27 protein-coding genes, 1 rRNA gene and 1 pseudogene are annotated in these 50977 nt (G+C 37.6%); 12 read left to right on the top strand and 17 right to left on the bottom strand.

Going from position 1 to position 50977, the window contains the following annotated elements; translation table 11 throughout:
* The first annotated feature begins 348 nt into the window (after window positions 1–348).
* The 5 genes from EKM78_RS05720 to EKM78_RS05700 all read left to right on the top strand — a co-directional run bounded on the left by EKM78_RS05720 (window position 349) and on the right by EKM78_RS05700 (window position 5464).
* The gene (locus EKM78_RS05720; protein WP_125770276.1) at window positions 349–1200 is read left to right on the top strand and encodes an AraC family transcriptional regulator; all 852 of its coding nucleotides are present in this window, start codon (window positions 349–351) and stop codon (window positions 1198–1200) included.
* 183 nt (window positions 1201–1383) lie between these two features.
* Window positions 1384–3333 carry a glycoside hydrolase family 65 protein gene (locus EKM78_RS05715; RefSeq protein ID WP_125770274.1) on the top strand — a complete coding sequence of 650 codons (1950 nt, stop codon included), beginning with the start codon at window positions 1384–1386 and terminating at the stop codon, window positions 3331–3333.
* Window positions 3334–3339: 6 nt separating this feature from the next.
* On the top strand, window positions 3340–3570 hold the full coding sequence (locus tag EKM78_RS05710) for a glycosyl hydrolase family 65 domain-containing protein (protein ID WP_125770272.1): 231 nt from the start codon (window positions 3340–3342) through the stop codon (window positions 3568–3570).
* Between the two features lie 272 nt (window positions 3571–3842).
* Entirely contained in the window at window positions 3843–4919 is a 1077-nt protein-coding gene (locus EKM78_RS05705; RefSeq protein WP_125770270.1) for an NCS2 family permease, read from the top strand.
* 2 nt (window positions 4920–4921) lie between these two features.
* Entirely contained in the window at window positions 4922–5464 is a 543-nt protein-coding gene (locus tag EKM78_RS05700) for a phosphoribosyltransferase family protein (protein WP_125770268.1), read from the top strand.
* Between the two features lie 450 nt (window positions 5465–5914).
* Here EKM78_RS05700 and EKM78_RS13265 read toward each other — a convergent pair whose 3' ends face one another.
* Entirely contained in the window at window positions 5915–6046 is a 132-nt protein-coding gene (locus EKM78_RS13265; RefSeq protein ID WP_281273596.1) for a hypothetical protein, read from the bottom strand.
* 137 nt (window positions 6047–6183) lie between these two features.
* Here EKM78_RS13265 and EKM78_RS05695 point away from each other — a divergent pair, with 137 nt between their 5' ends.
* The 4 genes and pseudogenes from EKM78_RS05695 to EKM78_RS05680 all read left to right on the top strand — a co-directional run bounded on the left by EKM78_RS05695 (window position 6184) and on the right by EKM78_RS05680 (window position 11234).
* A complete protein-coding gene (locus EKM78_RS05695) occupies window positions 6184–7575 on the top strand; it encodes an MFS transporter (protein WP_125770266.1) in 1392 nt (463 codons plus the stop codon).
* Window positions 7576–7598: 23 nt separating this feature from the next.
* Entirely contained in the window at window positions 7599–7943 is a 345-nt protein-coding gene (locus tag EKM78_RS05690) for a hypothetical protein (protein WP_125770264.1), read from the top strand.
* Between the two features lie 12 nt (window positions 7944–7955).
* A pseudogene (locus EKM78_RS05685) lies at window positions 7956–8639 on the top strand (alpha/beta hydrolase fold domain-containing protein); the annotation flags it as partial.
* Between the two features lie 561 nt (window positions 8640–9200).
* A complete protein-coding gene (locus EKM78_RS05680; RefSeq protein WP_125770260.1) occupies window positions 9201–11234 on the top strand; it encodes a hypothetical protein in 2034 nt (677 codons plus the stop codon).
* 1533 nt (window positions 11235–12767) lie between these two features.
* Here the strand turns inward: EKM78_RS05680 and EKM78_RS05675 are convergent.
* Both EKM78_RS05675 and EKM78_RS05670 read right to left on the bottom strand, forming a co-directional pair.
* Window positions 12768–13121, bottom strand: a complete 354-nt coding sequence (locus tag EKM78_RS05675; RefSeq protein ID WP_125770258.1) for a hypothetical protein — start codon at window positions 13119–13121, stop codon at window positions 12768–12770.
* 26 nt (window positions 13122–13147) lie between these two features.
* Window positions 13148–13330, bottom strand: a complete 183-nt coding sequence (locus EKM78_RS05670; protein WP_125770256.1) for a hypothetical protein — start codon at window positions 13328–13330, stop codon at window positions 13148–13150.
* 229 nt (window positions 13331–13559) lie between these two features.
* On the opposite strand from EKM78_RS05670, the gene EKM78_RS05665 reads away from it, so the two are divergent.
* A complete protein-coding gene (locus EKM78_RS05665; protein ID WP_125770254.1) occupies window positions 13560–14486 on the top strand; it encodes a hypothetical protein in 927 nt (308 codons plus the stop codon).
* Here the strand turns inward: EKM78_RS05665 and EKM78_RS05660 are convergent.
* The 4 genes from EKM78_RS05660 to EKM78_RS05645 all read right to left on the bottom strand — a co-directional run bounded on the left by EKM78_RS05660 (window position 14480) and on the right by EKM78_RS05645 (window position 19419).
* Entirely contained in the window at window positions 14480–15331 is an 852-nt protein-coding gene (locus EKM78_RS05660) for a zinc metalloprotease (RefSeq protein ID WP_125770252.1), read from the bottom strand. The two genes, EKM78_RS05665 and EKM78_RS05660, sit on opposite strands and share 7 nt — an antisense overlap.
* Window positions 15332–15435: 104 nt before the next feature.
* On the bottom strand, window positions 15436–16350 hold the full coding sequence (locus EKM78_RS05655; RefSeq protein ID WP_125770250.1) for a sce7725 family protein: 915 nt from the start codon (window positions 16348–16350) through the stop codon (window positions 15436–15438).
* Window positions 16347–17063: a hypothetical protein gene (locus EKM78_RS05650; RefSeq protein WP_125770247.1), complete on the bottom strand. Its 717-nt coding sequence runs from the start codon at window positions 17061–17063 to the stop codon at window positions 16347–16349. Before EKM78_RS05650 ends, EKM78_RS05655 begins: the two co-directional genes overlap by 4 nt.
* Window positions 17053–19419, bottom strand: a complete 2367-nt coding sequence (locus tag EKM78_RS05645) for an ATP-dependent DNA helicase (protein ID WP_125770245.1) — start codon at window positions 19417–19419, stop codon at window positions 17053–17055. Before EKM78_RS05645 ends, EKM78_RS05650 begins: the two co-directional genes overlap by 11 nt.
* Before the next feature lie 638 nt (window positions 19420–20057).
* Here EKM78_RS05645 and EKM78_RS05640 point away from each other — a divergent pair.
* Both EKM78_RS05640 and EKM78_RS05635 read left to right on the top strand, forming a co-directional pair.
* Complete coding sequence (locus EKM78_RS05640) at window positions 20058–20423, top strand: hypothetical protein (RefSeq protein WP_125770243.1); 366 nt, start codon at window positions 20058–20060, stop codon at window positions 20421–20423.
* A gap of 85 nt (window positions 20424–20508) precedes the next feature.
* Window positions 20509–20895 carry a hypothetical protein gene (locus EKM78_RS05635; RefSeq protein ID WP_211334338.1) on the top strand — a complete coding sequence of 129 codons (387 nt, stop codon included), beginning with the start codon at window positions 20509–20511 and terminating at the stop codon, window positions 20893–20895.
* Here the strand turns inward: EKM78_RS05635 and EKM78_RS05630 are convergent.
* The 10 genes from EKM78_RS05630 to rrf form a co-directional block, all read right to left on the bottom strand.
* The gene (locus tag EKM78_RS05630) at window positions 20892–21725 is read right to left on the bottom strand and encodes a hypothetical protein (protein ID WP_125770239.1); all 834 of its coding nucleotides are present in this window, start codon (window positions 21723–21725) and stop codon (window positions 20892–20894) included. The genes EKM78_RS05635 and EKM78_RS05630 overlap by 4 nt on opposite strands.
* A gap of 307 nt (window positions 21726–22032) precedes the next feature.
* Complete coding sequence (locus EKM78_RS05625) at window positions 22033–22392, bottom strand: DUF1634 domain-containing protein (RefSeq protein ID WP_125770237.1); 360 nt, start codon at window positions 22390–22392, stop codon at window positions 22033–22035.
* Complete coding sequence (locus EKM78_RS05620; protein ID WP_125770235.1) at window positions 22392–23237, bottom strand: sulfite exporter TauE/SafE family protein; 846 nt, start codon at window positions 23235–23237, stop codon at window positions 22392–22394. Before EKM78_RS05620 ends, EKM78_RS05625 begins: the two co-directional genes overlap by 1 nt.
* Window positions 23238–23714, bottom strand: coding sequence for a hypothetical protein (locus EKM78_RS05615; protein WP_125770233.1), 477 nt, complete (start codon window positions 23712–23714; stop codon window positions 23238–23240).
* A 3-nt stretch (window positions 23715–23717) separates the two neighbouring features.
* Window positions 23718–24629: an alpha/beta hydrolase gene (locus EKM78_RS05610; protein WP_125770231.1), complete on the bottom strand. Its 912-nt coding sequence runs from the start codon at window positions 24627–24629 to the stop codon at window positions 23718–23720.
* A 9-nt stretch (window positions 24630–24638) separates the two neighbouring features.
* Window positions 24639–25832, bottom strand: coding sequence for an MFS transporter (locus tag EKM78_RS05605; protein ID WP_125770229.1), 1194 nt, complete (start codon window positions 25830–25832; stop codon window positions 24639–24641).
* Window positions 25833–26946: 1114 nt separating this feature from the next.
* Window positions 26947–28569 (bottom strand): helix-turn-helix domain-containing protein, encoded by a 1623-nt coding sequence (locus EKM78_RS05600; protein ID WP_425453534.1) that lies wholly within the window; start codon window positions 28567–28569, stop codon window positions 26947–26949.
* Between the two features lie 487 nt (window positions 28570–29056).
* Window positions 29057–45463, bottom strand: coding sequence for a hypothetical protein (locus tag EKM78_RS05595; RefSeq protein WP_211334337.1), 16407 nt, complete (start codon window positions 45461–45463; stop codon window positions 29057–29059).
* The gene (locus tag EKM78_RS05590) at window positions 45354–47969 is read right to left on the bottom strand and encodes a hypothetical protein (RefSeq protein ID WP_125770223.1); all 2616 of its coding nucleotides are present in this window, start codon (window positions 47967–47969) and stop codon (window positions 45354–45356) included. The genes EKM78_RS05595 and EKM78_RS05590 overlap by 110 nt, the downstream gene beginning before the upstream one ends.
* Before the next feature lie 2931 nt (window positions 47970–50900).
* Window positions 50901–50977: ribosomal RNA gene (gene rrf, locus EKM78_RS13420) — 5S ribosomal RNA — on the bottom strand; the annotation flags it as partial.

Here is a 50977-nt window from a genome sequence, read left to right as displayed (position 1 = left end):
GACCTTAGCGAAATGGCCAGTTTCCTCTACGGCATCAAGTGCCAATTTCACTTACGGCGTACATCTCACATTCACCTTATCAAAAAAAGGTGAGTAAATTAATTCTCCGTCAAGAATTAACTTACTCACCTATCTTAATCTGTTTCCACTTGGCGACGGAGGAGCTTAGTGGAAGACTCGTATTTGAGATCGTCGAAGTGGGTTTCTTCGAGGAGCTCAAATCGACGTCCACACCGTTCCACAGCGATATTTCCGGAACCCCCACAGGACCGGGAATGAACCTCCCCCCCCCCAACAATGTTATATAATCATATTAATAACCTCCAACAATAAAGGAGAAACTATAATATGCCTGCTTATTATGAAAATGTTATCTTTGACGACTCGCTTCCAGTTAAGGTTTTTCTTCATACTGATCCTGCTTGGAAAATTAAGGACGTTATGTCGCATTGGCACAACTCGATCGAATTGTGTTACGTCGTTAAGGGGGAACCTGGGAAGACGCGGATCAATGGACAGGAATTTCAGCTTACAGCTCATGAATTTTTCGTTATTGGTCCTAATGTTATTCATAGTTTCAATGCTGTGGTCGATCCTCGAAACGAAATTTTGACTTTGTTGCTGCCTTTGAATTGGCTATTTGATCAGATCGATGACTTTAATCAAATTCATTTCGAAATTGGTCCGCTTGATCTGACTGATCCAAAGTTTTCCAGCTTGCAGCTTGGTTTGGAAAAAATTGTTGAATATAAACGGGCTAAGAAACCGGATATTCAAGAACAAGTTCAGACTATCAGCGCGTTGCATTATGTGGCTGCGTTTGTTTTGAAGGAGATGAGTCGGTTTCAAGAGAAGGATTCCGGTTCTTTGAAGCTTGGCTCGCCCTTGATGATCCAATCGATCATGTCGCAGATGCAGAACAATTATTCAGAAAATATTACTGTAGCTCAGCTCAGTCAGGAACACCATATTTCGGAAGCTCACTTGATTCGGATTTTTAAAAAATATGTTGGAGTCTCTCCGAAGAGTTATTTGGTTCAAACTCGCTTAACTAAGGCTGCTCAGCTGTTGCGTCAAACGGATCAGCCGATTCATGAAATTGCTGAAGGAACTGGTTTTGGCTCGAATAAAAACTTTTTCGTGCTATTTAGGAAGCATTTTGAAATGACTCCCAATGAATATCGTCATCAAAATTCTTAGAAGTTTGCAAAAAAGATAGTTTAACCCGTTGAAATTTTTGAGAAAGCGACTAAGATAGATTCACTGATGTTAAAAAAGGTAATTATTCCAACTAAATTGTGGATTGGAATTTTTTTTAAATACTGTAAATTGATATTGTAAGCAATTTCATGATACAAATAATAGCCTTGAGGGAGGTATTTCATGGCAAATTTGAACGTTCTTAGTCTCACTGACTTAAAAAATCATCAACCACCATACTTAGAAACTATCTATTCGTTAGCAAACGGGCATTTTGGCATTCGTGCCAGTGATCCGATCGACCCCAGCCCGAGTAGTGGCACTTTAGTCAACGGTTATTACGAAAGCAATCCCATCGTCTACGGTGAATCGGCGGTCGGCTACGCGAAAAATCATCAAACGATCGTCAATTTACCTGATCTAAGACAAATATCTGTCGAAACCAGCGACGGCAAGTTGTTTGAAAAATCAGTTTTGAAAGTTTCTGACTTAAATTTAGAAACGGGATTATTGAATCAGTCTTATGTGTTATCGACCAAAGATAACGACTCGATTTATTTGAACTTAAGTTCAGTTATCGACCAAACTGATCAAACGGCATTAGCTTTGCGTTATGAGTTTGTCAAAAATAGTTATGCTGGCAAGATCAAAGTTACTAAGCCTCTAAAGACTGTCAAAAATGCTGATTCTAGCGACGATCCTCGTAAAGCTCGTCAAATAAAAAATTTGAACATCACATCTATTGTCGATGATGCTACTCAAAACAAAATACTCATCAAAACGCACAATAGTAAATTGGCTATTGCCATGGCCATTTCAGCTTTTTCCGGCACACTAAACGATTGGGAATTCGACCTTAACCAGAATAACGGCGTGGCCACTTACATCACTGGTGTTTCCAACATCGACTATCATCAAAAAACTCCCGCAATCGATTTGAGTAACTACAGTTTTGACAGTATCGCTGAAAGTTCCAAACAATATTGGCGAGAAATCTGGCACAATAGCCAGATCGAGATCGATGGCGACGATAAATTGACCCAAGCGATCCGTTACAATCTCTTTCAGCTGAACCAATCAGCTGGTCGCGATGGTCAGACCAATATCCCCGCCAAAGGGCTCAGTGGCAGCGGTTATGAAGGTCACTATTTCTGGGATACGGAAATGTACCTCCTACCTTATTTCACATATACTGATCCTAAAGTTGCCCGCGACTTGTTGGATTTTCGCTACAACACCCTCGATCAAGCTAAAAAACAAGCCAAAACTTTAGGCGTTGATCACGGTGTTTTATTCCCATGGCGGACTATCAACGGTCAAGAAGCCTCAGCTTATTACCCAGCAGGAACAGCGCAATATCACATCGATGGCGATATTGCTTACGCTGCTAACCGCTATTACGAAGCTACCATCGACAATGATTGGTTGATTCAAAAGGGCTTCGAATTAGTTTTAGAAACGGCTAGATTTTGGGTCAATTTCGGACATTACCGTGAGATCGATCATCAAAAGCGCTTTGAATTCACTGGCGTAACTGGTCCAAACGAATACACGGTCATGGTCGACAATAACTACTATACTAATCGGATCGCCAAGCATAATCTCAATCTCGCTGTCAGATTAGGCAAAATAGCCCACGCTCTAGCTCCAGAAAAATTTGAACAATTGAATGTAACGACAAAAGAGCTTCATCGATTCAGTGAGATATCGCAAGCTATCTACTTGCCATTCAATAGTGATCTACAAATAAATGCTCAAGATGACAGCTTTTTCAGCAAGCCTCTTTGGCCTTTTGATACAACGCCAAAAGAAAACTATCCACTGTTGCTGCACTATCATCCCCTAACAATTTATCGCCACCAAGTAGCTAAACAGGCGGATACTATCTTGGCTGAATTCTTGTTCCCACAAGATACTAACCAAGATCAGCTAAAACGTGAGTATGATTACTACGAAAAAATCACCACCCACGATTCATCCTTATCCAGATCAGTTTTCAGTATGGTAGCAGCCAGACTGAATGATTACAAGCAAGCCTACCAATATTTCATGGCTACGGCCACAATGGATTTAACTGACCTCCAAGGAAACACCGAAGACGGACTCCATCTCTCCAACTTAGGAGGCAGCTAGTTAGCCTTGACAGCCGGATTTGCTGGTATGACTCAAGAAAACGGCATCCTTCATTTAACTAACAACTTACCAAAACAATGGAACGCCTTATCCTTCAGGATCCGTCTGCAAAATAACCTCTTTAAAGTCACTTTGACGCATAACGACACCAATGTTGAATTGCTTGAAGGACCGGAAGCTAAAGTATTCATCAGTGGAGAAGAATTCTTAGTCAAGGATTGCGTAACAGAGAAATAAGCATTTAGTTCCTGGAAAAAAATCAACAATCAAAAATTGAACAAAAAACCTCTAGACGATTTTATAAGTCTGGAGGTTTTTTTCGGTCAATTTGTAATATTAATAAAAATAATGATGACCAAATAAGATAAACGTTAATATTCCTCTCTGAAAATTTAAACGAACACTATAGGGAAATAAAATTATAATATACGTTTATCAACAGTGTAAAACTGGATTTACCCTAATTTATATAGTATATTGTTCGTATTAACAGTAAAGGTGGAATTATCTTGCATTGGTTAGCTGATCTACTTGCCGCTATCGGCGTTGTTTTAAACGGGATACCTCAAGGGATCATGGCAATGACGCTAGGATTTGCCGTTTTCCCGACTGCTTTTTCATTCGGATTAGCCTCACTAGTCAACGGCGTTGCCGGGTCAGTTGCTCCGATTTCGTTTCAAGCGGAATCATTAGCCTTAACGGGGGATCTCGGTAAGGATCTCCGTGAACGTTCGTCAATTATCTTCTTCGGTGCTTCCATTATGCTGATCATCGGTTTAACTGGTACATTGACAAGGATCGTTGATGTCCTTGGCACTCAGATCATGTCTGGAATGATGGCTGGTGTTGGTTTGATGTTAGCAAAAATTGCCCTGCAAATGGCCAAGGAAAAATCCCATTTCGGTTGGATATCTATTGGCCTAGCAACGATAATGTATATTATCAGTCACGATCTCGTCTGGACTATAACCATTTCAGTGATCGGAACTAGTCTCTATGCCGTTTTCATTAAACATTATCGAGTCACTTTACCCGACCACGTTACAGCGCGCAAGTTCCAATTTGTCAAACCGCTGATCAGCCTCAAAGTCTTACGTGGTGCCCTCAGTTTAGCCTGTTTAAATATCGGCGCAAACATTTCCTACGGTTTGATCACGGGCCAAATGACTGGCCAAAAACCTAACCCGGTAGATTTGAATTTATTAACTAGCACTCAAGCACTAGCCGACTTCGGAACCAGTTTACTCGGTGGTGCACCCGTAGAAACGATCATATCTGCAACAGCCAGTGCTCCAGAACCATTAGTCGCCGGTATAATCATGATGCTGATCATGGCAGTGATCTTGCTATTAGGATGGTTGCCAAAAATAGGCCAGTATGTACCCAGTGCCTCAATAGCAGGCTTTTTATTAGTTCTAGGAGCAATCGTAATTTTTCCAGAAAATGCTGCAACAGCAATGCACGGTCCACTATCAACAGTCGCCGGCATAACATTAGTAGTAACAGCACTAGTAGATCCATTCATCGGACTATTAAGCGGTGCATTATTAAAATTCGTTTTACCACTATTAGGATTGGGGATCTAATTATGACAAAGACATACGAATTAACGATCGGACCATTAAAACGAGAATTACCACTGATCAAAATCAACCCAACAACAACAATCGCCTCATTCGTATTACTAGGAGATGCCGAATTAACCTGCTACGCCGCAAAACAATTAGGTCAAAAACTAGCAAACGTGGACTTTGACTACTTAGTAACCATGGAAAGTAAAGGAATCCCGTTAGCACAAGAATTAAGCGACCAAACCAATCACCCCCACTTCATAGTCTTACGCAAAAGCGTCAAAGATTACATGAACGATCCTCTGACCGAATCCGTCCACGCCATCACCACCAGCGCCAATCAAAAATTAGTCCTAGATAGATCCGACGCGGCATTGATCCGCAACAAGCGAGTAGTCATAGTAGACGACGTAATCAGCAGCGGCGGCTCACTAAACACGGCAAAATTACTCCTAAAAAAAGCAGGAGCAACCGTAGTCAAACAAATGTCCATCTTAGCAGAGGGCGAAGCAGCAAACAGAACCGACATCGACTACTTAGCCCCACTACCACTTTTTTAAGAGCAAAAATCATATAAAATTGAAATTTTGAATGAGACCTTAAAATAAATAAGAACACATAACCCCCTGGCTATTCGCCAGGGGGTTTTTAAGTCTAGAATTTTTCAATCACCAATAAAATGCCCTTTACCTTGCACTTAATTTTACCAACAATAATAGCAACTGAGATAGACATGTGAGAAATAGGACGGGCAAACAGTGCCAACTTGTACAAAATAAATCGGTAAAACTAAACAAAAAGGGGGAAGTTATATCTTTATTTAGACGGAGGGGCCCGGGAATACAGACCTCAGTACCCAAATTCCTCTTGGCGACGGAGGAGCTTAGAGAAAGACCGAGTTTTGAGATGCCTGGGCGAACTTCCCAGGTAGCTCAAAATCGCGTCGGGTACGTTCCCGACCTTAGTTGTTCGGTGGCGTAGACACCACCATAACCGGTTGCGCAAGTGCGTTAGCACTTACGTTCCTTTAACGTATCCCCGGGCCCCGGAGTCGGCATTGAACGTATCAACCAAAATACTACCTCTACCCCACTAACTAGACTAACAAAGCTCCATCCAAGTAAAACGCCACTGTCTGCCATTGCTCTCTTAGATCTATACTTCCCTATACCAAATGTCAAAAAAGGTAACTATTTGCGCAATCTAAGGCATTAATTTATAGGAAAATATTTATTATTATATGTATACGATTACAGGGACAACACAGGAGGAAAAACAAATGACCTGGAGCAAATGGAAACAGCGCATATTTTACGGAGCTACCGACATGGGTGGAAACCTGATCTGGCAAATGGTTGGGCTATACCTATTGTTCTATTACACCACAGTCCTAAATATCTCCGCCGCATTTGTAGGAACATTATTTCTCGTCGTTCGTTTTATCGATGCTTTTGACGGTATGTTCTTTGGTTACTTAATTGATCACACCAAATCAAAATACGGCAAATCCCGTCCTTATTTCTTATGGTTCGGCGTCCCGCTGGGGATCTTAGCCATGTTACTCTTCATCAACCCTAGTTTTGGAGGCAACGAGCTCTTTCAAAAAATCTGGATCAGCGTTGTCTACACCTTATTCAGTTTAGTTTACTCAGGTGCTAACACCCCGATCACGGCGATCCTACCTAGTTTGACTAAAAACAAAGAAGAAAGCGCCAACTTAGCTAGTGCTCGAATGGTAATGACTAACATCGGAACGACCGTGATCGCTGCGATCACATTACCGATCATCAACATGCTCGGTGGTCAAAATAGTGAAACAGCCTGGATGATCTGGGGCATCATTATCGGCAGTGTCATCATGCTCCTTTTCTTCTCAGCCTTCATCAATTTACGTGAACAGCCACTGGAAGAATCAGAAAATGAAGCCGACCAAATCGAAGGTCACCTTTCGATCAAAGAATCCTTCAAAGGTGCTTTTAAAAATCGTCCTTGGGTGATCCTATCAGTCAGTCTGATCTTGATCCAAACATTCTGGGTAACAAGAATGTCGGCCACTGTTTTTTACGTAACTTACGTTTACGATGCTAAAAAAGTTTTCAGTTTACTGATGGCCTTCACTATCACCTCAGTAATTGGGAACTTACTAGTCCCGATCCTCGCTAAAAAATTCAACAACCGTTCCATTATGACTGGTATCTTAATAGCTTTCATCATTGGCCAAGTAATTTCACCTCTTGGTATCAATTCAGGCAACGTAACTTGGCTCTTCATCGGTAACATCATCTCAATGATCACGATGGGTGGCGTCTTTACACTATCTTTCGTCATGATCGCCGATACCGTGGAATACTCACGTGTCGTTCAGAAAATCGAAGAACCAGGCTTTTTATCATCGATCCCGATGGTAGGTGCTAAAATTGGCATGGGCGTTGGTGGAGCAGTCTCCGGCTGGGTCCTAGCTTGGGGCGGATTTTCATCCAGCGCTACCGTTCAAAGTGCCAAAGCACTCAGTGCTATCAGTATCAATTTTATTTGGATCCCTGTACTCTTATCAATCGTTGTTATTACAATGATGCGCTTCTACAACTTAGACGAAAAACAATTATCAGTTGAAGATAATGACAAAGCAGAAGCAAATGGTTTGAAAGATGCTTCTATCGAAGAGGTTTAATCATGTTCAAGGAGAACAGAAAAATGGCATATAAACAAACTTTAGAAGTCTTAAAAAATAATTGTATCGAAACTTTAAATGATCCTTTAGACAAAATAGTCAAACCCGTTGACGACACGATCAACGGCGGTGAATACAGTCCTTTATTACTACCAAGTTTGGAAAAATTTAAAACAGTCTCGGCTTTAGATGACGACTTGGTCCAATTACGTGCTGGCGGGACCGTTACTTCAGAAGATCTAACGACTACTAATGTAGTAACCGTTGAACGTGATATCGAATATTGGCATAGAAATGTCAAAATGGAACAATACATCCCTGAAAATGCCAATACGAAAAAAGCTTTTATCTACTTCCACGGCGGGTAATTTTACGGTGGACGTCTCGAAGATGTTGCTGACATGCTGAAATACGTCGCTGAACAAAGCGAGACGACTGTTTTTAATATCGACTACAAATTAGCTCCAGAAAATCCTTTCCCTGAAGGTATCCTCGATGGCGTTGCTGTCAGTCTCTACGTTCAACAATGCTTAGGATTTGAAAATGTCATCCTCGGGGGCGATTCCGCTGGAGGAAACGTCAGCATCGCTGTCGACAATCTATTGAATCGTTTAGGCTATCAATCATCTGCTGCTAACATTTTGTTGTACCCCGTAGTAACATTAGCCGACGACAATAACGAAGAACTCTGGGATCTTGCTAGTTACCCTATCGATCAAGCTCAAACAGCTATTAGAAATAACTATCGCAAGTTATTCCATTCCTTAAACGCCATTATGAGAAAGTATTATCTGACTCATGATGAGAACCCCAACATGGATCTGATCTCGCCATTGCATGGTAGAGACAATTTGCACAAAGCTAACACTCTCTTGATCGTCGGCGAGTACGACTTTTTCAGACTGCAAGATGAAGCTTATGCGAAGTTGCTCAACGATAATGAAACAGACGTGAAGTTTTTGCAATATAACGGTATGGCCCACGCATTTGCTCCGATGATCGGTATCTTGCCACAGGCTGACGATGCTTGTCTAGAAATGGCAGACTTCATACGTGAGATTTAAATTATAAAAAAATAAATTGGTTTCTATTTTTAAGTTTATTTTATGTTTGTGAATGCATAATTGGTCTTGTTCAGATGAAGGAGGAACGAATTTATGATTATTTTAAACTCACTACGTGCTGGTATTAGTACTGGTATTCATACAGCTGCTAACGATGTTGCTGCTGTTGGCCAATTGTTTGATAACGTTACTCGTTAGTATTTGATTGACCTTGACTAATTATTCATTTATAAACAACCCCAGGTAGAGCTGTCCTTTTGGACAGTTCTTTTTTTGATGTATGGATGTATGAGAGTTGTGCGGACATAGTTGGATGGAGCTTTGTTCGTTTAGTTAGTTGGATAGAGGTTGTAATTTGGTTGTGCGTTCAATGCCGACTCCTAGCATGATATAAGTGCTTTTGATACTTTATTTGATTTCACTCACTTTCTTATGAATATTTGGTTCAATATATCGAATAAAAATAAATAAATACTGTTTTATACCAAAATTGCCATTCTTTGATTTTAATATGCCGTTTATAATTGATTTCAAATAATCCATTTCTGGGGGGACTGGGTTGTGCTTATTTTTAAAAAAATTATTTCAAACAATTTTATTAAAATAACTTTAGTGATGATTCCTTTTGTGACTTTTTTTGGATTCATTTCTATTACACGTGCAGACAATACCTCTGGTACTGCACCTCAACCTTTTCATACACCGTCTCCGTCTGGATATTCTCTTGGAAGCTGGGTAACAATTTCTGATTTCAAATTGCAGCCTGACAATCATTATTACTCAAAAACAAAACAAACTGTGACTATCAAGACTGAAGTTAACAAAAATGATGTTAGCTCTTTTTTCGGTGGAAAATATCTTTCTGGAGTTAATTACAAATGGTATAAATATGATGGAAAAAAATGGCGTGAGATTAGAAAACCAGGATTATTTGGACTAACTTATTCTACCAATACTAGTAGTTATTCATTTACATCTGATACACCTGGAACATATTACCTACAAGCATTTGCTCAAGTCCTCCCGCCTTTACCATATTTTAATCCACCACTATATTCAAATATGACTGCGGTTACCTTCTCTAATGAAAGCGAAATTACCAATAATTTATCCATCCAACCTCAATCTAATTATTTATTAGTAAATAACGATTTCTTGAAAAAAGGGTATTATCTTAAGGTGACTCCTGACCCTATTACTGCAAATGATTCGCATGATATTCATTGGTCATTTCCTGATGATTCTTCTGGAACCACGATTGATAAAACATCTAATGACCTTATCTCGATTAAAGATAATCAAATTTTTGTTAATCCAAATGCAGGTTCGATTCTTAGCCATAAGCACATTCCTTCACAACTTATCAAAATAAAAGGATCCTTAATTAATGGCCTGGGAAAAGAAATTGATGCCTATACATACGTTACTGTTGGTAATATGCTGACTATCAAAGATAATAAAACTACATTTAGCTCTGGAGAATCTACTGTTCTCACATTAAATGGGGAATATAATGACAAAGATAAAATCCATTGGCACAGAATCAAAAATTCTGAAGACGAAGAAATTAACAATCCCACCAACTCCTTATCCTTAAATTCTCTTACAAAAAAAGACAACAATACAAGATACTATATTGAAATCATCAGTGAGAATCCAGTTGATGAAAACAAACCCTTTAAAGTAAAATCCAATGAAATTCATATCGGTGTAGACAGTAATGATGTCAATAATGATTATGACCACACTATCAGTAGCGTATATGCTGATAATACTCATATAAATAATGCCTTGAATATTGGAAATGCTGAAGTAACCGATCATTTGACCCACACTGTTTCGATTACAAATCGTAATAATGAATTGGATCAAGCACTTTTTCGTAATAATGAGCTTATTTATCCTCTTAGTAAAAATGAAAGAGTTATTGATTCAAATAGTATTAAAATCAATAATTATAATATTCCACTAAAAAATATCACGATTGATGATAAAAATATTGTACATATAAGAAACGTACCTATTGAAAATTATCCAGTCAAAGTTACGATTGATACCCTCGTGACTAAAATTGACGAAAGTTCCTTTGAATATAAACCTTTATTTACTGTATACATTAGTTATGGCGAAAGTTACACCTCTTCCATAGAACCAATGAATTATATTTCTTTTATTGTCGATGGTATTGTACCAATCGCACATAATTTAGAATATGGACAAGTAATTAAAAAAATCACTTCACTAAAGGATCGAATTTCTCCAGATGGTGACAATAATATCGTTGACTTCAATGACAATCGTCGTAAGAAAAATCCTGCAAAATTGGAGTTAGACTTTTCAGATAAATTTCATTATAGTTCTTCAAAAAAATCATCATCTACTAATAGTTTGGAATTACGATATTTTGATCAGGATCAAAATGAACTGGGTATCCTAAATAAAAAAATTGTTGTTGAACAAACTAAACAAGGCGAATCTATAAAACCAGTATCTTGGTTGAGCAATGAGGGTCTTAAGATCTTCATCCGTAACACCAACCTTGACGATGGATCCTATAAATCAAAACTCACTTGGACAACTACTTGGTCCATTTAAACTAACCCTCTTTTACAATTGACTAAACTAAGCGAAAGGCAACCACCATCACCGGTGATTGCTTTTTTCATACCTTCTTCACAAAATGACTACATTATTTTAAGCTGCTCTAAAGCTTCAGACGCAATAATGTATCACATAGAAAGGAGGTTGGTACTTACATGAACAACCTAGCTGATGACTTACATCACACCGTACAGTTAGCTGTACAACCTAAAAATGATCGCATTGTCGATCCACTTATTAAACACTTACAAAGATAATTACTATTAATAAAAACATCAATTTACAATTAAAAATTCAATTAAATAACAAGAAGGTACTTAACATGAAAGATACATACAACAATTTTGAAAAAACTACTTATGAAACTGAGGCGTTCAAATCATTTCCAACTGCTTCAATTGCCTTGATCAAAGAACAAAAGTACTTCAGCAACAAATAATTCGCCCTTAACATTTAGCATTAACTAAATACGGAGATATTTAGATCAAAACAAACTATATAAAGAAGGTATTTAAACTATGAATAATTTTCCAAATCAATTCCACGACGCTCTTAATCAAGCTGTAAAGCCTGCTCCTAATGGTCAAATCCCTTTGGATCACAAATTGCTGCACCCTGGTAAATAGTATCTATTAAAAAACTAAACAATCTAAAACTATATAAAGAAGGTATTTTAACTATGAATAATTTCCCTAATCAATTCCACGACGCTCTTAATCAAGCTGTAAAGCCCGCTCCTAATGGTCAACCACCTTTGGATCACAAGTTACTGCACCCTGGTAAATAAAACTTTTTGAAAAACCAAACAATCTAAAACTATATAAAGAAGGTATTTTAACTATGAATAATTTCCCTAATCAATTCCACGACGCTCTTAATCAAGCTGTAAAGCCCGCTCCTAATGGTCAACCACCTTTGGATCACAAGTTACTGCACCCTGGTAAATAAAACTTTTTGAAAAACCAAACAATCTAAAACTATATAAAGAAGGTATTTTAACTATGAATAATTTCCCTAATCAATTCCACGACGCTCTTAATCAAGCTGTAAATCCTGCTCCTAATGGTCAACCACCTTTGGATCACAAGTTACTGCATCCTGGTAAATAGACTTAACTTTTAGTCGCATTCTCAAACAAAAAGCAAACTAACAATCTATTTTGTCTCCTGAGATGTGCCTGAATTTAGAAAGCCAATCGATTTTCGGTTGGCTTTTTTGCTATAACTCATTTCACTACCAATCATGATGTCGTAGCCTGAGCTTTTAGTAGATTAGAATCTATAAAAATCTGCGATGAAAAATCAATTATCAAAACGATTATTGCTAATATTATCTGAAGCCAATAACGAGATTTGAAAGGTTTCGATGAATCTGACGGTTTGAATGTTTCTTTGGTGAATCCGTGTTCTATGACTATTTGTGTTGGCTTGTTGTTTTTGGGTTGTGAATTGGACATTAGTTATCTCCTTTGGCAAAAAAAATGTCACTGCTATTTGCAATGACAAAATTTAGAATTGATTTTTTAGATTAGCCAGTTTCAGTAGCACTGTAAGTGTTTGGCGAATTAGCGACTCTGCCATCGGACCCACTAGGGTCTGCTAATCCATCTTTATTTAAATGTGGACGGTCATCGTTATCGGAACTATCATCAGAGCTATCAGATTCGTCAGAATCATTTGACGAATCCATAGTAGGGTCATGTTGTTGGTTCGAACTGTTGGATTCGGATTTTGCATCTGAGTCTTTAGTGGATCCTGTTTGTTCCGTTTTTTCAGAACTTGTTACATCAGATTTGTTTTGGTTGTGAATACTTATCGCCATCATTAATACTGCTATTGTTGCTACTATGCCCACAATTATCGTTACTGTTTTACTTTTCATATTTTATTTCTCTCCCCCTTGAATTATTATTTTCTTGCTATTTGGTTTTTATTTCGTTCAAAAAAATGTTCTGTATGGACTTCATTTCCAGATTGAGATCTTTGAATGAAGACACTTCCCATTTCTAGAAGAAATACCAACAGCAATAAAAATATGATGCTGACCGTTATTGTTTTCCAAACTGATTTTTTCTTCTTGACCTGTTCCATTTTTAATCCCCCTATGATAAACATTTCTATGCTGTGTTGCATTTGACAAATCCATGATACGTATAAAAATACTAATATATCAATCCACAATTGTGTTGCTTTTGGGTTTTGGCGTTATAACGGCAAAAAGGACACCACTCAAATCTGAATGATGTTCTTCATATTTTTCCGTTTTAACTTTTGAAAAATAAGTATATAATTTTATTTGTAATATCATGGGGGATTAAAAATGAGAAGACGGAAATTGTTTTTTGGATTATCAGGTTTATTGATCGTTGTTGTGGCTTTTTCAGCTTATTTTGCGTTTCAGAGTTATTCGAATACTGATATCGATCATGAGGCTAAGGTCACTACTAGTGAAACAGGCAGTGCTAAAGCTACGACGAAGAGTCATAAGAAGAAAACTACTGACAAACCGTTTTATTTACAAAATACCGACAATCCAGATCGATTTTTAGCAATCAATCCGAAAGAGACTAAGGGTATTTTCCGTTATCGAGCTCAAGCTAATGGTGATATTTATCCTGAGTATGAATACTTTAACGGACAAACATCTAAAAATTCTGACAACCTGACGGTCACTCCAAAAAATACGTCTAACCAGTCCGCTTCTTTTTCTTTTGTTAAGCAGAAGAATGGTCAATATAAAGATGAGAAGACTGGAGAAAATTATAAGCCTGTTGACGTTGAGGAGAATGGATCAAACAATAAATCATCTAAGAAAGTAGATCCTGACTGGTATAGAAAATATCTAAAAAATAGCTTATCTTCTTATTCGAATCCTTCTAAAGATAACTACTCTAAAAGACCCTATAATAAGGATACTCACCAACCAATTTATTTAAAAAATGGTGACTATTATGATATAAATGAGAACTTCTTTTATGGTGATAAACCAATGAATGTTACATTCAAGCAAGTTTATGATGATTATAAAAACTATCTCTATTACTTTGAAGAATCACCTAGTTACAATCGAGTAATGTATTACAAAAATAATGATATAGAGGTAGTTAGTGATGATGAAATTAAAGAAAATATTGAGTGGAACAAAGCACATAATAAGTCATTCGGTCCTGTAAATGACATCAATGATGCTAGTTTCGTGAAACCTTACTTTAGAGACAGTAATAATAATAAAGTTTATGTTCAGTAAAGATCTGGACGTCCGATTGCATGGCCAATTTCGTGCAATACTGCATGGACAAGTTTTGGATTATCCTGAGAAAGCTGCTCCAATTGCGATGACAATACTATCTCACCTTGTACTAATGTCTGTTTATAAACTTTCGTTGGATGAAATAATGCTAAATATCCTTCCTCCAACTGAACCGAATTATTATTTGAGATAGTATTTGTATCCGTCACAATCAGACGGGCATTCTTTGGTGAATCTACCAACATGAAATGGAATCTATCATCTTTTTGCCATTGTTCAAAAGCTAAGCTTAAGGCATGTTTTACTTTGGGATCATGAGTTGCATTGTAAACCGTATAATCAGATGGCTTTAGAATACTGTTAAATCCTGCAAATTCGACAAAACTTACTCCATCCGTATCGAGTTCAGATTTGCGAATGCTGTTTTTTGAACTAAATGCTTTAATTAAAAAATTCTTTAATTGATCAGTTCTGTCTTTGATTGTTACCGTCGTTGCAAGACGTTGCTTGTTTAAATAACTTTCCATAACTTGATTAAAAGTCATTGTTATTGATGACTTATTACCGATATGTGCATTGTAAAACTCCGGATCGATTTCATTAAAAGGAACATCGGGATTGTCCATCCATTTCTGAAAATAAGCATTTCCGATTTGTGATCGTTCAGTGTCTTCTTTGTTAGCAACCGCTGGATATTTCAAAAAATACTTATCTGGTATTTCGATTTGATCGCCTTCATCATCTGTCACGACGTAGGCTTTTGAAACGCCGCTTGGACTTGTTGCCAATACACCGACAATTGCTAGTACCGTTATCAACAGGTTTCTTTTTAGTCTCTCCATCAGTTTTTCCCCCGCTTAATAAATATACTTATATGATAACAAAAATTTTTTTACCTAAACGAAAAAACAGGTCAGTTTTGATTTTTTATCATTGCTGACCTGTTTTATTTATTTACTTCCAACAATCGTGACATCAATTGAAAATGATGGCGGAGTGAGAGCTTTTTTACGATTCCTAAACCTGGGAACTTGGTCTGATCGGCGTACTCGATCAATTGCTCTAAAGCAGTGGTTCGATTTAGTCCGTGGATGTTTTCTAGTGCCCAGTTGGATAGCTTTTTGATGGCTTCGAAGAATTTTTCTTTTTGCCCTCGCATGGATTCGTTGCTGTCGGAGACGAATTGGTGGATCCTTAGTGTTCCGTCTTCTGTGACGTAGATGACGTGCAGGGCGATGGCACGAGACGGCATTCCTTTGTCGAAATAGTGGCTGCCGACCATGGAGAAGTCGCCGAATCCGTGATAATTGTCGATTTGTTGGTACCAATTTGCTGATTGGAAAAATTCGTCGTCGATTATTGCGTAATCTTCTACATGAGGGACGAATGTTAGTGGATCTGTTAGAGTTATTGCTTTGTTTTTGACTAATTGGTGGAGTCTGGCTTCTTCTGGGATCAATACTCCACTTACTTTTTTTAACAGGTCGGTGTCTTGGTAAGCTTTTAATAGCTGGTAGTTACGGGCTACTAGGAGGCTATTGTTGTTATCGCTTTGAATAAAGTCGCTGCTAAAGTCTGGGGCCAAGATCGCTGCTGGATGGAAAAAAACTAACTTACTCAAATCTGGCAGTGGGTGGAGCTTGGTATCGTTTAGTCCATAGACGCTGACTTGAGGATTGGCGATGATGCTGAAAGGTTGTTCGTGGTCGACCAATGTTTGGACGGTATCTAACAGCTCTTTGGAATCTCTGACTGGCTCAATGATCGGAACGATATTTTCTCCTAGTTCGTTTGCCAAACAGGCTTCTTTTAAAGCTAACAAGTCATACATCCGACCCCTTAAATATGGATAGTAGGTCATATTTTACCCTCCAAATTTGGATGATCGAGTTGCTCTAACCTTAGTTTCAATTCCTGATACTCAGCGTTTCTTGCATCTAGCTCTTCTTGTAACGCCGTCACAGCATCATTTTGCATATCATCGATAAAGCGGTCATAGATATTGTGATCTGGATGATAGATGTCGTAGCCTTTTTTTGCTCTTTTTTTCAGCTCTTTATATAGTTTATCATCTGGATATAGCTGCAAGCCCTTTTCCACGCGCTTAGCCTTGTCGACTTCCCGAAATAGCGAAGCGACGAAGTGACTAGTCAGCTTTTTTTCGTTGACTTGTAGTTCTTGATACTGAGCTTTCTTGGCTACGGTCAGAAATCCTGGTGCCCGCAAGGTTTGATCTGCTTGCTCTAGAGCTTCTTTGTCAAATTCACGATAGATCAAAACGCCAATGTGCGTGGGGATCTCATCTTTGACTTCTTCGTACAATTGTTGTGGCAGGACGAAGTAGTTGTAATTTCCGATAAAGGACAATTTGGCCTTGGAGTGGAAGTCATTTTTGGTGACTTTTAATTCGTAACAACGCCATTCGATCGAGCCGTCTGGTAATTGCTGGTAACTTAAAGTGTCCACGATCCCTTTTTTGTCAGGCATCGATACTTCTTCGACCACGTAAGCTGACTGTTCGTAGCAATATTGATATAAGGTGGATTCGAGATTTTTTGTCAGTTTAGTCTTCATTAGATTGTCCTTTCCAAAAATCATTGATATCGGCCGTTAATTTTTTTAAAGTGCTGACTCTTTGGTAATTGTGCCAGTGTGGTGGAAATAGTTGGGTATATCTTTGACTGGCGAAACGTTGATCGAGTAAGAGGATGATGCCGACGTCACTGCTGCTTCTGATGAGTCTGCCGGCGGCTTGGAGGACGTTGTTCATGCCTGGTAGTTGGTAGGCGTAGGCAAATCCCTGGCCGTTTTCTTGGTCGTAATAGTCTTTGATCAAATTGTTTTCGGGACTCAAGCCTGGCAGTCCAACGCTTATTATCGCTACTCCGATCAAACGTGTTCCTCGAAGGTCGATCCCTTCAGAGAAGATGCCACCTAAGACGCAAAAACCAACCAGAGTTTCTTCTGGGTCCTCTTCAAATTGATCCAAAAAATCCTGTCGAGCAAATGCGTCCATCCCGGTAGTCTGTTCAGTCGTCTGGATATCGGGACATCTCTTCTCAAAAGCATCCTTGATTTGTCGCAAATACCCGTATGATGGGAAGAAAAACAAGTAGTTCCCCTTTTTGGCGCTAACCAAAGCTTTTAAACTTTCAACGATATTATTTTCATTGGCTGATCTTTGATAGTAGGTCGTTTGCACATACTGCGTGACTAAGATTTCTTGGTGTTGCGCTGGAAATGGCGATGGCAATTGATAGGCTAAACTGTTTTCCTTACCACCTAAGACGTCACGATAATAGTCCATCGGCGAGAGCGTCGCTGAAAACATGACGGCACCCAGACCAAGCTTGAGCGACTGATCAAGGAAAAAACTAGGATCAAGGCAGATCTGCTTAACGGAAATATTACCACCATCCAAGACGATCCGTGTTTTATACGTATCATCGTAATAGCCACTGATCTTCAAAAATTGCAGACACTGGAAAAAGTAGTCGCGAGTGTCATCAACGAAATCAGAGGGCTCTCGATCTTTGAGCCAGTCAGTGATGAATTCGTTGAACTTGTTGAGTGCCTTGACTAGATTGTCGGGAATATCAGCCGTCACTAGTTCATCTTTTTTCAAAAGATCTAGGGTGAACTTTACATCTTCAAAAGCTTTCTGTAATTTTTTTAGCTGATTTTGATATTTCTTAGTTGAATTCTTCTGCTTCTGAGCTTCCTTGATCAACTCAGGTATCGCCACATTAGTGACCTCAGCGGAATACATGTCCCGTGCCCGACTGACTAGGTTGTGGACCTCATCAACGAGAAAGAAATTGTCATTATCCTTCTCGGTGAAAAATCTCTGCAAATATACCAAGGGATCGAACAAATAATTGTAGTCACAAATGATGACATCACAAAAAAGCGACGTATCTAGTGAAAACTCGAAAGGATCGACGGTATGCTTTTTGGCATATTTTTCTATAACGCTACGGGTGATGCTATCTTCATGGATCAAAATGTCCTTCAAGGCTGGCTTTAATCGGTCATAATATCCCACCATGTAGGGATTTTTCTCCGGCAACAAGTCTTTTTCTTCCGGAAATCTGATCTGATCTTTCGCTGTCAGAGTGATACTCTTCAACCTCAAACCGTGCTCACTCATCAGATCGATCGTTTCTTCAGCCACGTGGCGAGTGCTCTGTTTTGCGGTCAAATAAAACAGACGCTGGATCTTGTTTTCGCCCATCGCCTTGATAGCAGGAAACATCGTCGAGATCGTCTTCCCTGTTCCCGTCGGCGCTTCGATGAAAAGCCGTTTTTCCAAACAGATCGTTTTATAGACCGCAGCAGCCATTTCATGTTGCCCCGTCCGAAATTTTTCAAAGGGAAATTTCATCGGTACGATCGATTCATTACGAGTCTTACGCATATCTGAACGCAGTTTGAGCCAAAATTCATACTCATTGATCAGTTTTTCAAAAAAGTCAGCCAGCTCATCACGACCGAAAGTTTCTTCATCAACGGTAGTCTTATCTTCAGAGACTTGATAATAAGTCAGCTGCAAAGTCACTTCATCTAGTTCCGGATGCTCTTCCAAGATCAGGTGGCCGTAAACCTTCACCTGACCCCAATAAAGCTCGCGAGTATTATCAGTCAGTTCTTCATACTTTTGGTCAGACGTCTTGATCTCCTCGATCAAAATATGGTCATCACAGATCTCAATACCATCAGCCCGACCAGAAAGCACGTAATCTTCTCCGTTCATCGATACAACTTTTTTCAGATAAACCTCACTTTCATAATCGTCACTACGCTCTTTTTGAAGCTGCCGATGGATCCGAGCACCGATCATGGCAGTATTCTGACTGTCCTTAGACTCATTCAAGTCCCCGCTACGCAAAACAAACTCGACCAACTGCCGAATCCCGATCCGAGTCGCCATAAGCAACCTCCCTTTCTGAATATCTCAAGTAACATTGTAAAACATACGTTCGATTTTGTCTTCAAAAAAAGAGAGCGGAGAAAGCGAGGTCTGCCACCGGAGCACAAGGTGCTGCGAAGCAGTGCCGCGACCACCTGTGTTAACCGGAGACCGCTGTGCCTCGGAGCTCGTTTCCACTATAAAACTGGCAACGTTTGGTAACAAAACAAGGGCAGTTTGGTATAACACAAAAACAAAGATCATTTATACGGAGTACAATGGTTAACAAAAACAGCTAGTATACAATGTCAACTCAAAACTGGGTTATCCCGTATCTGCTGAACGACTGATAGAATCGAACGAAGAGATGACACCGACGACGAGTAAAAATCAAAAGGCCACATATCAATTGATGATATACATCAATTAGATATGCGGTCTTTTTGTGTTATCTTCCGAATTTACTCTCACAAGATATATAATAATATTAATATTCAACAATCAATTAAAGAACCATTAAAAGCACCACCCGGGGGGAATTTCATGAAAAACATCGTCGTTTACTCATAGTACTAGGGGGATTCATCATCATTGCACTTATTGCTAGCTATTTCTCGTTCAAGAGCTATACCAACATTGGCGTCAATGATAATTCAGAAGTGACAACTTCAAACAACAAACCTGCTAAAAAACACAACAAGAAGCAAGCTAACAACTCTCAAAAGACCAACGATAACAGTATTTTTTTACAAAGCTCTGACAATCCTGATCGGATAATTGCCATCAATCCTTACGGATCAAAAGGCGTCTACCAATATCGTCAGCAAGCTAACGGTGATATTTATCCTGAGTATAAATACTTCAACGGCTCCACAAAAAAAGCTGGCAAGAATTTACATGTCATTCCCACCAGCAATGCAACTAAAAACAATTCCATGAGTTTTACAAAGAACGACAAGGGTGTTTATGTGGATAATAAATCTGGCCAAACATATAATTACTATCACATCAAATCAGAACAATAAGAAGCCTAATCCAGTTGCGCCCATGGTTAGCGACATGTATCTAGATGATGACGGAAAGTTATGGGGTGCAGATTCATTTTCTGAATTGAATCACAAAATACTTGATAAGGCTTCAGATCCTGAATTAAACGAAAAAACTGATAGTTCTGCATTACGGCACTCACCTGCTCATTACTACATTCCATTAGCCAATGGTAAATATTTCGATATGGCTACTCTAAATATTTATGGAGGCAATACAAACAAAGTCGATCCTCAAGAAGTGCTACAAGTATACAATGACCCTAAAACATATGCTGTTCCCAACTATCAAGAAAAAGTTAGAGATAGTATGATGTCCTACACACAAAACGGACAAACTCATGTTTCTCAAGCTGAAATCGACGAAAATGTTGCTTGGACTGACACTAGCAATGATATTAAAAACGACATGGTATCTTATTTACAAAATGGGCAATCCCACATTTTTTAAAATGTATCAACATCTGGTCTACCAATAGCATGTCCTAATTCATGAATAACTGTATGGATTAATTGAGGATCATCTGCATCAAGAGCTTCAATATCAGGTGAGACCACAATCAATCCTTGGACCAAGACGTTGTCATACACGATTGTTGGAACATACAAGGCTGACATGTACTTTTCAAAATATTTACTTTCCAAGCCAACTTGATCACTACCACCAACAATAACTCTAGCATCTACGTCACTATTGACCATACGGAAGTGAAATCTTTTATCCTTTTCCCACTCTTTAAAGCCCAATTCCAAAGCATGAGTGATTTTACTATTACCAGTCCCATTAAAAACAGTAATATCAGATGGCGTCAACATAGCGTTATAGCCACGATTGCCTGACAACTTAACCCCTTCAGTATCCAACCCACCGTGAGAAATGGTCTCCATAGAATCTGCATAATTCGAATAAGTAATGCGATACACTTCTCGAGTTTCTGCCTTCGTGAATCCTTTATATGGCGAATATCTTTTATCAACAAATTCATTAAATGAACCCATAGCTGCATATTCAGGATGTGCGGCTGCCTCCTCGGGATATAGTTCAGTAAATGTCTTATCAGGATTATTGACCCAATTATTCATCAAATCATTAACCCGTCTAGCTTCTTTCATAGATTTATTGTAACTATCTAGATTTGTAAAGTACTTATCAGCCAGTTCTACCCGATCACCAGCAGTAGAAGTAATGAAACGCGCTTGAACATCAGTATCAGAGGCTAGAAATTGAACTATCCCTATTAAAAAAACGATGCTGAAAATAGCTTTTAAAAATTTCCCCATAACAGTCCCCTTAATTTGATTAATATATTTATATGATAACAAATATATTGTGAATGGAAAAAATTTGTTGATGAAATAGATGAGGAAGTGTTTGGATAGATTCAGTCGGAACTTTGTCCTGCCCTATCATTCACATGTCTATCTCAAGTTTATTCAAATTAAGTAAAATCAAAATCAAGGGAGAATTGTGGCATTATCCCCGGGCGCCGGAATCGGCAGTGAACAACCACTCCAAACTACCACATCTATCCCATCAAACAAATATCAACCAAACAAAAAAGCCTCCAAGCAATAAGCTCAGAAGCCACTAGCCATGATATCCAAACACCATAGCAAATATCAAAATAACCAAAACAGCAGTAGTAATGTAAACATACAAAACGTCCCGCTCTTTAGCAAAAGCGTAAATAGAAACGACGACCCGCAACACCGGCGTCAAGATCAACAAGAAAATACCCAGCATAATCACAGCATACGACTTACCCTGAGCGACACCTTGAAACATCACGCCAAACCGTTGTGGCCATTGCCCATCAGCATAGCCCGATCCGCCGTTAACAAAATAAAGGACAATACCTAAAATGATAACGATCGCGGACACAACTACACCGATCCGTAAAATTTTTCCAATAATGAGCTCAACGTCACGCATTTCTTCTTTTTTCATTAAAAGCTCACCCCAAATCCTTTAAGAACCATTTGCAATCCCATATATAAAATAATAGGAACGAAAATCATTCTGATAACTTTTGGTCTGAGTACTTGCATCAATCTGGCACCAATTGTGGCACCTGCTAACACACCGATCGCCAAGGGTCCCGCAATATCTGGCCTGATCGAGCCGTTAAAAAAGTAGACGGTCGCACTGGCGGCGGCTGTTACACCCATCATCAAGTTGGATGTGGCACTTGATGGTTTCAATGGCATCTTCATGATCGTATCCATGGCGATAACTTTGAAAGCACCACTACCGATACCGAGCAGACCACTGGCCAAACCAGCGGCCCACATCATGATGAATCCACCAGGGACATTTTTCATCGAGTAGTCAACTTGCTTTTTTTCAGCCCTATCGTAGTAACTGTCAGCTAAACGTAACTTCTCAACTGTCTTATCGCTACCGGTGAAGACTGTTTCGCCTTTTTTACTCATGAGTTTTCTGATCATATTGTAAGTTGAATACAGTAGGAAAAAGCCGAACAAGACGTATAAGAAGGTACTGGAGAACAGCCCAACTAACAGCGCTCCCATAATGGCACCGACTGTGGTGGCAATTTCCAAGAACATCGCTACTCGCAGGTTCAACATATCGTCCTTTAAGTAGGCAATGGTAGCACCAGAACTAGTTGCGATAACGGAGATGATACTAGCTCCGATCGCATATTTGATATCTAATCCCATCATTATGGTCAAAATCGGCGTGATGATCATTCCCCCACCGATTCCAAGAATCGCCCCTAAAACACCGGCAAATAGACCAATAACGACGAATAACAGCATCGCAGTATCCATTTACTTAGCCTCTTTTTCTGCTTCATCTTTCTTATTAAAATTTTCGAGTGAAGTTTCATAATTTCCACGCATGATCGAGATAGCATTTTTAGCTTGTGCTTCAGTGACATCCCCATCTGAGATCAAATCAATATGAAATTTTGAAGCGTTTAAATAGTCGCAACGAGTTGATAAGTAGACCTTCGTATCGACTTCTTGATTATCTTCGAAGAAGTGGATCACCTTTTTAGCATCGTCAAATGGCAAGTTGATAATATCCGATTCCAAGTAAAAATCAATTGGGAATTCGGCATCGACCACGTGGATCATCACTTGCGACAGTTGACCGTTAGCAAGATCTTTCTTGATCTGCTCACTAGCTTGATTGATCGACCAAAGGTCTTCTTGCAACAAGTCGTCTTTACTAATATCAAGACTAGTTTGCTTAAAATCGCCGTTTTCGATCCGGTCTTTGAACTCGTTCATAATAATTTTCATAGTTTACTCCTCAAGATACTTTTGTAAAAAATTTTCGACAGTTTGCCGATAGTTAGCTGAGTCAACGTAGTAACTGCGAATATGTTGCCCATTATCGCACGAATACATCGTTTTAGGAAAATCACCCACGCTAGCTAGTTGATCCCTCATAAAGTAAGGAACGGCAGTATCTAATTTTCCATGCATAAATAAAATTGGCAAATGGCATTTTTGTAGAGCTTTAGTACAGTCTGCTTGGCCATAAAAGAAGCCTGAACGGACTTTTGAAACGATCGAGATAAGTTTCAAGAGGAACCGTCCTGAGACCTTGTAGCGACTCTTAAAGTGGTAGTTAACCACATCGAGCATACTAGTATAGCCAGAATCCTCGATCACGCCCTTAACATTTGCCGGCAAAGCATTTCCAGCTGTCATCATGACCGTCGCTGCTCCCATCGAAGCTCCAAATAAAATGATCTTTTCATCGGGACGCTGTCTTAACAGCTCATTGATCCAAGCGATAGTATCGATGCTCTCCAAATAACCAAAGCCTTGATACTTCCCTTCACTCTTCCCGGCAGCCTGATTGTCGACCTGCAAAACATTGTAGCCCATCTGGTTAAAAAGCTGAGCGTGAATATCGAGCGAGGTATGGTCGACCGCAAAACCGTGAATAATCAAAACTGTCGTATTTGACGGCTTTTCTGCTTTAACAAACCATCCATATAATTTATTCCTATTTGAAATAATTGTCCACTCGTCGCGTGGCAATTGCAGGTATTTTTCAGTAGCCTCATCTAATCCTTCATCACGTGGTACGAATGGAGCATCAGATCCTAAAGCATTGCTATTCCTCTTTTGAAGGTACAAAAAAAGGGCGTTCAAAATTAGAACGATCGCCAGCAATACTACAATAATGATAATAGCTATTGTCATAAATCAACCTCATTTTTCTAATTCTTTGACACCCTTTAATGATAACGCAACGAGTATCATCGTTGCGGTAATACCGTAAAATAAATCGGCAAAAGATAGCGCAGTAACGATCAAGCTTCCGGCGTATGGCCCGACAGCTCGACCAAGTGAACCCATGATCGTATACAAACTTTGCAAGTTTCCTCTATTTTTACTAGTTGACATCTTATTCAACAAAGCTGGAATAGTTGGAAAGACCATCGATTCACCAATCGTCAAAACCAGCATACTAACAATGTACATCCAGTACTGCTTAGCTCCTGGCAAGAGTAAAAATGATAGACCCATGATCGTGATCCCGACCACGATTTGATTTTTTAACAGTTTAAAGATCTTGGACATGATCCGATTCATAATTGGTTGGATCAACAACAAGGAAGCAGCATTGATCGTGAAGACGATACTGTATTCCTTTTTAGAAAAGCCGTGGCCCAACATGTAGAGCGACATATTGCTATCCCATTGCGTATAACCCATCCACATGATAAAAACGCCCAGACTCAAAATAATCAAGTTCATCCGGAAACGCTTCTGACCAATAGAAAGCTTTGGATCAACCTCTTCATCGTCAATCACGTACTCATGTGTTTTTTCAGCAGAATCATTAGTCTGATCTAAAACACCAGCCTTGAAAAAGACAATCAACAAGCAAGCGATAAAGAAAATAACCGGAATAAAGAAAGTAAAGAAAATACTCCATTCAAAAATAAAACCAACAGCAGTAGATCCAATGGCAATACCTAAATTAGCCGCCAAGTACATATTATTGAACAAAACCCGACTATCGCCAACAGTCTCCTCAGCAACAAAAGCCGTATAACCGTTAATAGCCGTATAAGAAATCCCCATACCAAAACCAAGCATAACAAGCATGAACAAATAACTAGGCCAAACATGATGGAAAGTCATCCCAAGCAAAGAAACAACCGCAATAATATACCCAATCTGCAAAGTCCAACGCTTCGAATAACGGTCAAACAAAATCCCCCCAAGATAATTACCGATCATCATCAAGGCAGAATAAACCATCAAAGAAAACCCAGCCATATTCTGAGTCTGGTGCAAATTTTGTTTAATAAAAATCATATTAACAGGCAAAATAAAGCCCATAACCATATTAAAAGTAGCATTAAGAGTCAATAACCATAATTTTTGTGATCGCATATCTTAACCCCCATTCACAAAAAATAGAAAGTGGCGAAAGGCAGCACCTCTCGAAACTAGTTTAAAAAACAGCACAGAAAAACACAGCCAACCGATAAAAATATAGAAACCAACAGAACAAAAGAACCAACTGACAGTTTCTAAATCAGATAACACTAAGTCTAGAGCGCATTTCTGCAGTAAAGCAGACAACATTTGGCAATAAAACGCTAAAATTAAGAAACAATGCATTGAAAATAAAGGAACAATCAAATCGCCAAATCATCAACTTAAAAATCATTTGGATAAACCAGCGTCAACACCCAGCGAAAAAATTTCCGAAAAACAGAACCCCATCCAATTATTTTATAAAAGTTTAAATATAATAACCATCAATATTTAACTAAAAATCAAACATCAAATATAACGCCACTCCCACTATAAATCAAACCAAACGAACCAACAAATTCCAACCCTTTTCCAAAAAATAATAAAAATTCCCAAAAAATCACAAATAAAAATAAGAACAAGAGCAAGGCGAAGGTGCGAGAAACGAGCACATGAGCCAGAAATAAATAAATAGAGAAAAGAATCAACATCAGCTCAAGGCAAGAGTGCGAGGAACAAGCACGCGAGCAAGAAGTTAAAACAAGAGAAGAAAAAATATATCAACACTTATCCAACCAACAAGCAAAGAAAGCTCACAACAGCAATGTAAGTCAGGAAACAAAATGAGCGGAGCAAAGTCCCGCGAACCGAAAAAAGAGTCAGTAATTCAAATAGAAAATATAACGTAATAGGAATAGGAAGCCCCTACTCCCACCAGAATAGATAAAACCTGAGATAGACATGTGAGAAATAGGACGCGCAAAACGTGCCCCAAGCAAAACTCCTCTGTCCGCCATAGCTCTAAAACATTTTTGAACATCAAAAAAGCCATGGTAATTAAACCATGGCTTTCAGTGGTAGTACTCATAAGAGCAATCAGCTAAGTCGGTTCACACAACCGCTGAAGATATCGCTCACAAATTCCGGTGAGTAATGCAAGATATCCTACCTCAAGTGACGTCATAAATCGACGTCTCTCGACTCATCGCATAACAAATATACTAGTCTATTTCGAAAAAAACTTCAACTAAATAGTCTTAGTTCCGCCAACCTTTTCATCAGTCCAAATCTTATAGATCAGGTTAAGCAAACCACCCATCTGTCCATCAACACCGTTATACATCCAACGATAAATGCAGACATCGTCCTTAACTTCATCTTCAGGAAGGTCCGAACTATTGGCCGTTACAACGATATCAGCATCCTTAGAATCACTGACAATTTGAACATATGGCAAAGCTTCCAAAGTAATTGCCAAGTCAGAATAAACTAAGAAGAATGATTCAAGTTCAAGATATACACGTACTTGAATATTCTCATTATAAAGTGAGAAGAAACGATAAGCGATCGCATATAGAGCATCAGAAATAAGCTTAGACTTACCCTTCAATGAACTGTACTTATCACGTCTCATCAAGTGTTGAACCGTCGAACTGACCTTAGTCTTCAAGTTCTCATCCGTCAAATTACTCATAGCATCCCCAAAGCCTGAGAACAAGTTCAACATTTCAATAAAGTTTTGATCCAAAGCTAAAACACCGATGATACAAGTAGTCAAATTATACTTATAACGCATGAATTCCTTGTGTGACAATGCAAAATCAGACACAGTCTGTTCAACATCATATGGGATCAAGTCCAAGAAATCATCAATGAAATTAGCAAAAAGTGGATTGTACTTAACTAATTGTCTTGATACTGTTTGTAAATATTCCTCAGAAACTTCAAATGTCGTTGGAACACACATTAGTAAAATATAGAAGTCAGCTGATTGGAACATTTGCTCTTCATAACTGATCGAATCAATGGCACGTTTCAATTCTTTAACATCATGTGAGCCATTGTTTGAAGCTTCAAACAATGAAGTCGTTCCTTCAAAAATATTAGGGAACGGATAATTAATAACGCTAAGTGCTTCGATGTTTTGCATATGGTTACCGCCCAGAATACGGTAAGAATGTGCCATAACAACGTAAGCATAAAAAAGCTTCGAAATATTATTGATTGGTTGTAGACGATATTTTTCCAGAGCAATATCGACAACTCTAAATGCGGTCTTTTGTGAGAATAATTCAAATGGCCAAACGAAACCACGTGTAGCATTCCAATACAATGCTGCGATAGCCAAACGAATGGATTCTTCATTACCGACAAAACGCATTGGTTCATAAGCGATCCGAACTCCGAAACGCTTCAAATAACTTCTAACAGGCTTTAAATGTCTCAAAACAGTTGCTTTACTACTATTAAGGTCAGTATAGAACTGCTTAAATGAGCTTTCTTTTCCTTTAACAATTGCATCTAAGAAACGATATCCATCTGACTTTGTTGTCAAAAATGCGTGGTAACCGTCCCTCGATACGGCAAACATTTCTTCAATTTCATAGTCATCTTTATGTAGGATCTCTCTAAAATCATCTTGAATACCTAAATAAGTATTGTAGACACTTCCGTAACTTTTGTTCATTTGATATGCAGCTTTACGCAAGTTGATATCTTTCACAGTTATGTGCCGATTACGATAAGTACCGATTAAATCAGCGCTAGCTAACTGGTTCGTGCGAATTAATTTTATTTTATTGAATAACTGAATCTTTTCTACCTCAGATTTAGACAAGAATAAATCAGTAAAACTATCCAATAGTATCACCTCCCGAGTCATATAGATTATATCACGGTATTATTTTTTTACTAAATTGGTGTTAAAAAAAATCATATTTAAATAATCTCAGGTACAATAAACGACTCTATTTTTCATTGCTTTTTCACAATTATACATCTTAAAAACAGCATGGTATAGCCATTTACATCTTTTTACAGAAAAGTGTCAACAACGACTTATTTTAAATTAAAATAAATATTACATTTTAATGACAAAAAAATAACCGCCCTTTCGGACGGCTATTTTCGTTTGGCTCATAACATTTCGCATATAATCGTTGATTTTGATAACTTGTATGCGACTTAATGTGTTTTCTCGGTATCAATTTTTTGTTATTGGATCATTTTAGGGATCAGATACTTTGTATCCGCTGGGTTTGAATCTAGGCTGGCTTCCACCCCAGTTACTAAATTCAATCCTTAAACATGATCATAACTTGCGTGGTTTTCTTCCACATATCCGATGAATCAGTTTTTTACAAAACTAATGGATCGTTATGTACCCAGAATCCAACTGATGGAATTTGACGAATACCGTAACCTGGCTCTGGTACCACGTTACCTGTATCGCCTGGTGTTGTGCCAGTTCCTGGAACTGTTGTACCAGGAATTGTCGAACTTCCACCTAGACCCATCAAACCAACTGGTAAGAGTATCAATCCACCGACGATCATTAATAGTCCTGGAATTATCATGCCTAAGCTGAGTAGTTGCAAGCCCATGTTGAATAATGGGAATGGCAAGCTCAACAAGAACAATGGTAATGTCAAGAGACCGATGACGAATGGTAATACTAGCAAACCAACCAATGGTATTGCGATAGCTAGCTTCAATAGTGCTGGTAAGATCACACCGTTTAGTAACATCAAGCCAAGAGCACTTAACGGACGAACCAACATGTTCAAGACGAATGGTACTAATAATGGTAGTAATGAATTACCTAACCCTAGTAGAGCAACTATAGACAATGTGATTAGATGTGCTAACAAGTTATTCAATAACATCAATGGTGTCAATGCTAAGAATGTCAATACTTTAGCTAATAGTGGCAACCCGAGTACTAATAGAGGTTTGATTAAGATCTTTAGAGGGAGGATTACTAAGTCAAATAAGTCTTTGAGTACTCCTGGTAATGCCAACAATGCAGCTAAGGCGTCGCCTATTAATCTCAATCCTTTGACCAAATTACGCAATACAACGATAGGCAAGATGATCAAGGCTGGAATGCCAGCGAGTGCTAGCACGATGCCAAGGTTGATCAAGATTGGTAATACCGCTTTAGTGATTGGTAACGTGATCAAGGTCTTAAGACCTAAGTTCAATAAGAATAATGGTAATGTTAGTAATCCGGAGATCAATGGCAATGCCAATAATCCGAGGATGTTCAAACCTGTGTGAATGATTGGGAATAATAACAATGCAATCAATACAGGTAGAGCTAATTTAGCCAAATCTTTTAGAACTCTAAGTAATGCGATCGGTGTTCCTACTAATCCAAGTGTCAATGCCAATGGCAACAATACTGGAAGCAATGGCCAGAACAATGGATTCAACATCGTTAAGACTGTTAATAATCCAAGAGCTGGAATTGCTAAGGCAAGTAAGCCGTCAATTGGTAATGCTGACAATGGTCCAAGAATGTCTTTCAAAATATCTGCGAGTTTGAATGGAATCATCATTCTCAAGATATTTCTCAATACATTGATGATTGGTAGTAATGGCCATAGTAATGGGTTGAGTAATGCGAAGAGTTTACCAAGATCTAGAAGTCCAAGTAATAATGGAAGTCCAGCTAATCCGAGTAAGTCTAATGGCAACTTGATCAATCCATTTAGACCACCTAATACTAATGGTATTAAGGCACCTAATAATAATGCTAATGGTAATGCTAATAATGCATTTGCAAGAAGCATCAATGGTAACAATAGCAAGTCAGCTAAGAGCTTGATTGGTAATGTACCAAGTAATGCTAACAATGGAAGAAGTAGTGTCAATGGTAATGGCAATGCTAATAACATTGTTGCAAGTGTTACGAGTGGCAAGATCAATAAGAAGTTGATCAATCCGGCTAATAATGGAAGACCTAACATCAATAGTGGTAAACCGACCAATCTTAGCAAGTCTTTCAAGAGCTTGAATGGTAGAGTTAATAACTCAAGTCCAAGCAATGCCCAGAAGGCAACTCTCCTAATGATATTGAGAAGTGGTAAGTTGAACCACAATGGCATTGTCAATAATGTTAATGCTAATGGGATCAAGTTTCTCAATAGTTTCAAGCCTGCTCTTAATAAGTTCAAGGCTACTAGTCCGAAGAATGTCAATGCTTGTGCAAGTAGTGGCAAGCCAAGGGCTAATAAGTTACCTAATAATACGTTCTTCAACATCTTCAATAGGAAGATCGGTAAGAATGTTAACAAGTCGAACAATGGTAATCCTAGAAGTGCTAATGCATCTTTAACTAAGTTTGCAATTAGGAATGTCAACAATCCTGCTAATGCGCCCCATAGAAGTGGTGCTATTAAGTTTCTTAAGGTATCAAGTAAGAGTGGAAGACCTAATAATTGTGTTAATAACAACAATGGTAGAGCTAACAATCTTACACCAGGGATCAATGTTCCGACCAAGGCCAACAAGTTGAGCAATGGAAGTCCAAGTAATCCTAGGATATCTAATGGTAAGCCACCTAATAGACCTCTGAGGAATGGTACTACTAGTGCTGCTAATGTAGCTGGGATCAAGCTTGTTAATAAGTTCAACAAGACAAGTCCTGGAATTAAGATCAATTTAGCTAATAGTTTAGTTACAACTGTTCTTAATAGTGCGATTGCTGGAACTAAGATCCAGTTAATAGGATTCAAGAATTGTAGTGGTCCAAAGATTGGTAACAATAATAAGTTAGTTAATAATGCTGCTAATAATGGAAGAACTGTATTCTTGATAAGATCTTTCAAGAACTTGATTGGCAATGTCAATAGATTCAATAATGATAATCCGTTGATCAATGCTGGGATCAAGAACAATGCATTCAATAACAAGTTATGGAATGGGATCAATCCTGGTAACAATAGAAGTCCAAGTAGGATAAATCTATTAACAGTCTTGATGAAGTCCTTAAGCAATCTGAATAGATTTGCCAATACGATAACTGGGTTGAGTAACAATCCAATCAATACTGGTAAGAAGTTTGCGACTAATGCTGACAAGCCGTTTGCTAATAAGAATGGTAATAATCCTTTAGCTAATGGGAATGCTAACAATGTCAACAAGCCAAGGTTCAATAAGAACAATGGTAATGTTAAAAGTCCGCTCAACAATGGCAACAAGAGCAAGCTCAAGGCGTCATTTATCAAGTTAACAACTGGTAGTGCTAAGAGTGCACCTAGTAATGCAAGTGGTAAGCCAAGCAATAATGCTTTAGCGATATCACCGATAGTTCTGATCAATGCCAATGGCATTGCGGCTAATAAGTTGAATAAGATCAATGGTAACAAGATCGGAGCCAACAACAACCCTAGTCCTGGTACTAACAATCCTAATCCAGCAATAGCTGTGATCAATGGTAATAAGAACAAGTTCAAGAGATCAAATGGTAAGTTTCCAAGCAGATCTCTGATGACATCTGCTAGTGCCAATGGAAGTAAGAACAAACCTAATGGCCATAGTAATGGTGTCAACAAGTTGAGCAATGGAATGAATGGCAACAATAAGTTGAACAATCCAAGTCCAAGCAACTTAAGAAGATCAAATGGTAACTTGAGCAAGTGTCTGAACAATCCACCCAACAACAATGGTAGAAGTAATCCAGCCAATAATGCTGCAGGTAATCCAAGAAGCTTGTTACCTAAGAGAACTAATGGTAATAACAATAGATCAAGCAAAAGCTTAATTGGCAAAATTGGTAATGCTGCTAACAATGGTAATAACAAGGCCAATAGAGGCATTGATAGTAACATGTTGAGCAATGTGATCAATGGAAGTCCGAGTAAGAATGTTGCTAAGCCTGCTAGTAATGGAGCTGCTAGTAAGAATAGTGGGAATCCTAACAAACTAAGAATATTTCTTAATCCTCTGAGCAATGTTAATAACAATGCTGGTAAGATCAATGCTCTTCTCAATAAGTTGAGTGCTGGAAGTCCAAGCCAAATTGGCATTGTCAATAATGCTAAGGAACCGTTCAACAAGTTCAATCCGAATTTAACTAATCTTCTGAGCAAGTTGAAGATTGCAACTAGTGGTGCTGTTAATAATCCAGCTAACAATGGTAAGCCGAATAATAACAATGGACGTAATACAAATGCTTTATTGAATAACTTCAATAAGAAGATTGGCAATGTTACTAAGAATCCAAGTAATGGTAACAATGCAATATCAAGAATGTTCTTGAGCAAGTTAGCAATTGGATATGTTAGAAGTCCTGCTAATAATCCCCATAGAAGTGGTGCGATCAAGTTTCTCAAGTTATCTAACAATAGTGGCAATAGAAGTAATTGAGTTAGGAGCAATAATGGCAATCCTAATAATCTCAAGCCTGGTGTCAAAGTACCGATCAAGCCAAGAATATTTAGAAGTGGCAATGCAAGTAATCCAAGAAGATCTAGTGGTAATCCACCGAGGATATTTCTCAAGAATCCTAATAATAATCCGTTCAATAATGCTGGAAGCAAGCTCAAGATCTTGTTATTCAAAAGCTTCAATGGCAATAAGATCAATGTAGAAATGATTTGTACTGCGATCGTAGCTAATCCGGCTAACAAGGCCATTCTGAGCCACTTGAATGGGTTCAATAATGAGATCAAGCCCAAGAATGGAATCAATACCAAGAATGTTAATAATTGTGCTAACAATGGTAATGCGAGTTGATTAAAGATATCCAACAACCATTTCAATGGTGTTCTCAATAAGTTGAACAATGCAACCAAGTTCAATAGTAATGGTAGTAAGAACAATGCATCCATCAATAAGTTATGGAATGGTAATAATCCTGGTAATCCTAGTAATAATAGAAGACCTAGATCGATTAATACTCCAAGACCTCTCAAGAATTGATTGAATAAGCCAAACAATTGAAGTGGTAATGCAAGTAATGGAGAACTGATGATTGATACTAATAGTGCGTTGATAATTGGTAATGCTAACTTAATCAATGGGAATGCTAAAGCTGCAAGCAATGTTCCCAGAATCAAGTTTGGAATTGCCAATAATAATAACATTGGTAATTTGATGAACAAGAAGTTCAACAAGTTTAATACGAAGTTATTTAGAATGAGTAATCCGATCGTCTTCAACAAGTTCAATAATGCTGAAATTACGAATGAATTAAACATATCTAACAAGATGAGTGGCAATGCCAACAAGTATGGAAGAAGAAGTGCAAGACTTAAGATCCATAGTGGCAATGTTACTAGCTTGTGTAACAATCCAGGGATCAAGTTCATAACGAAGTTGAAGATGTTCAATCCGAGCAATAGTCCGAATGCTAATAGTCTCAACAAGTTAGGAATCATTTGTCCAAGGAGATTTGAAATCAATGTTGCTGGAATTGCTACTAACAATGAAATACCAAAGTTAAGTAGTCTTCTCAATAATCCAAGTCCGAGTAACAATGGTGCTGCTAACAACAATAGTGGTAGTAACAACAATGGTAGAAGTGGAATTAATGGAAGCAATGGTAGCAATGCCAAGAACAAGTTCAAGATTGGTAACAACAATAGACTGAGTAAGAATGGTACAAAGGCCATTGCAATCAATGTGTTAGCCAAGACCATCATACCTAAAGCAATGCTTAGGACTAATGGAATAAGTGGTAATAGCAATGGTAACAAGAATCCTAAGATTGGTGTTAACAATGAAATACCGAACATATTAGCAACGAATAATGGCCATATAGTCATCATTACGAAGACAAATCCAAATGCTGAAATTAATCCAGACAACCAGAATGCAATTGGCATGTATGTCCAATCAAAGATCAATTGAACGATCCAACCAATGACTGGGACAAGTCCCATCCATTGAAGCATCATGAAGATTGGATTTGCAAAGATCAAGAATACTGCGAATGCTAATAAGTTATTTGTTAGAGGTACCCACAATGCTGCGAACATGAAGATTCCAGCAAGGAATGAACCAATGGAGACAAGTCCTATTGCTAATTGTGCTAACAAGATAGGAAGAATCATCAATGGATGTGTCAAACCTGCAGCAATCAAACCTACTCCAAGCAATAATGCAACAATTGGTAAGTTGAATAAAATGATAGCTAAATCAATTGCCATGAATGCCGTGAAGTGAGTAACAATAAATGTTACGGCCCATGTTGCGTAAACATCAACTGATAACCAGAGAACGAATACGTTTGGTACGTTAATACCTACTGTAGCAAGAGCATTAATGAATACAACTAAGAATGCAATTACGATAATTACGATTCCAACTAAGATAAGAAGTGGAATTGATAAGATCAATGCTGGTAATACAAAGGCAACATTGAAGAAGATGAATCCTAATAACCATTTAGCAGCTGTAAGAGCAGCGAATGCAACTAATGAAGCTACAAAGTTGAAGCCAAATGGTAGAATCAATGATCCAAATCTCAATAAGTTGATCATACCCAATGCGAACAAGGATGTAATTATTGGAGCTGCAATTCCGAATAAGCTAATTCCAATAAACAACCAGTTAATTGGGTTAAGCCAATTTGTAAACATGCCGATGAATGACAAGATCATTGCTGGAACAGTAAAGATCCTGAACATCCAGAACAATACTGGGTTTTGGAAAGCTGTGTAGAATAACTCAATAAAGGCTATGAAGTCAGCAATTGGGTTAATCATGAAGTACGTGAATATTGGTGCAAAGAACCAGAACATCATCAAGGCTCCAGCGATACCAATAATCAATGTCAATAATGCAATTGGAATACCTAGTAATAATATTGGTAAGTTGATCAATCCTAAGAGGATCAATGAACCAATGATTGCTACTGGTAATAGTAGTAATAATACTGGTGCAACTGCAAGTAACAACATCATGCCTGGGATTACAGAGAATGCCAAGGTTACGAAGATGTGTACAAACAATGCAAAGTTATTATCAGTAATTAGAGCTGTGCCCCAAAGTCCTGCTAACATCCAAATCAAGTCAACGATGATCTGAACGATCCAGCCGATAACTGGTACTAGGCCGGCCATATGAAGCATGTACCATACAGGGTTAGCTAATAAGAAGTAAATAATGAATGAATCTAATCCAAATGTTAATGGTAACCAAACATCGGCTAGCATGAACAATCCTAAGAAGAACAATGCTACTGAAGAAAGTCCAAGAATACCAAACAAGTTTGCGGCAATGAGTCCTGCAATAGGATTCAACAATGTACTCATGATCAAACCTATTTGCAAGTTAGCAACGATAGGAACAATTGCTAAGATGGATACTGCTGTATCAACAGCCAACATCAATGGAATTACTGTCAATGCTAGAACAACAGCGCCAATACTAAAGAATGGAACCATGATCCACATTGAGAAGATGTTAGGAACGTTAATACCTAAGTTAGCAAAGGAATTCAAGAATACTAAAATTACACCGGCTAATAAGCAAAGCCATACATAAGCGATCATTGGCAATGTGACGATGAATGTATTCAAGAGATACAAGCCAACAAGTCCGACCATCAACCATTTAGCAATCGTTAATGGAAGTAATCCAAGGAATCCTGCTGGTGCGCCGATGATTGTAAAGATACCAATCAAATCGAGAAGTCTTAGTCCATCAATAGCAAGTAAGACACCAAGATCAACAATAGGAATTGCAAGGATGGTAAATATTGCTAAGGCATGGAATAAGAGATTTAGTGGATTCAACCAGTTGATCAACATTCCCATGAATGAACCAATTGTTAATGGGATCGTTTGCCAGCTGAAGATGATGTAGAACAATGGTTGCTCTGCTGCTGTAAATACCATAATGATAAATGTTACAAGATCAGCAATTGGGTTAACCATTAATTGTAAGACAACTGGTGCTAAGAACCAGATGATTGTTGCGGCTGAGAATACTCCGAACAACAAGACTGGGATAGCGATCAATAAGTTGAACAATAGAACTGGTAAGTTGATCGATGCCATCAAGATCAATGATCCGATGATTGCAACTGGCAATACTAACAAGGCAACTGGAAGAATTGGTAAGAGCATCATAATTCCAGGAATTGTAGCAAATGCTAGTGGTACAAAGAGATGTACAAAGATTGCAAAGAAGTTATCAGTTACAAGTGCTGTACCCCAGAGACCGATCAACATCCAAGCAATATCAACAATGATTTGAACGATCCAGCCAATAACTGGGATCAATCCGATCATGTGTGCTGAATATAGAAGTGGTCCACCTAAAATGAAGTAGAGCAAGAATGGAATAATGTTAAACGTTACAGGTAACCATGTATCTGCTAACATGAAGAATCCTAGAGCAAACATAATCAATGATGTTAAGCCAAGAATTCCGAATACATTAACAGCTAATAATCCTGCGAGTGGATTTGCTAATGTTGCAAGGATCAAACCTAATTGTAATGATCCTACAATAGGAGCAATTGCTAATAATGTGATCAAAAGATCAGCAGTTAGCATAATTGGGATAGTTGTCAAGGCGATAAGAATTGCACCGATCGTGAACAATGGAACCATGACCCAAATACTGAAGATATTTGGAACGTTGATACCTAATGTTGCGAATGCGGAAATAAATACAACGATAAAGCCAAGAACTAAGCAAAGCCATACGTAAGCGATCACTGGTAATGTAACAATAAATGTGTTGAGGAAGTATAGACCAACAAGACCGATCATTAACCATTTAGCAATAGTTAAGATAAGGAATGCTGGGAATCCTGCGAACAAGTTAATTGTTAACAATGATGCGAATCTCAAGATATCAAGAGTTAATACTCCTAATAATGCTAAGACTGGGATTCCTAATAACGTAAATGCATTAAGTGCGTGAAACAACCAATTCAATGGATTGAACCAGTTTACAAATGTTCCGGTAAATGTAAAGAACATTAATGGAACTGTAAGAATTCTAAATACATAGAAGAAGATTGAATTCTCGATAGCCCAGAATAGTAGAAGTTGGAAAGCAACGAAATCTGCAATTGGGTTTACGGCTAGTTGCAACAATAATGGTGCTAAGAACCAGATCAATGTTCCAACTGAGAATATACCGTAGAGAATTACTGGTAATGCTAATACTAAGTTGAATAAGAAGATTGGTAAGTTGATCAAGGCTAACAAGATCAATGAACCGATAATTCCAACTGGTAGTACTAACAAGATTACTGGAAGTACAGCGAGTAACAACATCATTACTGGAATAGCAGCGAATGCTAATGTAACGAATATATGCATGAATAATGCAAAGTTATTATCTGTAATTAAGGCTGTGCCCCATAGGCCAATCAACATCCAAAGGATATCAACGATCAATTGAACTACCCAACCAATTACTGGAACTAAGCCAGCAAATTGAAGGAGCATCCATAATGGGTTACCCATTACGAAGTAAAGTAAGAATGAGTTGATTCCGAATGTGAATGGAAGCCATACATGTGCAAGCATGAACAACGAAGCTATAAATAGAACAACAGCTGTGAGTCCAAGGATTGCAAAGATATTTTGTGCAATGATCGTAATCAATGGATTTGCAAGTAAGTCTAATAATAGACCAAGTTGTAAGTTACCAACGATTGGAACTAATGCAACTAAAACATCAAATAGATCAAGTGCAAGCATGATTGGAATTGTAGTTAATGCAATCAGGATAGCAAAGATAACGAAGAATGGAACCATTACCCAAATTGCGAAGATTGCTGGAACATTAATACCTAATGTAGCAAAGGCAATAACGAACATGCTTAGAACACCGATGACAACTACTAACCAAACGTAAGCGATCATTGGCAATGTAACAACGAATGTGTTCAAGAAGAACAATACGCCTAAGCCGATCATTAACCATTTAGCAATAGTCAATACGATGAATGCTGGGAATCCAGCGAATAAATTAATTGTTAATAATGAAGCAAATCTTAGAATATTTAATGTTAATAATGCTAAGGCTACAACAACTGGGATACCAAGAATTGGTAAGGCAGCTAAAGCCTTAAAGATGTAATTCAATGGATTTAACCAATTGAGGAACATACCAACGAATGAGAATAGCATCAATGGTACTGTGATGAATTGGAAGCCCCACCAGAATAAGATAGGTTGTTCGAACATCATCCAAAGTAACAATGTAAATGTTACAAAGTCAGCAATTGGGTTAACCAAAATTTGTAAGAAGATTGGTGCAAAGAACCAAAGCATTGTAGCTGTTGCTAAGACACCGAAGATAACGGCTGGGATAACAACGACTAATGATAATAATGCTACTCCACCAAATAGTAGGCCAAGCAAGAGCAATGATTGAATCAATGCTAATGGCAATACTAGAAGGAGAACTGGTAATGCACCTAGCAATAACATAATTCCTGTTACTGCTGAGAATGCTAATGGAATAAAGATGTGAACAAATAATGCAAAGGTATTATCTGTTACAAGGGCTGTGCCCCATAGACCAATTAACATCCAAAGGATATCGACGATCAATTGAACGATCCAACCGATTACTGGGACAAGTCCAGCAAAGTTAAGTGTCATCCAAAGTGGACTACCCATGATGAAGTATAGAAGGAATGAAAGTGGACTAAATGTAACTGGTAGCCAGATCCAACCTAACATGAACAATCCTGCAAGAAGTAGAACGATCGATGTTACTCCAAGAGTAGCTAACAAGTTAATCCCGATAAGAGCTGCAAGTGGATTTGCAAGAGCAGCCATTAACAAACCAAATTGTAAGTTACCAACGATGAATGGGATTTTAAGCAATGTCATAATGACATCCAATGTCAATCCGATAACCATTGTGAATAGTGCTAATAAGATAGCGCCGGTAGTGAATAATGGAACCATGACCCAAATTTCAAAAATAGAAATTGGGTTAATACCAAGTGTTACAACAACTGTGGCAATCATAACTACAGCTGCGATTACCAAGACGATCCATACATAAGCGATCATTGGTAATGTAACGATAAATGTATTTAAGATGTACAACAAGTTAAGGTTGAACAATCCAAGTTGAGCAAGACCCAATGTTAGGAATGCGAGCCAACCTGCTGCAAAGTTGATTGTTAATAATGATGACCATTTAATCAATGAAAGGACTAAGAAATCTGCGATCAATGTTAATGGTAAGCCGATCAAAGCACCGATTCCGATAATGTGGAATAGTAAGTTAAGTGGGTTCAACCAGTTAACGAACATACCGATGAATGAAAGGATAAATGCAGGTGTGTTGATGAATCCGAAGAACCAGAACAATACTGGTTGTTCAAACATCATCCATGTTAATAGGATAAATGCTACAAAGTCAGCAATTGGGTTAACAGCTAATTGCAACAAGATCGGTGCAAAGAACCAAACCAAGATAGCTGATGAGAGAATTCCAAAGATTACGAATGGAATAAATAGTAACAATCCTATTAAGATCAATGGTAAGAATAGTGGCAATAAGATTGGTGCTAGTGCCAACATAGCTAAACCAATGATAGGTAAGAATAATAGTGCCAAGATTATTGCTGGAATAACAATTGCTAAGAATGATAGTACCAATAATGCAAGTGCACCTAAGACCAATAGAATTGGTGAGAGCAAGAACAATAATGGAATACCTAATAATGATAAGTCAGCAATTACATTGAACAATAATTGTGTTAATAAGCTGGCAAGTAAGCCTTGTAACAATGATTGGATAACATTATTGATAACGCCCAAGATTGTTAATGGTAATGCCAACAATGCTAACAATCCTAGTGGGATCGTTAATAAGTTCAAACCAGGAATTAATGCGGTTAATAATCCGACAAGAATTAATGGTAAGAGAACTAATAGTTGGATGAATAAGAATACTGGTAATCCGTTAAAGAATAATGTGATCAATCCTTTAAGCAAGCCACCGAGTAATGCTGGCAATAAGCTTAACAAGAAGTTGATAACTCCAGCAATCAAACCTTCGATGAGTAATGCTGGGATCAATAACAATAATCCAATAAGTGCACCGATCAATAAGTCTGGTAAGTGTTCAAGGAGAACTGTTCCGATCAATGCGATCAAACCAGGGATCCATGAGAACAAACCGAATAATAACATATTGAAGAATGGTAGGATCACGAATAATAATCCATCAAGAATTTGGTGAAGCAAGTTGTGAAGTAATCTCAATGTTACTAAGAACTTGAGAATTCTTCTCAAGAGGTTCAATAGAGGTAAGCCAAGTGTTAATGGTGAAAGCAATAATGTTGCTCCCAATGTTAACAACTCTGCTAGTAGCTCTAGTCCCCTTCTGATCAAATTGAATGCTACTAAGGCTAAGTTTGTTAATAAGGCTGCTAATAATGGTAAGCCGAATAACAACAATGGTCTTAAGATAAAGGCATTCAATGCTAAGTTAAATAGGAACAATGGTAATGCTAATAGTAATTGTAATGGCAACCAGAGAAGTAGATCCAACAAGTCTTTAGCTAAGTTAAATGCTAAGTATGTAAGGATCGTACCTAAGACTGTCCATACAAGTTGTTTCAATAAATTGTTTAAGATTCCAAGTGTTACTAATGGTAATCCTAGAAGCAATGCTAACAATCCTAGTGGAACTGTTAACAAGTTGAGTCCTGGAATCAAGGCTGTCAATAATCCATTAAGGATCAATGGTAGCAATAATCCAAGTGCTAATAGTAAGAATGGTAGTCCACCGAACAATGCTCTGAGTAGTCCTACAAGTACTCCTGCTAATACAGCTGGGATCAAACTTGTGATCAAGTTCTTAATAAGGATAAATGGAATAGCTAACAAACCTAATAATAGTTTTGTTAAGAATGTTCCAATAGCTGATAGGATTCCGAGATTCAACCATCTGAGTGGGTTCAAGAATGTGATGACACCCAATAGAGGTAATAACAATAAGAATGATAAGCCTGCGACTAGTAATGGTAATAAGAAGTCGTTGATAAGATCTTTCAAGATCTTGAGTGGCAATAATAATAATTTAATTCCGTTTAATAGAAGACTTGCTAAGCCAACAATGTTTAAGATGGCTAAGTTCAAGTTCAAGAATGGGATCAATCCTGGCAATGCAAGTAAGATCAAGGCGATCAATGGGAATGCTAAGCCTAATAGACCTAGTGCCAAGACACCTAATAATCCAAGTGCACCAAGCAATAATGCTAGTGGTAAACCAACTGCGAGGATCAAACCGATTCCGGCAAGAAGCAATGGCAATACTACTAAGTTGTTGAAGGCTTTAAGTAGTAGAGCTGGAATTCCGATCAAGGCAAACAATGCGATTGTATTGATGATAACTAATGGCAATGTCAACAATGTCATTACGATATCTGAAAGGATTCCGGCACCAATTGCTAATAAGACTGATGTTAATGGTCTAATGAACAACCAGTATGGAATTGAGAGTAACAATCCACCTAGTGTTAATAAGTTCAATAGACCGGCTAACAATTTGAGTGGAAGCAAGATCAAGAAATTGATACCTGCTAGTCCGGCTCTAAGTAAGTGAAGCAAGAATAGAACTGGGCCGACGACAGGAACTAATAATGAAATAGGAGCTAATAACAAGTTGGTTACAGCAGCTACAACAGAAATAGCTTTTGCGACTCCAAGTACTAAGTTAGTCAATCCAATGATGAATTGAAGTACTAATCTAGCACCTAATCTGAACAATCCTACAAAGAATCTGATCAAGTGTACGACTGCTCTGATTGTCCATTTAACAACTGTGTTGATGATAAGTTGACTTACTAGTGGAAGTAATAGTAATCCAAGTAATAATGCACCAACTAATAAGTTGTTGAATAATGTTGTGATCAACCATGCGTTGAAGCCAAGGAATAAGTTCAATGCTGCTAATAAGAAGAAGTTCAATACGGCGGCACCGATCAAGATTGGCAATGCACCGAGGATCAATAGTGTGATAGCACCAAGTAATAGTAACTTAGCACCTAGCTTCAACAATTTGTTGAATAAGTGCAAAGCTAACATGCCGATGAATGTCAATAAATTAACGATCAATGATGCACCAAGTGTAGCTAGCAATGAAAGAACAAATGGAATAGCCATGTTCAATAACTTCATACCCAAGAAGTTAATGGTTGTTAATGGTAACAGAAGCAAGAATGCTGGGATACCTACTAACAATGGCAATGCCAAGATTGCTCCAATTTCAACGATAGCTCTGATGATGTCGAAGACATCTTTCAATAATCTCAATGGAAGACTTACAAGAGCAACGAAGCCTAATGCTAATCTTCTCAATAAGTTAAGTGCTGGAAGGATCGTCCATAGAGGCAATGTTAGAAGTGTTGCACCGATGTTAAATAGATCTAAGGCAACATATGCAAAGCCTTTAATGAATGTTAATCCCCATAGCAAAGCTTTTGTAACTAATTGTGCTAACAATGGTAATCCAAGCCATAATGCAGGGAAAATACCAAATTGTGTAGTTAATAATTTTGTTAAGAAAATAAGTGGTGTTAATAAGTTAATAACTAATGGAACACCAACTAATGCTAATAAGTCTTTCAATACGTTTGATGCTAAGTATGTTAATACGAATGAAAGAACTCTTAATATAGCTTTTCCAAGTAAGTTGTTCAATAGTCCAAGAAGTGCAAGTGGAAGGCCTAAGAATAATGCTACTAAGGCTGCTGGCACTGTGAACAAGTTCAATCCAGGGATCAATGCTGTCAATAATCCATTAAGGATGATTGGTAGTAAGAACAATGGTGCAAGTAGTAAGAATGGTAGTCCACCGAAGAGTGCACGTAACAAACCAACTACAAACGCAGCAATTGCTGCTGGAATCAAACTAAGCAAACCATTTACTAAGAAAATAATTGGTAATGAAATTAGTTTAAGTGCTAATTTTGTTAGGAATGTTCCGATGATTGAAATCAATGGCAAATTGATCCATGTTAATGGGTTCAAGAATGCTAGTGGTCCAAAGATTGGTGCAAGTAGCAACATCCCTGTTAACCATACTAAGAATGGAACTACTAAGTTGATGATCGAATCGATCAACATCATTAATGGCAATCCAATAAATAAGTTAAGTACTGATAGAAGTAATGTAACTAATGGTGCCAAGAAGATAGTATCCATAATCAAGTTAAAGAATGGAATGAAGCTTGGTAATGCTAATAAGAATAAGGCAACTAGTGGCAATCTGAATGAAAGTAATACTAATCCAAGTAATGCTACTAAGTTCAATGCAGCTAATGCCAACAAGAATGGCAATGCTAAGGCATTGAGTAAGCCTAATCCTGCTAATACTAATGGTTCTACTAAGAATGTACCTAATAAGTTCAATAGTAATAGTGGTAATCCGATCAAGTTGAACAATGTCAATTGATTGAATAGTACTAATGGCAATGTAATTAATGGCATCAAGATATCTGATAATAATCCTGCACCGAGAGCCAAAGCAATTGAGATCAATGGTCTGATAAATAGATATACAGGAATGGCTAATAAGTTAAGGCCAAGAACTACTAAGTTTAAGAATCCTAACAATAGTTTAATTGGTGTTAAGATCAATGAATTTGCGATTGATAATAATGAGATTAGTAATGGTAATAAAGCGAGGACCGGTCCAACAACTGGAATGAGTGCTGTTAAGGCAGCTGCGATTCCACTGACGACAGCGATGATTACGGAAGCTGCTTTAGCTATTCCAGCGATTGCGTTCAATAGACCTAAGACGAATGAAAGAACTAATCTTGCACCGACTTTGAATAGACCTACGAAGAATCTAAAGATGTGGATCAATGCTCTGATACTCCATTTAACTAGAGTATTGATTGCGAATTGTCCAAGCAATGGTAATGAGAACAATGCAATACCTAAACCGGCTAACATCAAGCTCTTAGCTAATGTAAGTAGACCCCAAAGTAGTAAGCCACCTACTGCGTTTGCTACTAGCAAGATGAAGAAGTTAAGGATTTGTGCTGCAACGATCAATACTGGTAAACCAACTAAGATCGTAGTTGCAACAGCTAATCTAATTAATAATTGGAAACCATTCTTGAGTAAGTCTTTAATTAGTTTCAAACCTAATAATGTCAAGAATGTTAAGCCACCAACGAGGTTGCTTAGGAATAATGAAGTTATGAATCCTAATAACATTGGAATTGAAATGTTAAATAGTGTTAAACCAATTGTATTCAGCAATGCTAGTGGTGCTAAGGCTAAGAAAGTCAAACCTTTAGCGAGCATTGGAATAGCAAATGAATTGAAGAGTCCTAATCCTAATTTGAAGAGATCGAATAATCCCTTGATTAAAGCGATTGGTAGACCAATGAATGATAAGGCTAAGGCCAAATCAATAGCTCCATTGATCAAAGCTTTTGCAAGTGTAGCAAATAATAACGTGTTGAATACTGTTAATTGAACTAAACGACTGATTACGTGAACAATTACAAAGTTCAATACTACGGGTGCAATAAAATCAAATAATGCTAATGGAATCGAACCAATAAGTGTATTGATCAATCCAAGTGTTACACCAGCAATCGTATTAAAGATAGTAATTGGAGCAGTTAGAACAATTGAAGCTAACTTGCTTACTACAAATGTATTCAATAGATCGATTGGTGCAAAGGCCAATTTAAGACCTAATGTAAGTGGTAATCCTAAAGTAATTGCAGGAATTCCAAGAGTAATTGCTGGAATCAATGCCAATGCTGGAAGGATAACGTTGTGCCAATGCAAGTGCAATTGGTGCAGTAGCTAAAACTGCCCCAGTAGCGATTGGTGCAAGAGCCAAACCACCTAATAATAGAGGTAGACCAATAACTGGTAATAGACCACCTAATAGTAATGGTGCCATACCTAATCCACCAGCAGCTGGTGCGGCTGTAGCTGCAGTTGCAGCAACAGTTGTTGCGGCGTTACCTTGTCCATTTTGTTGTGATGTATAGTCTTGATAGACTTTTGAATTCTTTAAAATATCGTTATTAACGATTGGATCAAATTGACCTTTAGTCATATTTTGGCCTAATGAAACAATAACGTTAGGGAATTGTTTTTCGTACTTGTTACCGTTTGGAATTACTCTACCGTCAATTGTGTAGTAGATTTGTCTTCCATCGGTGCCGTTCAAGACGTAGTTGTAAAGTTGTCCAACTTTATCGTCTTTAGCAGTCTTAGATGATGCATCATTCCAAATATATGGAACTGATTTGAGCATTTCTGCTTTTTCATCATCTGAAGCCCAAGGTGTCATCTTGTTGTAAGTATCTTGTTTGATACTGTTGTAGACAGCTTGGCTTTCTTGGCTGTCAGCATCGGCCTTTGTTTTCGATGTTGAGCCATTTTGGGCGTTTTCCTTGGCTTTATTCAAAAGCATATTAGGATCGACCTTGGCTACATTTGGTAGCTCTGTAATGGCCGCACCGTTATCAGGCTTGTCTAGACTGATCTTAGTGTGGTTCAAGACAGTGTTAACAGCATCACTTGTACTTGCGCTGTTTTCACTATTAGGACCAGTATACTTGCCGTCTAGATAGTCTTGATAGATTTGCGAATTCTTCAAGGCATCAATGTCGACAGCTTCATCAAGAGCACCGGGTTCGATATCTTTACCCATGGCTCTCAATAGCTTAGGCATTTGCTGTTGAAGCGGATCCGAGCTATCAGGTTGAGCCGTACCATCGATTGTGACAGCAAGGTCTCTACCTGTAGATAGTGTGGAATGAAAATTCCATACTTGGCCTTCTGTGTCGCTGTCGGTGTCATTAATACCGATATAGTGCCAGATTGAAGGCAAGTCCTTGGTAATCTCATACACTTCTTCTTGAGTTGCACCTTGGGCTTTTTGTTGTACATGTTGATAGATAGCTTCATATTGTGAGTTATCTTCGTATGTATCTTCATTGTTCTGAACTTGATTGTTATCTAAATCTTGATCAGATGTTAGGTAATTATCCAAAGTTGTTTTTGGAGATACATAACCTTGGTTGGCAATTTCTGTATAACCAGAATTGTCGCTAGCTTGTGTTGAGCTAGTTGTTGAAGTGATCTGTTGAGGCTCAAACGTAGTTGCTTGATTCTGTGCTACAGGTTGAGTCGTTGTTGTTTGTTGTGTTGGTTGAGCAACTGCAGTTGTTTGTGCTTGTACATGTGCTGTTTGTGTCTCAGTAGCTGTATCGGCAACTGGAGTTGTCTGTTGAGATGTTTCTTGAGTAGCAGCATTTGATTGAGTTTGTATCGTTGCTGCAGTTGTAGCATTTGTATTTTGTGTTGCAGCAGTTTCTGTACTGCTTGATGTTTGTGTTTCTGGTGAAGCAACATTTGATGATGTTGCTTGTGATTCATTTTGTGCAGGATCAGCAGTTGCAGTTCCTGTTACTTGAATTGTTGTTCTGCTGTTAACTGCTTCTTCAGCTTGTGAGAATGATGGAGAAATTTGTTGGCCATCAGTTGTTTGATTGGCTTGTTGTTGTGTAGTTCCATCATTTTGTGCTGTTTGATTTTGTTGTACTTGTTGTGTTTGTTGTTGCTGTGTTGCTTGCTGCTGGTTCGTCTGTCCATTTGATGTTGTCGCCTGTGACTCGCCATCGTTTGATGAAGCTGATTGTGTTGATTCTTGTTGTTGATTATTTGAAGCTTGTTGATTGTTATTTTGATTAACAACCTTTTGTGGTTGATTTGTTTGTTGTTTTTGAGGAGCTCTATATTGTGAGTTGATATTATTATTATCAATCTTAATATCTTTTCCGGCGAAGGAGGCTGTTGCTTTGGTGTGAGCTTTTACATTCTTAGTAGCAATTGCGAAAACTTCTTGGTAGTTGCCTGATGTGGCATCTTTCTTGAAGTTAACGACTAGGTCATTGCCCTTTTTACTAATCTTGTAAAGACTGTTGTTATCTTTAGCAGCTAGTTGCTTGATCTTATTGGTATCAACGTTCTTCTTACTGAACTTGATATCAAGTTGATCACCCTTCTTAATTACGTCATCTGACGAAGCCGAGATATTCATGCGCATAATAGGAACCCCCTTCTTCTCGGTCATTGAAAGACCAACTATCTTATTTGGATTTCTAGTAGAAGTCTTTAAGGGAACGCTAGGATCAACGTTCTCATACTTTCCTACGTTGTTATATATCGCAGCTTCCGCGACTTCTACAGTTGAATAAGCAACTATTGGTAGAACGATAATAATTGCTGAAACCCATGTGATAATTTTCTTTACGAGTGAACCTTCGCCAAATAATGTACTCATAATATAAATCTCCCCGTTATTTGTTTGCCATCACTTATCAGAATATAAATGGTTTATTCGCTGATAAATTTAGGCTACACGAAGATATTAATATATAACTTTATTTATATCAAGGCTTATTTGTCATTTTATTGCATTTTTTTGATTTAGTTTCAAAGTTATAAAGTGTATGAATTATAGTGATCACTTACACTCGAAACACGAAATCCCTTGGCAACAATGGTTTGAGGACTTTATGTAAATATGTCATATTATAGATATAAATATCTGTTATATCATTAAATAATCATAATATTGTATTTTTTTAAACCAATTGCATAATTGACAAAATAATGTTCAAAAATATAGTATTTGCTACTTCCACAAAATCAAACGGATTTTAAAGACCCGTTCATACTAAAAACGAGTAATTGTCCGAACACGGACGATAACAAAGCTTAAAATTTATCTCACTGGTAGTCAAAATACGCAACGATTGCTCATTGTACCGCGATTATCACTCGCAAAAGAATATATGATTTTTGTCCATTTTTTTGTAGATTTACTTAATTATGACCGTGTATTGGTAAAAATTAAAAATTTGCTGAGTACTGACAGGAGCATCAAGTCATGTTTTAGATATTAGAGTGTATAAGTCAATTACCATGCAATTACTGATTGCGAATTAAGCAAGCAATAACAAACATGAGATTGAATACGTAAGTCAAAAACATTATCGGATGGTGAAACAATATATGAATGATAAGTCGTATCAATGTAGATGTGTATTATGAATGTCCTCATGGATCAAATAGTCGTTACCCGCAGATAAATATATATCGAAGTGATTGAATCAATCTATAACAAAACTACTGCTGAATATTTTATATAATCAATGACTGCTTAATTTAGTAATGCTGGATGATCACTGGGCTAATACGTAATAATTAAGATATTTAGTTATTGAATTTTTAGATGAGAAGGTTTCCAAATTGATAATAGCAGAGGATTATATTAGAAAAAACTTTGAAATCAAAAAACTACAAAGTAGAAGAAAATAATACGTTACAGCTAAGTATGAAATACATCATTCGGCATAGTAGTAAAAAGCACCTGTATTCGAAAATTTGCATTTAGTAAACGCCTTTAAGTTATTATCAAAATCACTAGAAACCGATACAAAGCTTGTATTGATATTTAGTTACAAAATAATCCCGTATCAGCAAAAGATTCAGTCAATCACCTTAAATTAAATGAGAAAAATATGATGGAAATCAATTTCATATTTCTTAGGATAAGCACCAACGTGATGTTATTGATATGATTTACTAAATATTGCTGTGAATCGGCATAAACTCTAGCTTACTGATTGTGCGTAAAAATAGCATGTCTTATCACCCATAGCGGTGATAACTAACACCATTTAAAAATTATAAAGCACTTCCTCTAAGTATTGTAAAACAATTAAGTTGTACATTAGATGGATTATCTCATTAGCGTATGTTCTTAATAGTCATTAAAATAGCATAATAAGCAAATAAAGGACACATTCCCTATAGCAATTATTAATGTGTCCTTTATATATGATCGTGTTCCTCAGTAAGATAAGAGAATATATGTAGTATGTACAAATAAGTATACTTTGATCAATGAAGATAGTAAGACATTTATCCATGCAAAAACTGGAATGGCTATTTCATTTTAGAAATTCATATTGAACAAATGAAATAGTAAATATCAAATCTCATGTTTTTTACAATAAACCATATTCCACAATAAAAAAGCGAATGGTCAATCAATTGGATGGAAACATCAACGTGAACATAAATTGAAACAACGTCACGATAAATTCAATGAAGAGAAAATTCTCAAGAGAATTATTATTACTTGTTATATAAGCCCAGAGATTTATTTACGTAGTTGTCGAGGGGATTCTGATATAAAAATTCAAAAAGATTTACTGCAATATTTCCCGGGAAATATATTATTGATGTTACACCATTTTATTTCTGTTCTATATCTAATTTTTTGATTTTGACAAAATAGAATTCATTAACTGCACAATGATTGTAATTCATCTAAACGAGCTCAATCTTGAATAAATTTTCTCATCACAATTCTTCCGATGATTAGTTTTATCTTTTAATTATTTCTAATGATTAATCCTTTTTGATTTGGCTCTTATTTCTTCAGCTATTGATTATATTTTTCATTTTGTACGAACGTACATTCGAGCTGAGATGTTAATTCTAAGGTCTCGTTCGATGAGGTTTATTATCAGTTATTCGAATGCGTCGTTTGTCTGTTTTGTGATAAATATCCATATTTGAATTTTTTATTCATCTAATTTCTAACGTTTTCGTTATTGATATGCTCTTGACTTATTTTGATCTATAAATCATTATCTGGATACTTTCCATCTTGCATTTCTTTGATCTCTCCCTTTAATTTATTAGCAGAGATAAACTAGTATGAGACTTGAGATCTCTTTGTAAATTCATACTAATTTTTTCTATCACTACATGTGATTGTCCTATAACTTTTCTTCCTATTATATGTCGCATTCTACATCCAGTTAATGTCATCCGTGCGATTTTCCTTATTGTCTGTCTTGTTGTATCTAATCATTTGGATACTGTATAAACTCATACGTCCTTGTATCAGCTCGAAATATTACTTGAACATCTGGATTGATTTGTATAACTTCCTTTCCTTATCGTTTCTTAATTTTTGGTTTGGACTTACTATTCAGATGATCATTGTTCATATTTCACAGTGCTAACTAGGTTCCGATCAATGGTACTAGCTGACCTTGCATTCAATTATTTCCGGATTTTGTATATACTCCAATAGAACTTCAACAGATGATCATCATATTGAAAGAGTTGGCAGCGAACAAAAAGAACGCAAAAAAAGAGCAATGAGATTATCTCTCATTGCTCTATTACCATTGCGTGGCAACTACCTATCCTCGCGGGTAGTTTCCCACCAACTACTTTCGGCGTTAAGAAGCTTAACTTCTGTGTTCG

This window comes from Companilactobacillus furfuricola (assembly GCF_003946325.1).
GTDB classification, from domain to species: Bacteria; Bacillota; Bacilli; order Lactobacillales; family Lactobacillaceae; genus Companilactobacillus; species Companilactobacillus furfuricola.
This window is presented reverse-complemented; position numbering and strand designations above follow the sequence as displayed.

What these genes read in the sequence shown, in the direction of transcription:
- EKM78_RS05645 (WP_125770245.1), bottom strand. Translation starts at nt 19,419, where the DNA reads ATGGCGACTCGGATCGGGATTCGGCAGTTGGTCGAGTTTGTTTTGCGT.
- EKM78_RS05675 (WP_125770258.1), bottom strand. Translation starts at nt 13,121, where the DNA reads ATGAAAAGTAAAACAGTAACGATAATTGTGGGCATAGTAGCAACAATA.
- EKM78_RS05700 (WP_125770268.1), top strand. Translation starts at nt 4,922, where the DNA reads ATGACAAAGACATACGAATTAACGATCGGACCATTAAAACGAGAATTA.
- EKM78_RS05650 (WP_125770247.1), bottom strand. Translation starts at nt 17,063, where the DNA reads ATGAAGACTAAACTGACAAAAAATCTCGAATCCACCTTATATCAATAT.
- EKM78_RS05655 (WP_125770250.1), bottom strand. Translation starts at nt 16,350, where the DNA reads ATGACCTACTATCCATATTTAAGGGGTCGGATGTATGACTTGTTAGCT.
- EKM78_RS05590 (WP_125770223.1), bottom strand. Translation starts at nt 47,969, where the DNA reads ATGAGTACATTATTTGGCGAAGGTTCACTCGTAAAGAAAATTATCACA.
- EKM78_RS05620 (WP_125770235.1), bottom strand. Translation starts at nt 23,237, where the DNA reads ATGGATACTGCGATGCTGTTATTCGTCGTTATTGGTCTATTTGCCGGT.
- EKM78_RS05695 (WP_125770266.1), top strand. Translation starts at nt 6,184, where the DNA reads ATGACCTGGAGCAAATGGAAACAGCGCATATTTTACGGAGCTACCGAC.
- EKM78_RS05715 (WP_125770274.1), top strand. Translation starts at nt 1,384, where the DNA reads ATGGCAAATTTGAACGTTCTTAGTCTCACTGACTTAAAAAATCATCAA.
- EKM78_RS05690 (WP_125770264.1), top strand. Translation starts at nt 7,599, where the DNA reads ATGGCATATAAACAAACTTTAGAAGTCTTAAAAAATAATTGTATCGAA.
- EKM78_RS05605 (WP_125770229.1), bottom strand. Translation starts at nt 25,832, where the DNA reads ATGCGATCACAAAAATTATGGTTATTGACTCTTAATGCTACTTTTAAT.
- EKM78_RS05610 (WP_125770231.1), bottom strand. Translation starts at nt 24,629, where the DNA reads ATGACAATAGCTATTATCATTATTGTAGTATTGCTGGCGATCGTTCTA.
- EKM78_RS05615 (WP_125770233.1), bottom strand. Translation starts at nt 23,714, where the DNA reads ATGAAAATTATTATGAACGAGTTCAAAGACCGGATCGAAAACGGCGAT.
- EKM78_RS05625 (WP_125770237.1), bottom strand. Translation starts at nt 22,392, where the DNA reads ATGAAAAAAGAAGAAATGCGTGACGTTGAGCTCATTATTGGAAAAATT.
- EKM78_RS05630 (WP_125770239.1), bottom strand. Translation starts at nt 21,725, where the DNA reads ATGGGGAAATTTTTAAAAGCTATTTTCAGCATCGTTTTTTTAATAGGG.
- EKM78_RS05660 (WP_125770252.1), bottom strand. Translation starts at nt 15,331, where the DNA reads ATGGAGAGACTAAAAAGAAACCTGTTGATAACGGTACTAGCAATTGTC.
- EKM78_RS05670 (WP_125770256.1), bottom strand. Translation starts at nt 13,330, where the DNA reads ATGGAACAGGTCAAGAAGAAAAAATCAGTTTGGAAAACAATAACGGTC.
- EKM78_RS05720 (WP_125770276.1), top strand. Translation starts at nt 349, where the DNA reads ATGCCTGCTTATTATGAAAATGTTATCTTTGACGACTCGCTTCCAGTT.
- EKM78_RS13265 (WP_281273596.1), bottom strand. Translation starts at nt 6,046, where the DNA reads ATGGCAGACAGTGGCGTTTTACTTGGATGGAGCTTTGTTAGTCTAGTT.
- EKM78_RS05665 (WP_125770254.1), top strand. Translation starts at nt 13,560, where the DNA reads ATGAGAAGACGGAAATTGTTTTTTGGATTATCAGGTTTATTGATCGTT.